This is a genomic window from Antarcticirhabdus aurantiaca (assembly GCF_009765365.1).
Lineage (GTDB): Bacteria > Pseudomonadota > Alphaproteobacteria > Rhizobiales > Rhizobiaceae > Antarcticirhabdus > Antarcticirhabdus aurantiaca.
In genome coordinates this window covers 1-57,671 of sequence record NZ_VTOM01000011.1, presented here as the reverse complement: position 1 = coordinate 57,671, position 57,671 = coordinate 1, and the positions used below count along the sequence as shown (strand labels likewise).

Sequence of the window (57,671 nt, the reverse complement as noted above, 5' to 3'; positions counted from 1 at the left end):
AAGCAAACGATATACAAGCCCACGGACCTCGCCTGAATTGACCCGCCGGGCTTGGACCCCCAGCTTTTGGCTGCGGTCGATGCCAACACGACGATCGAGGGCTGAACCTTCGCCGTTCCCGACCTCTGGTGCCCGGCCGGGCTGATGGACGTCGGGATGGAAGAGCTCGATGCGCAGAGTTGGGCGGAGCTGTGCGCCTCCGCTCACACCGGGCCCGCCGCTGTGCGGCTGTGCGCATCCCGCTTCAGGGAACGGCCTCTTCGCTCGGCTGGGATCCGTCCAGTTGCCTTTCACGACGACCCGCCGACCTACGCGGCCATGCTCGACAGGGAGGGAGAGCACCCGATCGCCTGCAAAAGCAGGATCGGGCACCTGTACGAAGATGCAGAGGAGCTCGGCGTGCCCATGCTGTCGAGCCGGATGGTTCGCTCCTCCCAACCGATCAATGCACGCGATCGGACGATGGTAGTGACGTTCGAGTGCGCTCACCTGAGGCTGAGTGACTTCAGGTCATCCGTGCACTCTGCCGTGCCTGCACAGCCAAGAGGCTTCCGTGCAAAGATAGGTAAAGAAATGGTTGTCGAATAGCCGATTCCCCTGAGCGACGTGGTTTGCAGGCGTGCACGGCACTTTCCAAGGCATCGAACCATTTCGGACAAAGCGACGTTTATCGCTGTTTTACAGTGACTTACACCGTCATCAGATCGTCGCCGTTATGTCATACATGGTTCACCGCACCCCGTTAGACGGAGGCGGAACCAAGGCCGCACAGCAGCGGCCACCCCGTTCCGGTTCGCAACGAAACTCCTGAAGGAGCTGACCCGTGTCCCTTTCGAAGATCGCCGCGCTTTCGCTCGGCACCGCCGCCATGCTCGTTGGTGCGGCGAATGCGCAGAGCCGCGACAATATCCAGATCGTCGGTTCGTCCACGGTTTTCCCCTACACGCAGGCTGTCGCCGAGCAGTTCGCGAACCAGGGCCAGTTCAAGGCTCCCGTTGTCGAGTCCACCGGCACCGGCGGCGGAATGCAGGTGTTCTGCTCGGGCGTCGGCGCCCAGACGCCGGACATCACTGGCGCCTCGCGCGCCATGAAGAAGTCCGAGTTCGATCTCTGCCAGCAGAACGGCGTGACGAACGTCACCGAGGTACTCCTCGGCTACGACGCCCTGTCGCTTGCCAGCGCTCAGGACGGCCCTGACCTGAACGTGACGAAGGCGCAGCTCTTCCAGGCCCTCGCGGCGGAAGTCGAGGTTGACGGCGAGATCAAGGCCAACCCCTATAAGGCCTGGAACGAGATCGATCCGTCGTTGCCGGCCGAGCCGATCCTCGTCTATGGCCCCCCGCCCACGTCCGGCACGCGCGACGCTTGGGTCGAGCTGGTCATGGTCGAGGGCTGCGGCGAGTTCGCCGCGATCGAGGCTCTGGAGGACGACCGCAAGGACGAGGTCTGCGAGCGGATGCGCACCGACGGTGCCTTCGTCGAGGCGGGCGAGAACGACAACCTCATCGTTCAGCGCCTCGAGGCCGACGCGAAGGCATTCGGCATCTTCGGCTACTCCTTCCTGTTCGAGAACCAGGACAAGCTGAAGGGTGCCGCCATCGGTGGTGTCGCGCCCAGCGAGGAGACCGTAGCCTCGGGTGAGTACGGTGTCTCGCGTCCGCTCTACATCTACGTGAAGAACGACCACCGCAACGCCATCCCGGGTCTTAACGAGTTCCTGACGGAGTATGTCAGCGACGAGGCCCTCGCCACCGGGGGCTACCTCGAGGAGCGCGGCCTCGTTCCCCTCAAGGAAGATGAGCTGGCCAAGGTCCGCGAGGCGGTGACCAACGGGACGGCGATGTCGGCTCCGCAGAGCTGAAAACCAAATCGGCTTGAGCATGCCCCGTCGACCTTTCGGTCGACGGGGATGACCGGAGACGACTCGTGAGCACCTCGATCACTCTTCTCATCCCGCTTCTTCTCGGCATTGGCGGCTTCATCGTCGCCACGTCCAGGGCGAGACGGTTCTCAGACGTCGGAAGCGGGAAGATGCACTCGCTCCCGAAGTACCATGGGTACTTGGTGGCACTGAGCATCATCGTCCCGGCCTACTTGATCATCTTCCTCTGGCTGTTCTTCGAGCAATCGGTTCTTCGCGGTGTCATCGTCAACGCCCTGCCGGATGCCCTCACGAACGGCGCGACGCCCGCTCAGGTCAGCCTGCTGATCAGCCAGGTCCAGCAGGCGGCATCAGGCGCGACCTTCGGCAATCCCGACCCTGCGATCGTGGAAGTCGCCGGTCGCCTGCGGGAGGCGGTCGTGTTCTCCCGCTGGGCGCTTCCGCTCGTGATCGTGCTTGTCGGCCTCGCCACGGCCGCGGTGCTGGTGTCCCGCATCGCCAAACGTTTTCGAGCCCGGAACTATTCCGAGGCCATCATGCGCGGCCTTCTGATCTTCTGCGCGACCCTGTCCATTCTGGCGACCCTAGGCATCCTCCTGTCCCTGCTGTTCGAGGGGCTGCAATTCTTCTCGAGGGTGTCCCCGATCGAGTTCTTCTTCGGCACGCGCTGGGATCCCCAGATCGCCATCCGGCCGGATCAGATCGGCTCCAGTGGAGCCTTCGGCGCGATCCCCGTGTTCATGGGTACCCTGACCATCGCGTTCACCGCGCTCTTCGTGGCCATACCCGTCGGGATCTTTGCCGCGATCTACATGGCTGAGTTCGCCTCTCCCCATGTTCGCGGTGTCGTGAAGCCGCTCATCGAGCTGCTCGCGGGCATTCCCACGATCGTCTACGGCTTCTTCGCGGTTCTCGTAATTTCCCCGTTCATCCGCGAATGGCTCGGTTCCATCGGGATCGCGGTGTCCCCCACGGCGGCCATCGTGCCGGGTCTGGTTATGGGCGTGATGCTCATCCCGTTCATCTCGTCGCTATCGGACGACGCCATCACTGCGGTGCCCCAATCGCTCAAGGACGGTTCCCTGGGACTTGGCGCGAACCGTGCCGAGACCGTGACCAAGGTCCTGCTTCCGGCGGCTCTCCCCGGCATCGTCGGCGGCGTGCTCCTCGCGACCACCCGAGCGATCGGCGAGACGATGATCGTGGTCATGGCCGCCGGCTTGACGGCAAACATGACGGTCAATCCGCTACAGGGTGTCACGACCGTGACAGTCCAGATCGTCGCCCTCCTCACGGGCGATACGGAGTTCGACAATCCGAAGACTCTCGCGGCCTTCGGGCTCGGCCTGACCCTCTTCCTCGCCACCCTCCTCCTCAACCTCGTCGCGATCCAGATCGTGAAGCGCTTCCGGGAACAGTATGACTGATATTCCTGCCTCTTCCCGGCTTGCGGGCGCACCGCGAAGCGAGTCGGCCGTCTCCGACATCCGTTCTGGCCTGAGCCGTCGCAAGTCGGCTCAGACAAGATTGAAGATCTACGGCATCGTCGCCATCGTTTTCGCCTTGACGATGCTGGGCATTCTCGTTGGCTCCGTCGTTTCGACATCGATCCCGGCCTGGACACAGACCCAGGTCCGGCTCGACGTCACCGTTCCGGACGACGAGACCCCGAACTACCGCTCGCTCGTCAACGACTCCCTTGTCGCCGCATTTCCCCAAGCTGAGCGGGACCGTGCGGCGCTTCGGCGGTTCACGGGCATCCTGAGCAACGGTGCCCAGTTCTGGCTGCGCGACGAGCTTCAGGCCAGCGGCGCCGCACCGGGGAGCACGGTCTCGATCTGGCTTCCGGTTTCGGATCCTTTCGAGCAGCTCTACGAAGGCGTCATCAGCCCATCCACTCCCGAGAACCGTCGACCGCTCAACGATCAGCAGATCGCCGACTTCCAGTCGCTCCAGCAGCAGGACAGGATCCGGTCGGTCTTCGACTGGGGGCTGATCACGAACGCCGACAGCCGTTTCCCCGAACTGGCGGGCCTGAAGGGCGGGCTGATCGGGTCGGCCTTCCTCATGCTCGTCTGCCTGTGCGTCAGCGTGCCCGTCGGCGTGGGAGCCGCCGTGTATCTCGAGGAATTCGCCCCGAAGAACAAGTTCACGGACTTCATCGAGATCAACGTCAACAATCTCGCGGCTGTCCCGTCCATCGTGTTCGGCCTGCTGGGTCTCGCGCTGTTCCTGGGCTTTCTGGGCATGCCGAGATCCGCTCCGCTCGTGGGCGGACTGGTCCTCGCCATCATGACGCTCCCGACGATCATCATCACGACCCGCGCCGCCCTCAAGGCGGTCCCCCCGTCCATCCGCGAGGCTGCCCGCGGCATCGGGGCTTCGGAGATGCAGGTCATCGCCCAGCATGTGCTCCCCTTGGCGCTGCCGGGCATCCTGACCGGCGTCATCATCGGTCTTGCCCAGGCGATCGGCGAAACGGCGCCACTCCTGCTCATCGGAATGAACGCCTTCGTCACCTCGGCTCCCACTTCGATGCTCGAAGCCTCAACGACGCTGCCGACGCAGATCTACATCTGGTTCGACAGCCCGGAACGCGGGTTCGTCGCCAGGACCAGTGCCGCCATCTGCGTCCTGCTGATCGTCCTGTCGGTCATGAACCTCTTCGCGATCGTCCTTCGCCGCCGCTTCGAGCGACGCTGGTAAACCCTTCAAAGGTCCGACCATGATGGAAAACGTTTCCTTCGCCACCGCCGGCGCCCATGCCCGCGCCCCCGAGATGCCGGTGAAGATGTTCGGCCGCAAGGTCGAGGTCTTCTACGGCCAGAAGCAGGCCCTGCACGGCGTCGACCTGGAGATCCCGGAGCGGCAGGTGACGGCGCTGATCGGCCCCTCGGGCTGCGGCAAGTCCACCTTCCTGCGCTGCCTCAACCGGATGAACGACACGGTCGCGATCGCACGCGTCGTCGGTGACATCCGGCTCGATGGCGAGGACATCTACGACAAGTCGATCGACGTCGTGGAGCTGCGCGCCCGCGTCGGCATGGTGTTCCAGAAGCCGAACCCCTTCCCGAAGTCGATCTTCGAGAACGTCGCCTACGGGCCCAGGATCCACGGCCTCTTCAAGAACAAGGCGCACCTTCAGGAGATCGTCGAGACGAGCCTGAAGCGGGCCGGCCTGTTCGAGGAGGTCAAGGACCGCCTCGACGAGCCGGGCACGGGCCTGTCCGGCGGCCAGCAGCAGCGCCTGTGCATCGCCCGCGCCATCGCGGTCAGCCCCGAGGTCATCCTGATGGACGAGCCCTGCTCGGCGCTCGATCCGATTGCGACGGCGACCGTCGAGGAGCTGATCGACGAGTTGAAGCAGAACTACACGATCGTCATCGTCACCCACTCGATGCAGCAGGCCGCGCGCGTTTCGCAGCGCACGGCGATGTTCCATCTCGGGCGCATCGTCGAGGTCGGCCCGACGGAGAAGATGTTCTCCAACCCGGACGACAAGCGCACGCAGGACTACATCACCGGCCGCTTCGGCTGACGGGAATCCAAGAACGACTCTTCCGCTTCCCGAGTCTCCCGCTCGGGGATCACGATCATCAGATCACACACGCTTCGATCCTGGGCGGTGGGGAGGACCACCGCTGCGGTCGAGACCTTTGAGAGGTTGCGCGCCATGGCCGAACACACCGTCACGTCCTATGAGGAGGAGCTCCGCAACCTCGTCCGCCGCATCTCGGAGATGGGCGGCCAGGCCGAGCGCATGGTGGCTCAGTCCGTCCAGGCCCTCATCAACAGCGACTGGGGCCTCGCCCAGTCGGTGGTGGCCGACGACGTCCTTCTCGACGCCGCCCAGCGCGAGCTCGACGAGCGGGCGATCCTGGTGATCGGCAAGCGCCAGCCGATGTCCGTCGACCTGCGCGAGATCGTCGGCGCGATCCGCATCTCAAACGACCTGGAGCGGATCGGGGACCTCGCCAAGAACATCGCCAAGCGCGTCATCGCGGTCTCGGAGCACTCGCAGCCGATCCAGCTCGTGCGCGGCATCGAGCACATGGCGGAGCTCGCCCTCGACCAGCTCAAGGACGTCCTCGACGCCTATGCCGACCGCGACCCGGCCCGGGCCGAGAGCGTGCGCTCCAACGACGAGGCCATCGACGCGATGTACACCTCGATCTTCCGCGAGCTCCTCACCTACATGATGGAGGATCCGCGCAACATCACGCCCTGCACGCACCTCCTGTTCTCGGCCAAGAACATCGAGCGCATCGGCGACCACGCGACGAACATCGCCGAGACGATCTACTACATCCGCACCGGCGAGCAGATGCCGGCCGAGCGCCCGAAGGGCGACCGCACGCCCTCGCTGACCGCGCCTCGCCCGCCGGCGCTCGGCGGCGACGGGGCGGCCTCGCCCGCCGCCGGGGAGTAAGGCGCCATGAACGCGCGCATCGCGGTGGTGGAGGACGAGGAGGCGCTCTCCGTCATCCTGCGCTACAACCTCGAGGCCGAGGGCTACGCCGTCGACACGATCTCGCGCGGCGACGAGGCGGAGATCCGGCTGAAGGAGGAGGTCCCCGACCTCCTGATCCTCGACTGGATGCTGCCGGGCCTGTCGGGCGTCGAGCTCTGCCGGCGCCTGCGCGCCCGTCCCGAGACCGAGCGCCTGCCGATCCTCATGCTGACCGCGCGGGGCGAGGAGAGCGAGCGCGTTCGCGGCCTGTCGGTCGGGGCCGACGACTACGTCGTCAAGCCCTTCTCGACGCCCGAGCTCCTGGCGCGCGTGCGCGCCATGCTGCGCCGGGCGAACCCGCAGAAGCTCTCGGCCGTTCTGTCCGCCGGCGACATCGACCTCGACCGCGAGACGCATCGCGTGCGCCGGGCGGGCCGTGAGATCAAGCTCGGGCCGACCGAGTTCAAGCTGATGGAGTTCTTCCTCCAGGCGCCCGGCCGCGTCTTCTCGCGCGAGCAGCTCCTCGACGGCGTCTGGGGCCGCGACATCTACGTCGACGAGCGGACGGTCGACGTCCATGTCGGGCGCTTGCGCAAGGCCATCAACCGCGGTCGCCAGCGCGACCCGATCCGCACCGTGCGCGGTGCCGGCTACGCCCTCGACGAGCAGTTTGCCGCGAGCGTGCCGAACAAAGGTGGGCGTGTCTTGTTGGCTGGTCGGACCGACGAGAAAGCGCCGATCGGCTAGAATGGACCGACGACCGAGCCATCCTGAAGAACTCCGACCTCCCGCGATGGCAGTGGCCCCTTAAGTGACTTGGTCGTCTCCGTGATGAGGCTCCACCACGGTTGGTCCACGATCGTGGCCGTCTCCTCGACGATCATGATCATCAAGCTGATGCGTTCTCTCAGCCGGCTCGCATCTGCCATCACCGATTGCCGGAAGGCCTCGCCCACGGCCACTGGATCAACATCGCCCTGTGTTACGATGGCTATCTCCAGATTGTTCGTGAACGAGTCGGTCTCTTTGGCAGCCCGACCGTAGAGCCACGCGGAAAGTATGCCCGCTTCCGCTTCCGCGCTGGAGACGAGGACCTTCATGTCGTTCTCGAAGGCTTGCTCCTCGACATCGAACAATGCGACGAGAGGGGGCGTCAGCGGATGGTCGGCAAGTTTGTAGCGTGTTTCCTGACCGGATTTGTCCACGCGTACGATCCCATAGCCGATCAGGGCGCTGAGTGTGCTGTTGAGCCCCTGCGGACTCATCGGCAGGGCTTCCGCCAGGCTGTTGATCGGTACGAAGCGGTCGTGACGTGCGAGTTCCCGAAGGACCCTTACCTGTCCTTCCTTCGCCAGCATGACGTTCAATGGATGTCTGTGGAAGCTGAAGCGCAAATGATGATCCGCATGGGATGTGGCGACTCACGGCGCTGATCGTTGCACGGTCAGGGGGGGCACGGAAGTATCTTCGGGTACGGATGGCTTGCGGCCGCAGGGATGCGGCCCTGACCCCGTACGCACCATCCATGCCACCCTCGTGAAGGCTGGGCGGGCGATGGCCGAAGTCGGTGTTGACGTTTGCAAGCCGAAATCCCATCCTTGGGAAGCGATAGGTCAGGCGTCTGGGAGGCTCGCAACCCATGCTCCCGCACGTTTCTCGGACTGGTCACACCCGGCGGGAAGTCATCGGCGCGCTCGGCACTGGATTGGCCGCATTGGCTTGCCCGACCGACTTGAAGGCCGGAACTCCCCTGACGGTCGGGCTGACCCCGGTGTTCCTCAACTCAGACCTCGCCCTCCTCGACGGATTGCGCACGTATCTCAAGGAATCCACGGGCTCGGACGTCCAGCTCGTGATGCGCCGCACCTACCAGGAGGTGACGGCCCTCGTGCTGGCACGGCAGTTGGACGCAGCCTGGATCTGCGGCTTCCCGTATGTACGGCATCGCGAAGCGCTGCACCTCCTCGGGGTGCCATTGTGGCGGGGCCGCCCACTGTATCGATCGTACCTCATCGTCCGGTCCGACCGGACTGTCGCCGACTGGCACGGGACGCGAGGTGACATCCACGCCTTTTCCGATCCGGACTCGAATTCGGGTTACCTTGCGACGGCGGCCCTACTTGCCGGAAGCGGAATGGGGATCGGAGAGTTCTTTCGGAGCAGTTTCTACACCTACGGTCATCGCAACGTCGTCCGGGCCGTCGCGGCGGGGCTCGCGCAATCCGGCAGCGTCGACGGCTACGTGTGGGAGGTGCTCCGGGAGATCGAACCGGAGATGACCATCCAGACCCGCGTCATCCGGGCCTCCGATTGGCAGGGCTTCCCTCCCATCGTCTGCGCCGCGGGTGATGCCGCTTCGCCCCGGGCGGACAGGATAAGGTCTGCGCTTCTCGCCATGGCTTCCGGCAACGCGGGGAGGAGCGTGCTGGACATGCTGCGCATCGACGGCTTCGTCGCCGAGCCGCCCGCACTCTACGACTCGATCGCCGCAGAGGTCGACCTGGTGGACGCGAGGTCGTGATCGCCGGGATCCGGCACATGCGGCTTTCGGTTCGGATCCCCCTGATCGTCGCTGCGCTGATGATGCTGGTGGGGGCCGTCCTGTCGGAGCGCGTCATGGACCGCTTGACGCAGACGCAGGACCGCCACCTCCGGCAACTTGGGGAGACCTACATCGACGGGCTGTCCTTCCCCCTCATTCCCGCCTTGATCCGCGACGACGTCTGGGAGGTCTTCGACATCATCGACCGCTCCAGGTCGCTCCATGTCGGCCTTACCCCGATCGCGACCGTTGTGACGGACGCGGCCGGAAACGTGGTGGCAGCATCCGATCCCGATGCGCATCCGACGCGCTCCAGGCTCGATCCCGACTTCAGGGACTCGTTTCCGGCGGACGAGTGGGCGGGACCGTCGCATGCGGAGTCCCGGGCCTTCCTGAGACGTGAGTTGAGGAGCCAGGACCGGACGGTCGGGACGGTCTATGCCGTTCTCGATACTACGCATTCCGTCCGCGAGCGCCAAACCGTCCTCCTCACCCTTGTCGCCACGAACGGTGTCATCACCCTGCTCCTGGCGGGAGGAGGCTACCTTGCAGTCAGATACATGGTTTCCCCGGTCCGAATCCTGACGCATCACCTCACCCTGTCGGCCCTCGAGGGCATCGATCCCGTACCGGACGGGGTCGTGCGAAGGAGCAGGGGCGAGGCCCGGCGCCTGTTCCGCTCGTTTAACCGCCTGGTCGACGAGGTCCGCGAGAAGCGCGACCTTGCCTCCCGCCTTGCCGCCGAGGAGCGGATGGCGACCGTCGGCCGACTCGCTTCCGGGCTCGCCCACGAGATCAACAACCCGCTCGGCGGCCTGCTGACGGCGGTCGACACCTTGAAGCGGCACGGTGCCGACCCGGCCGTCCGCGAAAGGTCCGTCGATCTCGTCGAGCGCGGCCTCCTGGGCATCCGCGACGTCGTCCGCACCACGGTCCTCACCTACAAGGTCGACGAGAGCCATCGTCCGCTCACCGGATGCGACGTCTCCGACCTCGCGGTGCTTCTCGCTCCCGAACTCGACAGGCGATCCCTGCGCTTGGTCTGCGACAACGAGCTGCCCGGTCCCGTCGGCGTCCCGGCCTCTCCCGTCCGGCAAGCCCTCCTCAACCTGCTCCTGAACGCTTGCGCAGCGTCCCCGGCGGGCTCGACCGTCGCCGTCAACGTGCGCCGAGAGGACGGCATGGTCGTGGCGCGCGTCGACGACAGCGGGCCGGGCATGCCCGACGAGGCGGTCGACTACCTCACACGCGGCGATGGCAAGGCCATGCCACCCCCATCAGGGAGGGGCCTCGGCCTCTGGGTGGTGAGGCGGCTCGCCAAGGACTTCTCGGCGTCCATAACGGTTTCGAGCAGCCCGCTCGGGGGATCGAGGGTGGAGCTCGCCATACCCGTCGCGGAGGAGGTCAAGCATGCCGACGCCGCCTGAGATGGTCGGAGCAAGGCGGGTGTCCCTCGTCGAGGACGATCCCATCATGGGCGAGGCCCTGGTGCAACGCCTGACACTCGAGGGCCACACGGTGGATTGGTGGCACGACGGCGGCGCCGCCATCCTCGGCATGGCAGCCACCCGCCCCGACGTCGTCCTCTGCGACATCCGCCTCCCGGACGTGACGGGCGAGGACGTGTTCAACCGGACCGCCTCGACGCTGTCGGCCCCCTTCATCTTCATCACCGCCCATTCCGACATCGAGCAGGCGGTACGCCTGATGCGGCAGGGCGGCGCCGACTACCTGACCAAGCCATTCGAGATCGGCCATCTCGTCAGCCGCATCAACGCCGTCGCGCGGCGAGCCCCGGAGGTGCCGACCGGCGCCCTTGGCGTCTCCGAGGCAATGGTCGGCGTCGAGCTGCTCCTTCGACGGGTCGCTGACAGGCGCTTCCCCGTCCTGCTGACCGGTGAGACGGGAGTGGGAAAGGAAGTCTGCGCCCGCTTCCTCCAGCACGCGTCCAAGGCCGCCTCGGCACCGTTCGTCGCCGTCAATTGCGCCGCGATCCCGGCCGAACTGCTCGAAAGCGAGTTGTTCGGGCACGAGCGCGGATCCTTCTCGGGCGCCGCGACGCGCCATCTGGGACATGCCGAGCGGGCGAGGGAAGGAATCCTGTTCCTCGACGAGATTGGCGAGATGCCGTTGCACTTGCAGGCGAAGATGCTGCGGCTTCTTGGAGAGCGCACCTTTCACAGGGTAGGCGGAGAGCAGCCTGTCGAGTTCGCCGGCAGGGTCGTCGCCGCCACGAACCGCGACCTCGCGGCGGCGGTGCGTGCGGGCACGTTCCGCGAGGATCTGCTCTACCGGATAAACGTCGTGACCGTCGACGTGCCGCCACTGCGCGAGCGTTCGGCCGACGTGGGGTGGCTGGCGGACCGACTGTTCGAGGACCTGAACGAGCGCTCCGAGACGGGGCTGCTGGGGATTTCTCGCCACGCGAAGGAGATGGCGGCGAGGCATCCATGGCCCGGCAACGTACGGGAACTGCGCAACAGGATCGAACGCGCGATCGCGCTCGCCGACGGCGAGTGGATCTCCGCGCGCGACCTGTTCCCGGAGCGAGCGACGGCCAGCGGCGGCGGCGATGCGGACGTCATGACGCTGTCGCAGGTCCGTGACGAGGCGGAGCGCCGGGAGATCGAACGCGGCCTGCGGTCCACCAAGGGCCAGGTCGCCGAGGCGGCCCGCCGGCTGGGAGTGTCCCGGACGACGCTCTGGGAGAAGATGCGCAGGCTCGGGATCAAGGACTCCGGCACCAGTGACTGACGTTCGGAATTCCGGACGCTAACACCCGCCCGTTCGGCATCCCTGACGCCCCTCCCGCTCGAGACCCGGCGATCCTTGAGAAGGCAGGCAAGGGCAATGATGGCACGCCGCTTGCTGGAATCCTTCCAAATAGGAAACGGGAGGGTCCCATGCAAAGATGCACGAAGCAGGTCGACATCGGTCGGCGGCAGTTCCTGAGGGGTGGGGTCGTGGCCGCCGCCGGAGCGGCGGCATCGGTTGCCATGCCGACCGCAGCAGGCGCGCAGCCCACCCCTGCCCCCGTCGGCCTCGCGCGGGTGACCTATCCCTCCAATCGCTTGGCCAACATCGCCGACCTCACCGCCAACGAGCCGCTCGACGTCGCCTATCCCGACGAGAACGCACCGGGCGTACTTCTGAAGCTCGGGAAGGCGGTACCAGGCGGGGCCGGACCCGATGGCGACGTCGTCGGTTTCACGACGGTCTGCCCGCACCAGGGCTTCCCCTTGAGCTACAACCCCGAACGCCGAACCTTCAACTGTCCCGGCCATTACTCGGTCTTCGACATCGAGAAGGGGGGGCAGGAGACATGGGGGCAGGCAACACAGAACCTGCCGCAGTACACGCTGCGCGTCGACGAGAAAGGTGACATCTACGCCGAAGGACTCGACGAGCTCCTCTACGGCCGCCTCTCGAACGTGCTCTGAGGGAGGACACACCATGGCCTACAAGCGACAGATCGACCGCCTGCCCATCATTCCCGCCGACGCGAAGGTCCACACGACGGTCTGCCACTACTGCATCGTCGGATGCGGCTACAAGGCGTACACGTGGGACGTGAATCGCCAAGGCGGGACGGCGCCCGGGGAGAACGCGTTCGGGGTGGACCTCTCCGAGCAGCAGTACGCGCAGACCCCTGCTTGGTACTCCCCGTCGATGTACAACATCGTCGAGCAGGACGGTCGTCCGGTGCACCTCGTCATCAAGCCGGACCACGATTGCGTGGTGAACTCCGGCCTGGCTTCTCCCCGGGGCGGGCGCATGGCCGAGATGAGCTACAGCCGCGCCCGTTCGACCCAGCTCCGCCGCCTGACGAACCCGATGGTGTGGCGCTATGGGCAGTATCAGCCGACGAGCTGGGACGACGCCCTCGACCTGGTGGCACGCGTCACCGCGCGCGTTATCAAGGACCAGGGCGAGGACGGCCTGTTTGTCTCGGCCTTCGATCATGGAGGCGCGGGCGGCGGCTACGAGAACACCTGGGGCACGGGCAAGCTCTACTTCGGCGCCATGAAGGTGCGGAACATCCGCATCCACAACCGTCCGGCCTACAACTCGGAGGTTCACGCAACGCGCGACATGGGCGTCGGCGAGCTGAACAACTGTTACGAGGACGCCGAACTCGCCGATACCATCTTCTGCATGGGCGCGAACCCGCTTGAGGCGCAGACCAACTACTTCCTCAACCACTGGATTCCGAACCTGCGCGGCGAATCCCTGCCGAAGAAGCAGGAGCAGATGCCGGACGAGGCGCATGCGCCCGGACGCATCATCTTCGTCGATCCCCGCCGGACCGTCAGCATCAACGCCTGCGAGGCGGAGGTCGGTAAGGACAACGTCCTGCACCTCGCGCTCAACTCCGGCACCGACTTGGCGCTGTTGAACGGCCTCCTCACCTACATCGCCGACAAGGGCTGGATCGACAGGGCCTTCATCGACGCGAGCACCGCCGCCCCGGCAGCGGCTCCGGCTCCGGCTCCGGCTCCGGCGGCGGACGGTGGGGACGCCGACCAGACGCTCCTCCCGGGGCGCCCGGAGGTCGAGCGCGTCCAGGCAGGCCGCCTCACCGACTTCGCCGGCGCCCTTGCGGCCAACCGTATGACTCTCGCCGAGACCGCGTCGATCACCGGACTGTCCGAGGCCGACATCGTCAAGGCGGCGGAATGGATCGCGCAGCCGAAAGACGGCGGGGGCAGGCGCCGGACCATGTTTGCCTACGAGAAGGGCCTCATCTGGGGCAACGACAACTACCGGACCAATGGGGCCATCGCGAACCTCGCGCTGGCCACGGGCAACGTCGGGCGCGAGGGCGGCGGGTGCGTGCGCCTGGGCGGACATCAGGAAGGATACGTGCGCCCTGACGCGAGCCACGTCGGGCGCCCGGCGGCCTACGTCGACAAGCTGCTCATCGAGGGCAAGGGCGGCGTGCACCACATCTGGGGTTGCGACAACTACAAGACGACCCTGAACGCCATGGAGTTCAAGGCGGCCTACAAGCGCCGGACCGACAAGGTCAAGGACGCCATGAACCGCGTGCCCTACGGCGACCGGGCCGCGATGGTGGAAGCCATCGCCGCGGCCATTGCCGACGGCGGCCTCTTCGCGGTCGACGTCGACATCGTGCCGACGCAGATCGGCGAGGCCTGTCACGTCATCCTTCCGGCGGCGACGTCCGGTGAGATGAACCTCACCTCGATGAACGGCGAGCGCCGCATGCGCATCACCGAGCGCTACATGGACCCGCCCGGGGAAGCCATGCCCGACGCGTTGATCGCGGCGCGCATCGCGAACCACCTCCAAAGGATCTTGACCGAGACAGGCGAAGCGGCGGCGGCGGCCAAGTTCGAGGGCTTCGACTGGAAGACGGAAGAGGACGCCTTCATGGACGGCTACCACGCCCATGCCGAGGGCGGCGAGCACGTCACCTACGAGCTGTTGCGCGCCATGGGCACGAACGGCTTTCAGGAGCCGGCGACCGGCGTCGCCGACGGGAGGATCGTCGGCACGAAACGCCTCTATGCCGACGGCAAGTTCTCGACCGAGGACGGGAAGGCCCACTTCCTCGACGCTCCGTGGCGGGGCCTCCAGGCGGCGGGCAAGCAGGCTGAGAAGGACAAGTTCCCGTTCCTGATCAACAACGGCCGCGCGAACATGGTCTGGCAGTCCGCCTACCTCGACGTCGGCAACGCGTTCGTCATGGACCGTTGGCCCTACCCCTTCGTCGAGATGAACCCCGAGGACATGTCGAGGCTGTCCGTGAAGGAGGGTGACCTCGTCGAGATCTTCAACGACAACGGCTCGACGCAGGCAATGGCCTATCCCACCCCGAGCGCCAGGCCGGGACAGGTCTTCATGCTCTTCGGCTTCCCGACGGGGGTGCAGGGCAACGTCGTCTCGGGTGCCGTGAACGAGTTCGTCATCCCCAACTACAAGCAGACGTGGGGCGACATCCGGAAGATCTCGGACGCGCCCGAGACGGTCCGCCACCTCTCCTTCAAGCCCAAGGAGTACGCGGGCTGAGGCTCGCGTACCTTCCGCTCGGGATTTCCCACAGCATCAGGACCCACATGCCCCGCACAGCCATCGCAAGCCTCGTCCTCGCCCTCGCCGCGGCCGCGCCCGCCCTTGCCCAGGAGGGGAACGCCTCGACGGGCGAGGTCGTATTCAAGAGGTGCTCCGCATGCCACGCCGTCGGCGAGGGAGCGAAGCCACGGGTCGGACCGCCCCTCAACGGCGTCGTCGACGGCAAGTGGGCACACTACGAGGGTTACGCCTACTCGAAGGTCCTGATGGACGGGCAGGCAGCGGGGAAGGTCTGGGACGCGGCGACGCTGTCGTCCTTCCTCGAGAACCCGAGGGCCGTCGCGCCGGGCACCAAGATGGCGTTCCCCGGCTTGAAGAAGCCGGAGGAGCGGGCCGACGTCATCGCCTACCTGCGGACCTTCCTGCTCGACGGAACGAAGGCCCCCTGACTCTCGCTGCACGCTGTCGGCCCGCCTCATGGGGGGATCCCGTCCGCATCCGTGACGCAGCCCGCCCGACCCATTGGCTCGGGCGGGCCTCGTGCGCGGACAATGGGGCGTCCACGGCATGGAAGGAATGGTAAAGCCCATGAAGGATGGAGCCGCGACCGTCGACCCCTGTTTCATCAGCGGGGGGCTCACCCCACAGGAGGCCCTGGCTCTCGTCCTGGAGGACGTCGCTCCGGTGGCCGGCACCGAAACCCTGCGGCTGGCCGAGATGGCCGGACGCGTCGTGTCGACCCCCATCCGTGCCCCGCGCGCCCTTCCGCCCTTCGATCACTCCGCCATGGACGGCTACGCCCTCGCGCTGCCGGCTTCGGGTCGGTCCTGGGGCGGCTTCAGGATCGTCGGCACCGTGGTGGCGGGGAGGCCCATGCGCGGCGAAATCGCGGCGGGAGAGGCAGTGCGCATCTTCACGGGGGCAGCTTTTCCGCTGGGCTGCGACGCCGTCGTCATGCAGGAGCATGTCGACCTCCGCGACGGCGCGGTCTTTCCCCGTCGGGAGGTGCGTGCCGGCGACAACGTGCGGCTGGCGGGGGAGGACGTCGCGCCCGACGAGATCCTGCTCAGGGAGGGGACGCTGGTCGACGCCCGCCATCTCGCCCTGCTCGCCGCCTCCGGCATCGTGGAGGGGAAGGTCGCGAGGCGGGTGCGCGTGACGGTCATCTCGACCGGCACCGAGCTGCGCGCGCTCGGCGAGAACCTTTCGGAAGGCGCGATCTACGACTCCAACCGCGTCATGCTGCTCGAGCTCCTTCGCCATCCCGGCGTGGATCTCGTGGACGGGGGGATCGTCCCCGACGAGCCCTCCTCAACCGCGTCCGCGATCGCAGAAGCGGCGGTAACCAGCGACCTGGTGATCACGTCCGGTGGTGTGTCGGTCGGGGAGCAGGACTTCGTGCGCCGGTCGGTGGAGGCGTCCGGCGGCAGCCTGCGCCCCCTGAAGATGGGCATCAAGCCCGGCAAGCCCTTGGCCTTCGGTCGGCTGGGCAAGGCCGTCATTCTCGGTCTTCCCGGCAACCCGCTCGCCGCCCTCGTCGGCTTCCTGCTCGTGGGCAGGCACCTCGTCGCGCGGCTCGCCGGGGCAACGCCGATCGTGCGGCATCCCCTCTACGCCGTCGCCGGGTTCGATCGGAACGCGTCGCCCGGTCGGTTCGAGTACGCTCCGGCGGCCGTGGTGGGAATGGATGCCTTCGGTCGTCCGGTCGTGGACACGCTCGGACGGGGCGGCTCCGCGAGGCTCCTGCCGCTGACGCGGTCCGACGGGTTCTGTGTCGTGCCGCCCGGGGTCCAAGGTGTGGCGAAAGGCGACATGGTCGAGTTCGTCCCGATGGCAACCGTGCGGGTGTTCGCCTGAGGGATCCTCCCTGGAACCGTTGGCGTACCGGAAAGCGTCTCGCCGGGGAGCGCAAGGCGCCCCGTGCGCTCGGCACCGTTCCTGGGAATGGTGGGCTTCGCCGGCCGGATACGGTCGGTGCACATCCTCTCGAGCTACCTCACAGATGCGCGCCGCATCGCCATGCCGGCCGAGTTCCAGTCGGCAGACCCGGCGATCCTGCCGGACTGTTTACGGCACCTGCGGCTGCGCCCCTCGTTCCGGCCCTACCCACCTACCTCAGTTGCCTGCCGAGGCCCTCGGGAACTGAAGCGATCCAAGGATGGTAGGTTCGTTCTCGACCGCACCTCGCCTAGGTGTTGACAGCCACTCCCCTCCCGTGCGCAAGCGGACATCGCGACCGCGGTCAAGCGGCTCAATCGGCGTCCCCCGCCGCGTCGTCGGTCACCGCAGCGGACGCCTTCGCTGACGCCCCTCGTCTCTCCCGCCTTCTCGCCACCTGCGCGCGTGCGTCCTCCCACCCGAAGGAGATGGTGCCGGAAACCCGCAATCCCGGGCCGGAACTCTCCGTGGGTCCCAGGAACACAACTCCCCGCTCCTCAAGGGCCAGCTTCACCGTCTCTATGGTCGACAACAGGGGATCGAACTCTCCAGCCTCCAGGCGGGCCAGACTACGCTTGCTGATCCTGGCCGCCTCGGCGAGCTCGTCCTGGGACAGGCCGAGCAGGACCCTCGCAGCCCTGAGAATGTTGGGATCGGCAGGCATCCGGGGCAGGATCACCGCCGCCCACGGCTTGTCAACAATATGAGAAAAAGTGACTTACGAGTCCATTCACGGTCTAAGGATTGATCTTTTTGACAGGGGATGTTTGAAGTTGGCTCGTAGAGACAGGCGAGTGATTCGGGAGGCCGCGGCCCCGCGGCCTCCTCCGGATCCCCTCGCCGAGCGCAGGGACACCGTGACGCCGAATGCGACGGGGTCGGACGAAATCCTGGGATCGAACGGCGCGACTGCCGCCCGGCCCCCGCGGAGCCATGGACATGACGACGACACGACGGGACGATGGCCGGCGCCTCGGAGGCGCGATGGCCAGCATGGAAGCGGCGCGGCAGGAGCGCGAACTGGCACGCGAGGCGGACCTCCGGCGTCGTGTCGAGGCGGCCGAAGGCTCATATCTGCCAACCGCGGACCAACTCTTGCGCGGATACCCATTCATGGGCGGAGACATGGCAGCGGACATACGCGCCTTCGTCGCGGCGCTCGCCCTCGACAGGCTCGATCGGGAAGCCCTCGATTCCTTGCATAGGCTGGGGGCGACCACCCGAGGGCTCAAGCTAGGCGACGCCTCGGCCGACGCCGCCATCCTCGACGCGCTCGGATCTTGCCACTTCGACGAGACCTCCGACCCGAACGGTACCACCCGCCTACGGTGCGTGATCTACGCCGCGTTCCTTGGCGACGTGGAGGCCACCCAGATCGTCGCCGCAGAGGCTGCGCTGATGGCCTACGTGCAGGAGTGGCACCGAGAGGGCGACGGGACCGACCTCGTCTGGCAGGCGATGGCGTGGAGCGCCCTCTCGGCCGTTCGGATGGGACCGTTCCGAAAGCCACCCTATCCCGTCAGCGAGATGGCCTCGACCCGCGACAGGATAGACGCCTTCGCCGATGAGTTCAGGACCCAGGTCTTCCGGCTCTCCCGCGAGGTTGACTGAGAATGCGCTGGAAGGGCGCTGCCATCGGCGTCGGCTCCTGAGCTCGAGGCCAAGCCGGATGCGGGCACCGCGATGGCTCCAGGTCCCACCCACCTCACGTATCCGACGAGCCGGGTCCAGCCACGACGCTGGCGGACCGAAGGCAGGAAGGGCATGACCTCCCATGATCGCCGACGACGATGCAGACCGGACGATCGGCAAGGAAGAGCGGACACGCCTCGGCGCACGTCATCCGATCCACGAGCTGGCCCGTTGCGGGCGCGCCAGCTTCGAGGTGTACCTGAAGGAAGCGCGCGAGAACCTCGTGGACGAGCACACCCGCATGCTCGTCGACAGCGTCTTGGGCGCCATGGAGGCTGGCCAGGATCACTTGGTCGACATGCCCCTCGCGGAACTCGTCCGCGACGCCGACGAGCACCTCAGTTGGACGATGCTGTTCCACCTCGCGGGCGCCGGGTACCGCCCGGCCCAGCTCGAGGTCTCGACCCGCTGCGCCGCCGAGGTCCACCAGATGATGGCGCGTCACGATGCCTTTCGCGGGCGCGCGCTCGACGAGGAGGAGCGCCGCCTCGCAGCGCAGGCACTCACCGATGCCGAAACCATGGTGGGGCACGCGGTCGGCTGGGGCGCCCTCGCGCACGGGATGGTGAGCGAGGGCCGCAGCGGGACAGTTAGGGCGGCCACGGACCCAAAGGCCATCGGCATCGATGCCACGGCAGCTCTCTGGGCGGCCGCGAGCACCAGCGCTCGCGAGCTCGGCCGCCAGGAAGGTTTCGAGGAAGGCAACGGGCTCGCCGAGGCCGTCGCCAAGCGACACTTCAAGGATACGCGATCGACCGAGGAACCCGATCTTGGGCAGGACTCATCCGGACGCGTCGTCGTGCCGAGCGCGGCGCTCAGCCGGGACGATCGGAAGCAGTGGGGCATCGAGGGCATCGTCGGCAAGGCGCTGCCGCTGATCCATGCGAACACCCTCGCCGATGTTCGCCGAAACCTTCTCGCCGCTCACCCGCATGCAGCATTCGCGATCGATCGGATCCTTGGCGACCTCGTCGAGGATCGGCCCGTCGCAATCCGGCCCACCATTCTCGTCGGCCCGCCGGGGGCGGGCAAGAGCCGCCTCTGCCGCGACCTCCTCGACGCGCTCGGCGTACCCTTCGCCGCCATCGACGCGGGAACGACGTCGGACCATGGGCTGACGGGATCGCCGCGGCGCTGGTCGAGCGCATATCCGTCGGTGCCGCTCCGCCTGTTCACGCAGCACAGGATCGCCAATCCCGGCATCCTGATCGACGAGCTGGAAAAGGCAGGCCGATCATCGGCGGGCTCGGTGCACGATCCGCTCCTGTCCCTGCTTGAGCCGCTGTCGTCGACCAAGTGGCGCGATCTTTTCCTCGACGCCGAGATCGACGCCTCGCGCATCATCTGGCTCTTCACCGCCAACTCGACGCAGGGGCTTCCCGGCCCGCTCCGGAGCAGACTGCGCGTTCTGAAGGTGCCCCGGCCCAGGGCCGAGCACGTGCCCGCGCTCGCCGACCGCATCCGGCGCGATCTCCTCGCCGAACTCGATCTCGAACCCGGCATGGAGCCACCCTTCGACGGAGAGGAGCTTGGGGCGCTCACCGACGCCTTCGGAGCCGAGGGGAGCCTTCGCGACCTGAGGCGCTACGTCGAGGAACTCGTCAAGCTTCGCTGGCTCGAAGGTCACCACCACTGAGGAGCTGACGATGGACGATGGCAAGGATTGGCGGACGCGACTGAACCTCGAGTTCGTGGATCAGTTTCCGCACGGCGCCTTCCACTTCGCGGTCGGCAACGGGTGGTCGCTCCTCCTCGCCGAGGTGTTCAGGCGCGTCGACGCTGCGCTCCATGACGAGGAGCGCTCCTTCTTCGGCTGGAACGACGTCAAGGAGAAGTGGGGCCTCTTGAGGATGACGCACAACGGGAGCGACTGTATCGACGACATCGTGGACTGGGCGGAAGCGACGTCGGAGCGGGTTTGTGACCTTTGCGGCCTGGGCGGGCGGCTGCGCAAGGATGGCGCCTGGAGGGTGCGGTGCGACGCCTGTGCGAGCATCTGATCCCAGGACGTCCAGGGAGGGCCTGCTCCCCGTCGGCATCCCCTCTCCACACGCATCGCCCCCGAGACGATGGACGGGCGTGGCAGCGTTCAGAACTCGTGCCTCAAGGCCGTCGCCCGGATGCATGACGGATCGGCGCACATCCGATCAGGCGTTCAGGACCAGGGCCACCTGCTGGTAGATCGGTAGGTCGGCTTCGTGCCAGAGCTCGACCGCAACGGCAAAAGTCTGCCTCCGAACCAACTTGGCCGCCCAGCGCCCTTCGCATCGCACGACCAGGTAGTACCGATCCCCATAGTCTGAAATGTCCTGTTGCGCCTTGAACGTCCCGACTTGGAGGGAGCCCGCCTCCCGCATGGTAGCGATAGGATGAATTTCGCACTTCCAGGAGTTGCCTTCGAATTTCAATGCCCCGCCCGCCGCTTCCTTCTCGTCCTTGGTCCATTTGCGGAAGCGATCGAACACCTCTTCCGCCGATTTCCCGCGGACCAGGACATATCCCATGGTGATCCCGAAGTAGTCCTTCCGACTGCTCCTGACGGGAGGATCGAAGGCCAACGACACCTTGATGTGACGCTTGCCGCTCGTCGTCTGGAAGTCGGTCGGGATCGGAACCTCGTAGACCGCGAACTTGTCGACCTCAAGGTCGTCCTCGATGGCCATGACCACGCGGCCATCCTCCGAAGAGAGAGCCAGGTCCACGTCGGCGACGCCGTAGCCCGCATGTCGGTAATGTTCCCGACCCTTCTCCGAGGTGACCCGGGCGAGCAGTTCCGGTGGGTGATCGGTGCTCAAGCCCAGCAAGGCCCGGATGAAGTTGCCGCTCCGCTGGGGAAACTCCTCGAGCAGGACAGCGGCTTTGAAAGCCGCGACCGGGGCCGCGAAGGATGTCCCGTGACGGTATTCCATCAAACCGCGCAGGTAATCAGGGTTGAGGGTCAGCACCCCGCAACTCGGACGGTCGGCCGAGAGCGTCGAGGCGTAGCCCAGCCAAACGGCGGTTCCACCGTACTCGGCCAAATCGGGTTTGATGCAATCGTTGAAGCCGGGTCCCGATCGGCTGAACGGGGATGGGTGGCCCGCCTCGGCCAGGACCACGACGTCGGCATCCTCCTCATCGCTGTCCATGAGGCCGTTGGAGTGAGCAAGCGACCCCACCACCAGAGAACTGATCGAACTCGCCGGCTCGTAGAGCCTGTGTCCCGCCTCGAGCAGGTAGCCCGGATAGATGCCCGCTCCCTCGTCTCGGATGCGGTTGCTGACATCGACGATGTTCCCCGCCGACACGGTGACTATAATGCCGAGCTCGCGGATCAGGTTGTCGAGTGTCATCGCCCAATGCGAAGGGCGGCCGCCGACGGTCCGGTTGATGTCAGCCAGGGAGATGTTCATGACACGGCACCCGAACTCCCCGTGGAGCCGGCGTATGGCATTCTCCATGATCTCGGGAACGGTGTGCTCGTCGACGAAGTGGCCACGTGCGTCCACGACCTTGGCACTGGCGATCCTGAAGCGCGGGGTCAGGCGATCCTGCCGGATCTGTCCCGAAACGGACCCATAGCTCGCCAGGGCCGCCACCGCGGTTCCATGGCGCTTCTCGTCGTCGCTTCCCAGGCGCTCCGGAACCCCGAAGGCTCCCGCGACGACGCCGGCGAGCATCGGATGGGCGGCGTTGATGCCGGAGTCGATGATGCCGATGCAGATCGAGTCCCCCGGCGGCCCCTCGATCCGTGGAAGCTGGTCAACGACCAGGTCGGCCCCGGCATCCGGGGCGAAGTCGGACATCGGGGGCAAATCAATCCATGCGATTTCCCTCATTGCCAGCAGTTCGCGCAAGCCAGCGCCCGACACGCGCACCCGCATGACGAACATGCCAGCGCCCCTATAGCGGCTGAGAAGCTCTCCGCCGAACTCCCGAACCTTGCGCTCAACGCGGTCGAGATGCAGTTCGCGCGTGAGCTCCTCGTCTATGTCCCAGAGCTCCACGTCAAGGAGGAACTGGTCGCTGTCGACGATGTCGCCGGGCGTGACGATCCCGTCCTGCACGAGCGCACCTCCTATGCGGTCGACCGGATCGAGTTCGTCGAAGGCGTCGACCGCCTCGAAGAAGTTCGCGTGCCGGGGCCCCTTCTGCCTCTCCGGAATGGGTCCCGCGTACTGGCTCGCCTTCGTCTGGAGCTTGCCGAGCCGCGGGTCGGTGGACAGCACGATGATCGCGTCGTCGCCGCGCTGCTCCAGCACCTTCAGGTCGTTGGCGTCGAGGGCTTCGTCGGAGAGAGGTCCATCGGTCCTGATCCGAAGGAGGATGGTCGGATCCCGAACGGTGCCGTCCGCCTCCGCGGCCTGCGCGGCCGTTCTCCCGACGATTTCCTCGAGCTGGGCGACGAGTTCCCGTCCGTGTACGGAATGATCGCGTCCGGAACCGCCACCATGACCATGCTTCCTCCTATTGAGCTCCCCTTCGAGACGACGGAGCGGCAGATGAGGACGACGAGCCAACTCGATACTCCGTCAGGTGGCGCTGCCCAGCTTGTCCTGGATGTCCTTGCGTCGCCGATCCGACTTGCTGGCGTACTTGAGATCGTCCAGCGTGATCGTCGAACGCTTGGCCATGATCGCGCGCCGCATCGCCGCGAAGCAGAGCCTCTCGACGTCCGCGTGGCTGCGCCCGACCAAGTGGCCAGCCGCTTCCGCGATGTCTAGCTGCACCCCGAAGTTGCGGGTCTTGAACTTGATCAGCCGTCGGATCTCAGACGCGTTGGGCTTTCCGAAGAGGACCACCTCGTCGAAGCGGCGGATGATCGCGGGATCGATGGTGGACTCAAGGTTCGTCGCCGCAACGATGAATCCACGCCCCTTGAAGCGCTCGATCATGAGCAGGAGGTTGTTCACCACCCGCCGCATCTCGCTGTGCTCGGTCGGGTCCGAACGCGTCCTCGCGAGGGCGTCGAATTCATCGAGGAACAGGACCGACGGTTGACGTTCGGCAGCATCGAATATGCGCCTCAGGTTTGATGCCGTCTCTCCCAGCATCGAACCGATCAGAGTGTCGAGCTTGGCGGCGAGGAGAGGGAGCCCGATTTCTCTCGCGAGCACCTCCGCGGTCAGAGACTTCCCGCAACCGGGCGGTCCGCAGAACAGAAGGCGCGTTCGCAGGGGAAGGGCATGGCTGCGGATGGTGTCCCCATGCCTGTACTCGTCAGCGATGTCGTGGAGGGTAAGTGACACCTCGGTTGAGAGGATCAGTTCCCTGGCGTCGCGTCGAGGCTCGACCACCTCCAGGAACTCGTTGGCCCACCCCGGCGACGTGCCTCCCGCGAATGCCTGGCGAGGCAAGGGATCGGCCCCGCCCGCCAAGCGCGTCCTGGAGCGCTTAACCGGCGCGAACGCAGTTGCCTGCTCCGTCCTGGCAGATGGTTTTGACTCTGAACGCGTCATGTTCGCCCTTTGTGCGGCGAACCTACAGCATGCCTCGGTGACGCTCAACTAAGGCGGCTCAACGGGGTGCTCTTACCAACAGCCTGGATGAGTCGGTGGTCCGCGGCTCGACGATGGCTCGTGCCTCCACGACAGCCCTGTGCCGTGTACGAGCTTGTCGTTCATGTCGGGTTCGGGCCGAAGTCGTCCGCTGGCCAGCAGCCCCTTGCCTGCGCCCGGGACCCTGGTGGCCGGGTCTCGGTTGTCAGAGAGCGTCGTGAGGGCTCCTTCATATTCGTGGATGACGGCGGCAACCGAGAATTTTGCCTGGTCGGTTGCCGGGAGGATCCGCGCGCTTGCCTTGTCTCGAGATGGCGGTCTCCTGCACCATGTCGGCCTTCATGTCCCGGCAGGAAGGTGATGAACGGGTGATTATGCATCCAGCCCAATGTAATGACGATCACGCCTCCTTGCCCGGGGGCGCGAACGGTACGACGGTGCCCGCGACCTCGTTCTGGTTGGGCCGTTCAGCCTCACGTTTCGCCCGCCTAGCTGCGTTTGGTAGCTTCTCCTCGAGCTTCCGCATGCGAATGATCACGGCCGCGGCGGTGTTCAGGGCCCTCTGACGCTCTTCCGTCAATCGTCTGTTGGCCTCCTTCAACGACACGATCTGCGCCTTTAACTCGTTCCGAGGCGCCGTGACGATCGTCTTCAGGTACTCCATCACCTCCTTGCGTTCGTAAAGCGCGCTCCGACTGCGTCCCGCTTCCTTGGCGATGTTGACGGGGTTCAAACGCAGTTCCTTGCCTTCCTTGATTTTTTGCAAGAGATCGGCATGTCTCGGGTGCCTGTTCAGGATCCGATCGATCGCCGAGCGGAATTCAAGGTCAAGCGCATCCGGTGCGTCGGACATTTCTCAATCCTCCTCAGGTAATGGCAGGCCGAGGCGCGCAAGCATGACAGCGCATTGAGCCATTCTCGTGCGCGCCAAGCTCGCGACGCATGCATCGTCCGATGCGACCGCAGCTTTAAGGGCCTTGTGATGGCGTGACCATCGAGCTTGCCAGAACACCCCGTGCTCGGGGGAAAGAACAAGGTTCTCGCAGTCCCAGCAGACATCCGCCCTCGCGGCCGACCAGAGTGGAGCCGGCATGACCCACTTCGCGAGGCATCCTTCCGTGCATCGTCCCACACCCGGCCGGAACACGCAGTTTCCCGCAGGCTGTCCGCCGAAGTTGAGCTTGTGAACCCGGATCTCGCTTCCCAGCACGATCTCCTCAATGTCGTTGCGCCGGTCGCCGCCGTCCCTGTTGCCAAGCCGCATGCCGATGCGATCAGCCGAGGCGCGGACTATGTCGACCATGGGTCCGACAGCGACGTTCCGCTCCGTGACCATGGCACCGAGGAAGTCGATGGAGTTCTGGACGGCCGCATCTTCCATAACCTGCTTGTAGTCCGGGTCGGCTTGGCCATAGCCGAGCTCCGTGATGGCCAAGCTGACATGGCGGAAGTGGTCGCGAAGGCTGGGTGGGCTTCGGCTGTCCGTGCGGACGACGAATTGGGCGAAGGACTTTCGCCATTGGCTCGGACTGATGTCGCAATCCGGAACGCCGACATGATCCTGCACGAATGCCCTCTGGGCCCGTCGCACGAATTCGGTCGTGGAAGGTATCAGGACCTCGTCCCCCTTGAGCCAGCCTTGCGGGCGATCGCTGTAAAGGACCAAGCGCTGCATGTTCTCGGACGTCCTGAACCGCCGGAACAGTCTCTCGAGAGCGAAGACGGCCTTGATCGGCGGTGGAAGCTGGTCCGTTCCCACAGGCCGGGTTCCTGCGACCCATTCATGATCGGCCCACCCCTGCTCGCCCTTGTAGACCCTGCCACGTATGAGGAAGATCTCGTCCAGACCCGATATGGACGGTCGGATCGACACGCATGCCGGAAGGCCAGCGGGATCGGGGCTTGCGACCAATCCGCAGAGTTCCGTGGTGCGAAGGCCGACGCCGCCTAGGATCAAGATCGACGCGGCCTCGCGCACGAGGGCGGTCGCGCCCCATGTTGGCCAGATTGGGTGCGCCATGACGTACGGCAATGCGCGGGGGTACCGGACGCTCACCTCGCGAAGGAACGCCTCGATCATCTTCATCTGCTTGTGACGCGAGTCCGGCGCACGCCCCTCCGACATGTCGATGAGCAGATCGATGCACGCGGCGATGTCGTCTATGTCTTCGATGACGGACAGGGCCGCCGACATGATCTTGATGTAGAGCTCATCCTCGATCGGGGCGTGTTGTCCGCGTCGATCCTCGGCCAGCCCCTTAGCGACGGCGAATGCCGACAGTCCCTCGTATGGCTCTTCCGGCGGAGGCTCTGTACCTGCCAGCTTCAACTCCGATGATTGCACCCACATGAGCGGCGGCAATCTGAGATACTTCATGAGCAGCGTTGCTGTCGGAGGATTGTCTGGATCTGCGGCTTTGTCCTCGTATACGCTTTCGACATACTCATCGAAGGCTGTGGAATCCAATTCCGAGAAGCTGTGATAGCCATTGTAGACCATCCAGCATGCGAAGTAGGTGACCTGCCTGCTGAAATCGCTCGCCATGCCCGGCTTGTATCGGACACCGTTTAGCGGAGACGTGTAGAGCGACCAGATGAGACGCCTGAATGCATCAAGAAGGTTCGCCCACTTCGGATCTGTCAGGTAGGATTGATCGGGAAGATAGACTTTCCAGTTGATCGTGCTGTCAGCGAGCCTCTGACCCGCCGTTGGATTATCGAATATCCACAGATGGTCATACCATAGTGAGTATTTGCTCACTGATTGATTAAGAAGCTCGGCATTGGACTTCAGATGCAGTTTCGCCTTCATCGCTCACTCCACGATGTCCAACGGTTGCAGGCGGATTGTCTGCGCCTCGCGCCAGACCGCCTCGTCGACGAACAACGGCAGCCAGATCGTGCGTATGGCGGTCAGAACGGGGAGCCAGTGACCAAGCCATCGCGCGGAGCTGATGCTCGGCTTCGCAAGCTCGATCGACGCCTCCAACTGTATGATCCGCGCCAGGCCGTAGGAGTCGTTCGGGTTCACGCCCGCCATCCAGCAGGTCGGGCAACACCCCCAGGCTTGGCAGAGGCGCCCGGGCAACTCGCCGATGATCGGGGAGTCATAGGGGTCGCCACATTCCCACCCGCCAGTCGCGGCGCGTCTCGTGCCGCCCATCTCCGACCGCCGCGGGTCGGATTTCCCTCCGGTGGCGACCCATCGCTGGCGCTGGTTCTGGTACTCGCCGAGACGCTCCCGTCTCCGCTCCCTGGAAGCGTCGGACGTGTAGTGGGCATCGGTCGTGGAATGGTGCTGGTGATTGAGAACCGCTTGTTTTGCGAGCAGGTCGCCATCCGTCAGGATGTCGACGATCTCGTCGATCGTCGGGCGTATATTGGCCAAGGAGAATTTTACGAGATTGTTTTCGGCGATGAAGTATCCCAGATTGTTCTGGAAATTTGACCCACCACGGAGGTTGTAGCCTTGTACGGCATGTGATAACGTGGACGGATAGATGAAGAGCCTGTCGACGTGATGGGGCACTACGAACCGACGTATCGACTTGGTATGCTTGCGTACTAGCCTCACCAATACGACAGGATTGTCGATGCTTCTGTCTGAGGCTGGGTATGTGCGGTTTTGCAGAAAGCGCGCGCGGTTCTTCTTGACGCGGACGCGATGGCGCCTGTCGGATCCCGAAACATCCAGGTCTCCGATGAGGATTGGACTTTCTCTCACGCAATCCTTGCTGGCGCCGACGCACGACATCGCATTGAAGGCGGTGCGGATGCAGAACAGCACGATGAAGGGTATGAGGCTCCTCGCCGTCAGATGAAGGTAGGACCAGACTGCCTCGACCCCACCCGCCTCTCGCACGCCCTGACCGAACTCGGCACTCAAGTCGTCCGCGGATTGCATGTCGGGAAGATAGCCGTGCATTTGGACGACCACCGTCGAGAGCGTTGCCGCCAGCGTCATGGACGCTTCCGGCATGCTCGACGTCGCCTGTCTGTGTTCGCGGACAAGCCTTCGGCCTGTTTCGAACTTGGCGAGAGCTTCGCCGATCTCCTTGAGACAGGCTCTCTCGATCTTCACGAGTTCGGCGATCGGAACGCCCGGCCTGGACTTGCCAGCCTTATCGCTTCCTTTCCAGGGATTCTTCGGGACCCGCAGTTGCGGGGACAGCATCCCGGCGTAAGCCGGGGTCTTCCGCAGCGTGTTGATCACCGATCTCAAGGCGCCAAAATACTGCCGCCGCGTATTGGGTGAGTCAAAAACCTCCGCTAGGTACAATGCGTACCCGTTCAGCATTTCCGTGGATATATCGCACAAATCGATTTGCGACGAACCTTCCTTATGCAGGAAGTCGAAAAACTTCAGAACGTTGGTGAAGCCGCGCCGGAAGGTTTCCGAGCCGTTCTTGCTCATGGCGATGTAGACGGCTTCCGCGAAGGGCACGGCGAGCTGCTGCGATTGCAGCCATCGCTGCGGGGCCTTGATCGGCTTGACCGTCGGATCGCCATCGAACGGCATCACCAGCGATAGGCTCACCAGCCCCCCCGACGGATGCCTCTCGAATGCGACTCCCCCTCTGCCGCCTTGGTTGTCGCGCAGAGGTACGACATTCCCCGGGGCGCTCGTTGCCCGCCGCGCGGCTGAAGCAAGGCTCGACCGATCCATCTTGCGCCTAGGCATCTCGCAATACCCTGATGTATTGATTGACGAAGTCGGTAAGCTCTGCCTCGATCGTATCGACACTTCTCAGGTATATTCTGACGGTCGTTTCTACGTACTTGTGTCCCAGAAGCCTCGCCAGAACGAGCCAAGGCGCACTCTTGCCTCTCTTGACCAGTTGCTGATACATCACCACCGCGTAGGTATGGCGCAGATCGTGAAAACTGTGCCTGGCTCTCGTCTCGAGCTTGAGCTTGTCGTCTCGCACGACTGGTTCTTGGTAGGACAGGCCCGCCTTGATGACCGCAGCATGGAAGTTGCGCCACATCGTGTGCGTCGTCATGGGTCTGCCGGGATTGCGGTGCGCGTCCGCCCTGTTGACGAACAGGGGATAGGTTGGACTGGGATCGGCCACGCATTCCTTCCGCTCACCGTTGATGTAGGCCAGCAGGTCCTCGTAGATCGGATTGGGAATGAACACTCGACGCGCCCGCCCACCCTTTGTTTTGGTTATGACCAGGGACACGGCAGCTTGCGATGACGCTGGCTGGACGTTCTGTATGTCCAACAGGGTTAATTGCATGACCTCATCGATCCGCATGCCCGTTCCCACCGCCACGGTGGCGCCAAGTCGGTAGACTGAAGTCTCGCCAGCACCGCGGTCCTTTGGGAGGGGGCCGAGTAGCCTCAATATCTTTGTCAGGTCATCGGCGCCGATTGCGTCGACGCTATCCGACCCGTCGTCCTTCGGAATGAGATCGTCGCCGCTTCCCGCATCCCTTGATGCGTCGCCAATACGATGGACAAGATCGTCGTCATCCGCCTTGCCTATGTCATCACAATATCCGTTCCGATGCGCCCACTTGTAGAAGCGCTGTATAGTTCGCATGCGCCTAGCTATCGTCGATCGACGGTACTTCTTCCCGGTCTTTGGTGACAACGACGTCTGAAGTGTTTCTCGATACTGTATAAGGTCATGTATGTCGACAGCATCCCATCGAAGATCGACGACTTCAAGATAGCTGAACAGTTCATACAGATCATCGGAAAACGCCTTCTGAGAATTGCCTACCGACTTCACCTTGCTCGACTGAATGCACCTGCGATACAGGAAGAGGAGGACGGGCTCGACGATCTCTTCCGCGTTCGAGACGAGATATCGAAAGCCCTTCGGAAGGGCGCACGCCGAGATGCGCGTCCACTCCTGGACGGAGCATTCCACCCCATCCCGCGCTAGGGGTCCGGCCGTAGCGATGTAGTATCCCATCCAACCGTCCCGATCCGTCGGGCCGCTTCAAGCCAGTCACCGAGCACCTGGTCGCAGGCCGTGCGCAGGATGCGGCCCGGCACCGATGACGCATGCGAACCTGGAGGCGAACCTCTGCTGGCATGCGGAAGCTCCGCGACTTGCGACGAGGCAGACCTTTGGTGGAGATTTGAGGAAACCCTACCCAACAATCATCCTGCCTCCCCCGTCAATCTCAAAATATAATCAGTCATACATTAGCACTTCGCAACATATATTCCACAAACGGGTGATTGCATGCGGCTGATTTCTCATTTGTCCAAGCGCAAGGATTCGCTCTAATGATCTTTCACCACATAGGATCACGCATCTAAGGACTCGTTACAGGACTCATGTCACGGCCGTAGGACTCGATACTCTCATCTCTCGGAATTTTTAGGATTCGTTCATGGAATTTTGCTCACCTTCAAGGATTCGTTCATCTTCAAGGTGGACGTTGAACCACCTCGCAGTTTTCAATTTTAGGGTGTTAGTCACTCGGTGGGCAACGTGGTTGGCCGCCCGTAAGTGGAACGAAAGCCTTCGATGGAATGAGGGTTGGGGCGCGGTCAAACCCCCGGCACGAGACCTCGGCAAGGCTTGCCTGACGGGCTGGTGCCGTCAGTTGGAAGTGCCGGAACCGGCTCCGTGATCAAGGACGGAACGATGGACCGAAGCTGATCCGACAACATGGATGTCGCTGCCCGCGGGAGCGGGTCCCGGGCTTGGTCGACCTTGTTCCCGTCGGAGTTCGCATGGCGTTCCCGAATGCCGCGCCGAAAGGGTGGCGATAGGGGCTGCCCGGTGGCCGACACGAGGGCGACCGTCCATCGGTATGGACTTCTCATACCGCCGCGCGTTTGTGATGACCCATCTGGCCACGGCCGCGTCGCGGCAGCCCGCGCGGCGCTTGGGCGTCCTCCGGCACGGCATGAACTGCCCAAAGGGTCGGTTCATAGGCGGGCCGGTATCAGGCAGTGGAAGCGGTGCGATCTTGGCCCGCCCGGCATTCGGAAGGCGTGGCGTGGCGTCCATCCTCGGCCCACGCGATCGGACCACATGCGCTTTCGACGGATCTCAAAGCTGGCACGCGCTCACGCGCTTCATTGGACTGCGCGTAGCCTTCATCGACGCATGCGTGTGCGGGACCGCTACAAGCCCGCCCTGGCGGTCGGGTTCAAGAGCTAACTGGATCCGGACCTATGGAAGAGGAGGGGCGGCTACGGCACTTTGGGGAGTGCGCCGCCCCTCCTCTTCCATAGCCCCTACGGTCGTGCGGACACATCGCTAATGTAAGATAACGTGGTTCACCACCAGGAGGCCGTGCGTGGAGGAGCCCTCCTCCAGCGGGATGAAGCCGACATAGTCGTTGTTGTAGCCGAACTGGCGAGCCTGCGCCTCGGGCGTCTGGGCGGTCGGGTCGAACTTCGGCGAATCGGAGAAGAGCGGGTCGCCCCAGCGCAGCAGGACATCGGCGTCGTAGCCTTCGGCGACGTGGTGCGTCTGGTCGACGCCGGCCTCGACCTCCTTGAAGGCGAAGCGCGAGCCGCCGGTGCCCTGCGCTTTCGCCTCGTCAGCCAGCATCAGCGCGGCCGGGCTCACCGTCGCGGCGATGGCGGTGGCGGCGAGCGAGCCGCGCAGGAAGTCGCGGCGCGAGAAGCGGCTCGCGATGATCTCGCCCATCGTGCGGTTCGTGGTCGGGTTCAGGCCCTCGCCGTCGGCCTCTTCGAGGCGGCTGGTGGCGAAGGCACGGGGGCGCTGGTGTTCGGTCATCGGGATCTTCCTCGGAAGCTTTATTGGAGCCGTTCCAAGGCGCGCCCTAACCGGGCGAGATCACAGTTGGATGACAGGAGCGGGTCAAACCTTCGCGTCAATCGCTCAACAGGCTCGGCGCCGTCGCGATCCGTGACGCTTCGATGAAAGTTCCATGACGAGGGAACGTGCCGCGCCGGCGGAGCTTGGCAAAGGGTCGTCCCACCTCAACCATCGGAGAACCGATCCCCATGCAGAATTCGAGAAGCCTCCTCGCCGCGACCCTGCTTCTGTCGGCGCTCGCCGCCGTGCCGGCGGCCGCCCAGACCGCTCCCGCGACGCCGGGCGCCACCGAAACGCAGGAAGCGCAGGATTCGGGCGTCGGCCGGGAGGACGTCGAAAGCTGGATCGGGAAGACCGTGATCGGCGCCGGCGGTCAAACGCTCGGAATGGTCACCTCCGTCGCCAAGTCGTCGGACACGTCCGACGGCGGCACCCTGACGATCGCGCGCGAGGGTGGCGGCGAGGCGACGCTGCCGCTGCTCGGCGCGAGCGCCAGCGGCGACACCGTGACGGTTTCGGCGACCGCGGAGTCGGTCGAGAACCCGCCCGCCGCCAGCGTCAACTGATCCTCAGCCGTTCGGCGTCGAGACGCGCCTTGCCTTGGCGCGCTCGATGCCAAGCCGGCGCTCGCGCCAGATGATGAAGATCCCCGCTCCCACCACGATCGCGCCGCCGATCAGCGTCGTCACGTAGATCGCCTCGTTGAACAGGATTGCGCCGATGGCGATGGCCAGAAGCAGCGAGGTGTATTCGAACGGCGCGATGGTGGAGGTGTCGGCGTAGCGGTAGCAGGCGGTGAGCAGAAGCTGGCCGACGCCGCCGAACAGCCCCGCCATGACCAGCCAGAAGGCCTGCCAGGGCGTCGGCAGGACCCAGTTCCAGACCGTCAGGAGCGCGATGGCCGAGCAGGTCAGCGAGAAGAACACGACGATCGTCGCCGTGTTCTCCTTTCTCACAAGCCGTCGCACCTGGATCATGGCGAAGGCGGCGAAGACGGCCGATGCCATCGAGGCGAGCGCGCCGACCGCCTGCTCGTCGCCCGCCGGCGCGAGAGCGTCCTCGGCGCTGAGCAGCGAGAGGTTGGGCGCCAGAACCACGAGGACGCCGACAAGGCCCACCACGACCGCCGTCCAGCGATAGGCGCGCACGACCTCGCCGAGAAACAGAGCCGCGAAGACGACGGTGAGAAGCGGCGTCGCGTAGGAGATCGAGATCCATTCGGGATAGGGCAGCCGCGTCAGCGCGAAGAAGCCGAGCCCCATGGACGACACGCCGACCGCGCCGCGGATGAAGTGTCCGCCGAGGTCATCCGTTCGGAGCGCCGTGCGAACTTGGCCGAGCCAAGCGAGATAGATGAAGACCGGCAGCAGGGCGAAGAAGGATCGGAAGAAGACGATCTCGCCCGCCGGGATGCCCTGTCCGCCGATCTTGATCGAGGTCTGCATCGCGACGAAAACCAGCACGGACAGGCATTTCAGGCCGATGCCAAGCGTCGGGTTGGGCGCCGCGCTGATCGCGGCTGGCGAACTGTCCATGATGCGATGCTCCGGCCCGGCGTCGGCGACGCCGCTCCGGCCCCCTTAGATCCTCGTTTCGCCGCTCGGCGGCGCCCCCTTCAAGCCCGCGCCGCCTGGATCAGGTTCCAGATCCGCTGCGGGCTCGCCGGCATGTCGACGCGCGAAACGCCGACCTGTCGCAACGCGTCGGCGACGGCGTTCATCACGGCGGGCGCGGCCCCGATCGTCCCCGCCTCGCCGGCACCCTTGATCCCGAGGGCGTTGGTGGTCGAGGGCACGTTGCGCGTCTTGAAGTCGAAGAACGGAAATTCCGAGGCGCGCGGCATGGCGTAGTCCATGAAGCTCGCCGTCACCAGCTGCCCGTCCGGCGAATAGACCGCCTCCTCGCAGAGCGCCTGACCGATGCCCTGCGCGACGCCGCCGTGGATCTGACCGGCCAGCAGCACGGGGTTCACCGTCACGCCGAAATCGTCGACGATCGTGTAGCGGACGATCGAGACGACGCCCGTGTCCTCCTCGATCTCGACTTCGCAGACATGGGTCCCATTCGGATAGGTGCACTCGTCCTGGCGGAATTCGCCGACGGCGCGGATGTCCTCCGGATCCTTGGCGCGGGCGGCAAGCTCCGCGAAGCCCAGCGCCCGGTCCGTGCCGACGACGCGCGCCTCGCCGTCCGCGATCTCGATGTCGGCGGGCGAGGCTTCCAGCTCGTCGGCGGCGAGGCGCTTCAGCTTCTCGGCGAGCGCCTGCGCCCCGCGGCGGACCGACACGGCGCCGAGCGGGATCGAGCGCGAGCCGCCGGTGCCCCCGCCGTCGTCGAGCTCGTCCGTGTCGCCCTGGCGCACGTCGATGCTGGCATAGTCGAGCTTCAGCGCCTCGGCGACGAACTGCGCATAGGCCGTCTTATGACCCTGGCCGTTCGACTGCGTGCCGATCCGCACCTCGACGCGGCCGGTCTCCGTCAGCCGGACATGGGCGGGTTCGGAGCCCGGAAAGGCGCAGGCCTCGACATAGGTCGAGAGGCCGATGCCGCGCAGCCTTCCGTCCGCGCGGGCCGCCTCGCGCCGCGCCGCGAAGCCGTCCCAGTCGGCGCGGCGCAGCGCTTCCGTCAGGTGGCCGTTCCATTCGCCCGTGTCGTAGAGGCGGCCGGCGGCGGTCTTGTAGGGCAGCTTGTCGACCGGGATGAAGTTGCGCCGGCGGATCTCGACGGGCGAGATGCCCATCTCCAGCGCGCAGGCGTCGACGAGGCGCTCGATGAGGTAAGCCGCCTCCGGCCGGCCAGCGCCGCGATAAGCGTCGACGGGCACGGTGTTGGTGAAGACGAGGCGGCAATCGACGCTGATCGCTTCGATGTCGTAGAGGCCCGGCGCCATGGTCATGCCGAGCCAGGGCACGATCGGCCCGCCCTGGCTGAGATAGGCGCCCATGTTGGCGTCGATCGCGATGCGAAGGGCGAGGAAGCGCCCGTCCTCGTCCATGGCCATCGTCGCCTTGGCGAGGTTGTCGCGCCCCTGCGCGTCGGACACGAAATGGTCGCCGCGGTCGGCGGTCCACTTCACCGGGGCGCCGAGCACCTTCGCCGCGATCAGGACGAGCGCCTGCTCGCGATAAGCGCAGGCCTTGGTGCCGAAGCCGCCGCCGACGTCGGGCGTGACGACCCGGAGCTTCGCGGGCTCGATCTTCAGCACCGGCTCGGCGAGGGCCTTGCGGATGCCGTGGACCCCTTGCGAGGCCGTGGTCAGGACGAAGCGGTCCTCGGCCTGCGACCATTCACCGATCGCCGAGCGCGGCTCGAGATAGTTGGACACGAGGCGGTTCTGGACGACCTCGATCGAGGCGGTGCGGGCCGCCCTGCCGAAGGCGTCTTCCGTCTTCGCCTCGTCGCCGAGGTGCAGATGGCCGGCGAGGTTGCCCGGCGCCCCGTCCCAGACCAGCGCGGCGTCGGCGGCGCTCGCCGCGGCGATGTCCGCGACGGCGGGCAGCGGATCGTAGTCCACAGCGATCAGCTCCGCCGCGTCGATGGCCTGGCTCGCGGTCTCCGCGACCACGAAGGCGACGGCGTCGCCGACGTGGCGCACCACGCCGTCGCACAGGAGCGGGATGTCGTGCGCCTCGACGCGGCTCCCGTCCTTCTGCTCGATCAGGGTCTCGCAGGCGACCGCGCCGTAATCCGACACGTCCGCGTGGGTCATCACCAGCCGAACGCCAGGCGCGCCGCGCGCGGCCTCGAGATCGCCGATGGTGAAGCGCGCGTGGGCGTGCGGCGAGCGCAGCACCCAGGCGTGAAGCAGACCCGGTCGCGCCTCGTCGTCGGTGAAGCTGCCGGCCCCGCGCACGAAGCGGTCGTCCTCCAACCGCAGCACCGACGCGCCGAGCCCGAACTTCGGTGTGTGGATGGTCATCGCGAGAACCTCGGCTGGTGCGGCTCGACGGGCGGCGCGCAGGGCGTGCGGGAGTCGTTGCGCAGAATCACTTATGACCCTTCCGCCGTCGCGTCGAGCCCGAAGCGCTTCGGCGGCGCCAAGCACCGGCGTTGGCAAAGCCGCCCTCCTCTTCTAGTGACGAAGAACACGAGCTGAAGGGAGCGACCATGTCCAGCCCAGCGCCGCGCGGCGAGACCGTCCGCCTCGAAGACTACCGGCCGACCGACTTCGTGGTGCATGGCGTCGAGATGACCGTCGAGCTGTTCGAGGGACGGGCGGAGATCGAGACGACCCTGTCCTTGTCGCGCCGCAACGGCGTTCCGGCGGACGCGCCCCTGCTTCTCGACGGCGACGAGCTGGAGCTGACGAGCCTCGCGCTCGACGGCGAAACGCTTTCGCGCTCCTATTACGAGGCCGACCCGTCGAGCCTGCGCGTCGAGGGCCTGCCGGCGAGCGGAGCCTTCACCCTGAGCATCGGCACGCGCATCGTGCCGGAAACCAATACCAAGCTCATGGGTCTCTACCGCTCGCGCGGGGTCTGGTGCACACAGTGCGAGGCCGAGGGCTTTCGCCGCATCACCTATTTCCTCGACCGGCCGGACGTCCTCGCGCCCTATACGGTGCGTGTCGAAGCGGACCGGGCGGCGGCGCCCGTGCTCCTGTCGAACGGCAATCCCGTGGAGGGCGGCCCGCTCGACGGCGGGCGGCACTACGCGCTCTGGCACGACCCGCATCCCAAGCCCTCCTACCTCTTCGCGCTCGTCGCGGGCGATCTCGACGTCCTGACCGACAGCTTCACGACCGCGAGCGGCCGGCCCGTGGACCTCGCGATCTACACGGAGAAAGGCCTCGCGAGCCGCGCGGCCTACGCGATGGACGCGATCAAGCGCTCGATGCGCTGGGACGAGGAGCGCTTCGGCCGCGAATACGACCTTGACGTCTTCAACGTCGTCGCGATCTCCGACTTCAACATGGGGGCCATGGAGAACAAGGGCCTCAACGTCTTCAACCACAAATACGTCCTGCTCGACTCCGACACCGCGACCGACACGGATTATGCGGGCGTCGAGACGGTGATCGCGCACGAGTACTTCCACAACTGGACCGGCAACCGCATCACCTGCCGCGACTGGTTCCAGCTGTGCCTCAAGGAAGGCCTGACGGTCTATCGCGACCAGCGCTTCACGGCGGACGAGCGTTCCGCCACCGTCGAGCGCATCGGCTCGGTCCGCGGCCTCAAGGCCCATCAGTTCCCCGAGGACCAGGGACCGCTCCAGCATCCCGTCCGGCCGCGGGAATACAAGGAAATCAACAACTTCTATACGGCGACCGTCTACAACAAGGGCGCCGAGCTCTGCCGGATGATCCACACCATCCTCGGGGCCGACGGCTTCAAGAAGGGCATGGACCTCTACTTCGAGCGGCATGACGGCGAGGCCGCGACGATCGAGGACTTCGTGCGCTCGTTCGAGGACGCGACGGGCGAGGACCTCCAGCAGTTCTCGCTCTGGTACAATCAGGCAGGAACGCCGACGCTGGCCGTCGAGGAGCGTTTCGACGAGGGCGCGGGCCGGCTGACGCTGAGCCTGGTCCAAAGCCTGCAGCCGGGCGCGGCGGACACGGGAACCGAGCCCTTCCACATTCCGGTACGCTTCGGCCTCGTCGGTCCCAACGGCGCCGACATGGAGCCGGCAGCCGTCTCGGGCGCCGAGGTCCGGGGCGACGTCATCCACCTGCGCAAGGCGCGCGAGAGCGTCGTTTTCGAAGGGCTCGGCGCACGGCCGGCGGTCTCGATCCTGCGCGACTTCTCGGCGCCCGTGACGCTGGAGATGCGCCAGTCGGAAGACGACGCGCTCGCCCTGTCGCGGCTGGACCCGAACCTCTTCAACCGCTGGCGCGTCCTCACCGACCTCGTCGGCCGGGCGCTGACGGCCGGCGTGGCCGCGGCGCGCCGAGGAACCGATGTCACCTTCGACCCGAAGCTTGTCGAGGCGATCCTCGCCTCCGTCGGAGACGAGACGCTGGAGCCGGCCTTCCGAGCGCAGATCCTGCAGTTGCCGTCCGAATCCGAGATCGGCCGCATGGTCGGCAGCGACGTCGATCCGGCCGCCGTCCACGCCGCGCGCGAGAGCACCCGGCGGCGGATCGGCGCGGACGGCGCGGAGCTCTTCGCCAAGCTGTCGGAGGCCGGCCGGCCGAGCGGCGCCTTCTCGCCCGACGCCGACAGCGCCGGACGCCGCGCGCTCGCCAACACGGCGCTCGACCTCCTCACCGCCGCGACGGGCGACCTCACTGCCGCCGAGAGGCGCTTCCGAGACGCCGACAACATGACGGACCGGCTGGCGGGCCTGTCGATCCTCGTCAACCAGTTCGCCGGCTCGGCCGAGGCCGGGGCGGCGCTCGACGCCTTCTTCCGCCGCTTCGAGGACGACGACCTCGTCCTCGACAAGTGGTTCGCGCTTCAAGCGGGCGTGCCCGACGAAGGCACGGTCGAGCGCGTCGCCGGGCTTGCCCGGCACCCGCGCTTCAACCTCGCCAATCCCAACCGCGCCCGCTCGCTGTTCGGCAGCTTCGCCAGCGCCAATCCGCTCGCCTTCAACCGGGCCGACGGCGCGGGGCAGAGGCTCGTCGCGGAGGTTCTGCTGGATCTCGACCGCCTGAACCCTCAGGTCTCGGCCCGCATCGCCACCACCTTCCGGTCGTGGAAGACATTGGAGCCGCGCCGTCGCGAAAAAGCCCGCGAAGCCCTGACTTGGCTCGCCGGACGGCCCGGTTTGTCCACCGATCTGTCCGACATCGTCGAGCGCACCCTGCGCTGAAACAAGACGAGAACGGATCGCAGATTAGTTCGGCGCGCCAGCAACTTCCGACTGTCAAGAAGCAACTCGGATTAAGTAGTTTGCCTGATCAAATTACGCCTGCGACCCATCACCTTTTAAGGAAAAATTGAGGAAAAGTGCGTCCGTCAAGTCCTGGACAAGGTGATTCGCCTCTGGTTGATTGACCGTGATTCGGCTCTGCGGCGAACCGGATCAGGCATGCGCGAACGAGGGGTGCAGCATGGATTCGGACGCAACACGCGTGCCGGCAGGACTAGTCTTGTCCCGATTTTCCGGCTTCGTCTGCAACCAGGCGCGCATCTTCGGCCACGCCCGCTTCATCGCGAAACCCCCGTACGAGCAGCTTCTGATGGCAGAGGGCGCCCTGCGCCGGGCCATTCCGATCCTGATCCTCCTGTTTCTCGGCATCCTCGCCTTTTCCCGCATGTTCGCGCTGATGATGGAGCGCGAGGCGATCGAATTCGATGCCGTGGCGGATCTCGGCATCACGGCCAGCCTCCTGCGCGCCGAGGCCGAGGCCGCTGACGTGGAGACGGCGGGCACCGCCGATCTCGTCGGCTTGCTGACCAGCGCCGTTCCCGCCTCCTTTTTCGGCGAGGGGCGGATCGCCTTCATCACCACTCCGTCCGGCGTCGTGATCGGCACCCTTCCGGGCCAGGACGCCCTGATCGGCCGCAACGTCGGCGACCTCCTCCTCGATGCCCAGCCCCTGCTTCTCTTCGGTGAGCGCGCCGGCGTGCAGCGCACCGACTTCGAGCAGGAGCCGGCGATGGTCGCGAGCGCGATCCTCGGCGATGGGCGCGGCACGGTGATGCTCGTACAGCGCGAGAGCGACCTCTTCGCCGCGTGGCGCGGACAGGTTTCGTTGAACGTCACGATGTTCACGCTGACGAGCGGCATCATGCTCGTCCTGCTTCTCGCCTATTTCCGCCAGTCGACCCGGGCCCGGGACGCCGACGCGCTGTACCTGCGCGCCCACCAGCGCGTCGACACGGCCCTGTCGCGCGGCCATTGCGGCCTTTGGGACTGGGACCTCGCGAGCGGTCGGGTCTACTGGTCGCGCTCCATGTACGAGATGCTCGGCATGCGCCCGCGCGACGGGGTCCTGTCCTTCGGCGACATCGCCCCGATGCTGCACCCCGAGGACGGCGACCTCTTCAAGGTGGCGCGCATCGCCGCCACCGGCCGGCTGAAGCAGCTGGACCACTGCTTCCGCATGCGGCGGGCCGACGGCGACTACGTCTGGCTGCGCGCCAAGGCCGAGCTCGTGACCAACCCCGGCGACGACATCCACCTGATCGGCGTCGCCGTCGACGTGTCGGAGCAGCAGGTGCTCGCCCGCCGCACGGAAGTCGCCAACAACCGGCTCAAGAACGCCGTCGAGAGCATCTCGGAGACCTTCGTGCTTTGGGACGCCGAGGGCCGGCTGGTGCTGTGCAACAGCAAGTACCAGCAGGTCTTCGGCCTCTCGGAAGGCGACGTCGTTCCCGGTACGCCGCACGAGATGATCCGCGCCCGCGCCCGCAAGCCGATCCAGGACCGCCCGATCACCTCCACCGTCTTCGTGGAAGGCGAGAGCGCCCGCGAGACGATGCTGGCGGACGGGCGCTGGTTCCTGTTCTCCGAGCGGCGCACGGACGATTGCGGCTATGTCTCGATCGGCACCGACGTCACGCAGCTGAAGGTCCATCAGGCGCGCTCGGCCGATTCCGAGCGCCGGCTGATCGCCACCATCGAGGATCTGACCTCGGCGCGGCGCGACGCCATCGCGAAAGCCCGTCAGCTTTCCGAGCTGAACCTCCGCTTCGCCGCCGAGAAGGACAAGGCCGAGACTGCCTCGCGGGCCAAGACCACCTTCCTCGCCAATATGAGCCACGAGCTGCGCACCCCGCTCAACGCGATCATCGGCTTCTCCGAGATCATGCGCGACGGCTCCTTCGGCCCGATCGGCAACGCCAAGTACACGGAATACGCCGCCGACATCCACAAGAGCGGCCACTACCTCCTGCGGCTCATCGACGACATCCTCGACATGGCCAAGATCGAGGCCGGCCGCCGCGCCGTCTCGCCCGAGCCCGTGGATCTTTGCGAGCTCCTGTCGGAGAGCGGGCGCATCGTCGCCGTCGCGGCCGAGCAGCGCGGCGTCGAGCTCTCCGTGGAAACGCCGGACGTGCTCGATATCGTCGGCGACCGCCGCGCGACCAAGCAGGTGCTCCTCAACATCCTCGCCAATGCGGTGAAGTTCGCGAGCGACGAGGGCCGCGTACGCCTGCGCGCCCATCGCGCCGGCTCGCGCGCCATCGTCACCGTCGGCGACGACGGCATCGGCATCCCCGCCGAGGCGCTGAAGAACCTCGGCCGCCCCTTCGAGCAGGTCGAGAACGAGCTGACCCGCACCAACAAGGGCACGGGTCTTGGCCTCGCGATCGCCCGCTCGCTCGTGGAACTGCATGGCGGGCGCATGCGCATCATGTCGAAGGTGGGTCGCGGAACGGTGGTCGCCTTCTCGCTGCCGGTGGAGCCCGCGTCCTCGCCGGCCACTCGCGAAGCCGAGGCGCGCAGCCTCTCGCCCGCCCGCTCCGCCCAGAACGCCGCCTGCGCCCTCGCCGCCTGACGGCGACTCAGGGAGCCGGCAGCAGCGCGTCGAAGCGATCCCGAACGGCGGCGGAGACCGCGTCGAGCCTGGCGGTCGCTGCCTCGATCGTCTCGGCGTCGAGGCAGGCCATCGCCTGTTCGGCAAGGCTCGGCGAAAGGTCCGGAAAATCCGCCGCGCCGGCCGGGCCGAGCCGGACAAGCTGAACGAGGCGAGTGTAGAGGCGCATCGCCTGCGCCAGCCCGGCCTCGCCACTCGCGGCCTCGAAGGCGCCCAGGACCTCGCTCGTCGGCACGCCGATGCGATCGAGCCCGACGCGCCCCGTCAGGATCGCCCACTGCGCGATGAATTCGAGGTCGATCAGCCCGCCCGGCCGGAGCTTCAGATCGAGGGGGCCGCGCGGCTTCTTCTCGCGCTCGATGCGGTGGCGCATGGCGGACACGTCGCCGTCCGTCGCGGCATCGTCCCGATGCGCCTCGATCGCCGCGCGCACCGCGGCGACGAGTTCGTCCACGAGCCCCGCATCGCCCGCGAGCGGACGCGACCGCGTCAGGGCCATCCGCTCCCACGTCCAGGCTTCCTCCGCCTGGTACTTTCGGAAGGCGTCGATGTGGGTGGCGAGCGGACCCTTGTTGCCGGAGGGGCGCAGGCGAAAATCGACCTCGTAGAGGATGCCGTCGCGCATCGGCGCCGACAGCGCGGCGATGAGGCGCTGCGTCAGGCGGGCGTAGTAGGTCGAGACGGGCAGCGCCCGCCCGCCGTCCGACTCCTCGGCCTCCCGGTCGTGATCGTAGATGAGCATGAGATCGACGTCGGAGCCCGCCGTCAGCTCGCGGCTGCCGAGCCGTCCCATCCCGAGAAGGGCGACCCGCCCGCCCGGCACGCGGCCGTGCGCGGCTTCGAAGGCCTGAACGACAGCTCCGAGAGCCGCGTCGATCACGACGTCGGCGAGAAGCGAGAAGGCGCGTCCCGCCTCCTCGCCCGGCAGGGCCCCGACCAGCAGCCGCGCTCCGACGAGAAAGCGCTGCTCGGAGGCGAAGGAGCGCAGGCGCGCGAGCACCTCCTCGTAGTCGCCGGCATCGGCCAGGAAGGCTTTGAGCCGCGCTTCCATCAGCGCGCGGTCCGGCATCTCGTCGAAGAAGGCGGGGTCGATCAGCGCATCGAAGACGTGCGGCCGCCGCGCGATCGTATCGGCAAGGAGCGGCGCTGCGGTGATGATCCGGGCGAGCAGGTCGAGAAGGCGTGGATTGGACGCGAGGAGCGAGAAGAACTGCAGCCCGGACGGCAGCCCCGCGACGAAGCCGTCGAACGCCGCGATCGCGGCGTCCGGGTCTCGCGCCTTGGCGAAGGCCGGTAGCAAGCTCGGCAGGAGGCCGGCGAGATGCTCGCGCGCGGCGGCCGAGCGCGTCGCGCGGTGGCGGCCCAGTCCCCAACCCGCAACGATGCGGGCCACGTCCTCGACGCGCTTGTAGCCGAGGTCGCGCAGGGCCGCCTGGCCATCCTCGGTCTCGCCGCCGTCGAGAAGACGCGCCAGCACGGCATCGCCGCTCTCCGCCGCCTCGTCCTCCGCGAAGAGGCCGGAAAAGCGGGCCTCGACCATGCGCATCCGTTCGAGCAGCGCCTCGACGAAGGAGGTTTCGCCCTCGAAGCCCAAAAGGCGCGCGATCCGGCGCATCTCGGCGGGCGCCTCGGGAAGGTCGTGCGTCTGCTCGTCCGCGACCATCTGCACGGCGTGCTCGACGCGGCGCAGGAACCAGTAGGCTTCCGTCAGCTCGGCACGCGCGCCCTCCTCGATCCAGCCGGCGCGCGCCAGCGCCGCGAGCGCGTCGACCGTTCGGCGAGCCCGCAGGCGCGGCTCGCGGCCACCGGCGATGAGCTGCTGGATCTGGGCGAAGAACTCGACCTCGCGGATACCGCCGGGCCCCAGCTTGACGTTCTGCCCATAGGCCGCGACGCCGTCGAAGCCGCGGTGGCGATCGATGCGGTTCTTCATGGCCTGGATGTCGACGATGGCCGCGAAGTCGAGGTAGCGCCGCCAGACGAAGGGCGAGAGCTCGGCGAGGAAAGCCTCTCCCACCGGCCGATCGCCGGCCACGACGCGCGCCTTGATCATGGCGGCGCGCTCCCAGTTGCGCCCATGGCCCTCGTAGTAGGTGAGCGCGGCGTCCACGGGCATCGCCACGGGCATGGCGCCGGGGTCCGGCCGCAGGCGCAGGTCGGTTCGGAAGACGTATCCGTCGGCGGTCCGCTCCGACAGGAGCTTCACGAGCTTCTTGGCGACGCGCGAGAAGGTCTCGACGCCTTCGGCCGGATCGCGACAGGCGCCGGCCTCGGGGTCGAAGAACAGGATGAGGTCGATATCCGAGGAATAGTTCAGCTCGTGCGCGCCGAGCTTGCCCATGCCGAGAACGAAGAGCCCGCTTCCCGCCTCCGGCTGCGCGGGGTCGGATAGCGCGAGCCGGCCCGAACGTTCCGCTTCCGCCAGCGCGAAGCGCAGAGCAGCGCCGATCGCGGCGTCGGCAAGGTCGGACAGGCCGCGCACGGTCTCGTCCGGATCGGCGGCGCCGAAGAGGTCGCGCAGCGCGAGAAGAAGCGAGGCTTCGAGCTTGGCCTCGCGCAGGCGCCGCATCAGCGCCTTCTCCGCCTCGTCGGGTGACGGCGCGGCGTTCAGCTCGGCGATGATCTCGGCAATCCTGCTCCGCCCGTCCACGTCGAAAAGCGGCTCCAGCCAATCGGGTCGTCGAAGCATGATGCCGCCGAGATACGGCGAAAGGTCCATGACGGCAGCGAGCCGGCGAGCGTCGGACGACGCCGCCGCGCCGGCCAATTGCGCCAGTCTCGGCGCCTCCCCATCCGTCGCCGCTCGGGCAAGGTCGGCCAGCCACCCCGCCGCCCGCGCCTCGTCCAGCGGGCAGAGCTGCTGCGCTCCACCGATCTTGAGGCCGCTCTCAGCCGTCGTCACCATCCTCGCCCGGTCTCCCGTCCGTCGGCAGTTCGAGCCTCACTGTAAGGCCCGGCTCGGCATCGCCAAGGGCGATGGTGCCGCCATGAATGCGGGCAATGGCCTGAACGAGCGAGAGACCGAGGCCGGAGCCGGGCTTGGTGCGGCTCGCGTCGAGGCGGAAGAAGCGCTCCAGAACGCGCCCGCGCTTGTCGGCCGGGATGCCCGGACCGTTGTCGGCGACTTCGATCACGCAGCGTCCGGGTTCAGGCTGGAGGACACGGATGACGATGCGGGTGGTCCGACCATCCGGCATCTCGGCATACTTCAGGGCATTGTCGACGAGGTTGGAGATGGCCTGCGAGATCAGCTCGCGGCTGACGGTCGCCATGACCGGCGCGGGCGCTTCGAGGACGAGCTGCGCCCCCACCTCCTCGGCCAGCGGCTCGTAAAGTTCGGCAATGTCGGCGGCGAGCTGCGAAAGGTTCGCGCGCATCATCATCACGGGGTGCGAGCCCGCCTCGACGCGGGCGATCATCAGGAGCGCGTCGAAGGTGCGGATCATACCGTCGGCTTCGGCGATCATCCCCTCCAGGGCCGAGCGCGGGTCGACGCCGTCTCCGGCGAGCGCCGCTTCCGCGCGGTTGCGCAGCCGCGTCAGCGGGGTCTTGAGGTCGTGGGCGATGTTGTCGGACACCTGCCGCAGTCCCTCCTGAAGAAGCGCGACGCGGCCGATCAGGCGGTTGAGGTTTTCCGACAAGCGGTCGAACTCGTCGCCCGCTCCCGTAACGGGCAACCGCTCGCTGAGGTCGCCGGCGAGAATCCGGTTGCTCGAAGCCGACATGGCGTCCAGTCGCCGCAGGGCCTGCCGGCCGACCAGAAACCACGCGAAGAGAGCGCCCACCCCCATCAAGGCCAGCGCCAGGATCAGCGCGTTGCGCACGATGCCGCGGAAGCGCACCTGATCGGTCTGGTCGCGTCCGACAAGAACGCGCATGCCGTTGGGCAGCGCCTCGACCTGGGCGAGCGCGAGGTGAAACCGGTCCTTCGACGGATCGACCCCGCTGTCGGCGTAGCGCTCGTAGTTGAAGGTGCGCGGGGTGAAGCCGATGGTGTCCAGGACGCCCGCGTCGAGGCTGACGACGTTGCCGGCCACGATGCGGCCCGTCGCGTCTGTGACAAGGTAGAGCGAAGCGCCGGGCTGACGCGAGCGCAGGTCGATCGAGCGCACGAGGCCGTAGATGCCGGTCTGACCATAAACCCGGCCGAGCTCCGTGATCTCCTGCGTGATCGTCTCGCGGCTCTGGCTTTCCAGGACGCCGGAGGCCGTGGCGGTGACGTAGAAGACGAGCACCACGGCGAAAACAGCGAAGAGCAGGAGATAGATAGCCGACAGGCGGACGGCGGTGACGCGCCAGAGCGCGCGCAGCCGCTCCGCAAACCGGCCGCCCCGAACTCTCACTCGCCGGCGCGCATGATGTAGCCGGCGCCGCGCACGGTGTGGAGCAACGGCGGCCCGAAGTCGCGCTCGATCTTGGAGCGCAGGCGCGAGATGTGGACGTCGATGACGTTGGTCTGGGGGTCGAAGTGGTAGTCCCAGACGTTTTCGAGAAGCATGGTGCGCGTCACCACCTGACCGGCATGCTTCATCATGTATTCGAGCAGCCGGAATTCGCGCGGCTGCAGCACGATGGTCTTGCCGCCGCGCTTGACCTCGTGGCTCAGCCGGTCGAGCTCGAGGTCGCCGACGCGATAGACCGTCTCGATGTCCTTGCCGCCGCGACGGCGACCGAGGACCTCGATGCGGGCGAGAAGCTCGGAAATGGCATAGGGCTTCGCCAGGTAGTCGTCCCCGCCGGCGCGAAGGCCCGTGACGCGGTCGTCGACCTGACCGAGCGCCGACAGGATGAGGGCGGGCGTCCCGACCCCTTTTTCGCGCAGCTGCGAAATGACCGACAGCCCGTCCTTCTGCGGCAGCATGCGGTCCACCACCATCACGTCGTAGTCGCGCGTGTCGGCGAGATGGAAGCCCTCCTCGCCGTCGGTCGCGAGGTCGCAGACGTGGCCCGCCTCCCTCAGCGCCTTCACGAGGTAGTTCGCGGCTTCCCGGTCGTCTTCGATGATAAGGATGCGCATGCTCGGCAACTCGGAGGATGAAACGGCCTGAATGGCTGGATAGGCCATGGCTCCCACCTTCTCTTATCGCGAGGCTTGGAGAAAAGATGGCGGCGGGCCGGGTTGAACCGGCCCGCCGCCATCATGGTGAACGCGATCTTAACGAAAGACCAGATCAGCCGCGCTCAATCGGAAGGGCGACGAAGCGATTTCCCTCCGACGACTTCAGCTGGAGCAGCGCGGCGTTGCGACCGGCGTCGCTCGCGGCCTTCAGGGCGCGCTCGATATCGGCCTTCGAATTGACCGCCGTACCGTTCACGGAAACGATCACGTCGCCGGTCTGGATACCGCGGTCGGCCGCTTCCGAGTCCTCCTTCACCTCGCCGACGGCGACACCATTGCCGTCTTCGGACGGCGTCACCGAGAAGCCGTAGCCCGAGAGCGTCGAAGGATCGGCCGGCACGCGGCGCGAAGGCTGACCATTGGCCGACGCCGCCTCGTCGAGGCTGGCAAGGTTGCCGAGCTTGACGTCGACGTTCCGCTCGGCTCCGTCGCGCCAGACCGTCACGTTGACCGTCTCGTCCGGCTGATAGTTGCCGATGGTGCGAGCGAGCTCGCGCGGGCCCTTCACTTCCTGACCGTTGACCTTGGTGATCACGTCGCCGGTCTGAATGCCGGCGCGGGTCGCCGGGGTCTCGTTGTCCGGCAGCGTCACGATCGCACCGCCGGCAGCCGGCAGTCCGACGGCCTCGGCGATGTCCTTGTTGACCTCGCCGATCTGAACGCCGAGCCAGCCGCGCTGGACCGTGCCGTCCTTGATCAGCTGATCGACCACGGTCTTGGCGGTCGAAGCGGGGATGGCGAAGGCGATGCCGACATTGCCGCCCGAGGGCGAGAAGATGGCGGTGTTGATGCCGATCACCTGGCCCTGGAGGTTGAAGTCCGGACCGCCCGAATTGCCGCGGTTCACCGCCGCGTCGATCTGCAGGAAGTCGTCATAGGGACCGGCGCCGATGTCGCGGCCGCGGGCTGAAACGATGCCGGCCGTCACCGAGCCGCCGAGGCCGAACGGATTGCCGACCGCGACCACCCATTCGCCGACGCGAACCTGCGAGTCGTCGCCGAGCTCGACATAGGTGAACTTGTGATTCTCAGCGTCGACCTTCAGGACCGCGAGGTCGGTGCGCGCATCGGTGCCGATCAGCTTGGCGTCGTACTCCGTGCCGTCGTCCATCACGACGGTGAACTCGGAGCCGTCCTGAACGACGTGGTTGTTGGTGACGAGGTAGCCGTCATCGGAGATGAAGAAGCCGGACCCCTGGCCCATCATCTGGCGCGGGCGCTGATTCTGGCCGCGGTCGGGCGCGCCGAAGGGGTTGGCCTGGCCGGGCTGGCCGAAGTCGAAGAAACGGCGCAGCGGATGGTCGGGCGGCAGGTTGTCGAAGGGCGTCGCCTGGCCATCGCCGCCGTCGAACTGGGCGGGCGCGACCGACGACTTCACGCGGACGGAAACGACGGCGGGCGAGACCTTCTCGACCACGTCGGCGAAGCCGAAGTTCTGCATCGGGCTTTCGACCCTCACCGGGTCGGCGAAGACCGGTCCGGTGTTACCGACGACGGCGCCCGTCACGGCCGCGCCGGCGACACCGGCCGCGAGCAGGCTGGCGAGAAGCTTCGTGCGCTTGGGGGACTTGGGAGTTGCAGCAGTCATCGCGATCTCTCTTCCTCTGGGGAGATGGTTCGATCCCGCGGGGAGGCGGCGGGGATCGTTGAGCAAGAGATAGGTGTCCGTGGATTACGAGACCCCTTCGGTTCCATGAAACATCGGTAAGGTCAGAGCCCGCGCTCTTTCAGGACCGCGTCCACCGCCTTTTCTTCCTCGGCCGTCAGGGCAGGATTGCGCGCTTCGGCCGCCCGGCGTCGGACCGTCGCAACGGCGAAGAGGCCGCCCGCCAGAAGAAGAACGACGGGGGCGCCCCAGAGCGCGAGTGTCGTCCAGTGAAGGCGCGGGTTCAGGAGCACGAACTCGCCGTAGCGCGACACGAGATAGTCGATCACCTCGCGATCGCTGTCGCCCGCCGCCAGCCGCTCGCGGACGAGAAGCCGCAGATCCTTCGCGAGCGCCGCATCCGAGTCGTCGATCGACTGGTTCTGGCAGACGAGACAGCGCAGCCCTGCCGAAAGAGCGCGCGCGCGCGCTTCCAGAGCCGGATCGGCGAGTTCCTCGCCGGGCTCGACGGCGATGGCGGGCGTCGCCGCCAGCACGAGCCAGGCCGGTGTCACCGGCGCGAGCACTAGAGCTGCACCGAGCGCTACGCTGCGCAGGCGCCGGCTCATTCCGCCGGCTCCGCGATCGGCCGCCCGCCGCGGCGCTTCGCCCGCGCCGGCGCTCCGATCCTCAGGCGCCGGTCGGACAGCGAAACGAGCCCGCCGATCGCCATGGCGACGCAGCCGAGCCAGATCAGCGTAACCAACGGCTTCGTCCAGATGCGCACCACCGTTTGTCCGCCGTTCGCTACCGCGTCGCCGAGCGCGACGTAGACCTGGCTGAAGAGGTGCGTGCTGATGCCCGCCTCCGTGGTCGGCTGCTGCCTCGCGGTGTAGAGGCGACGCGCGCTCTCGATCCGCCCGGCTTCGCTCGTTCCGTCCAGGATCGTGAAGCGGCCCACCTCCTCGGTGAAGTTCGGCCCGTCCCGGGGCGCGAGCCCCTCGAAGCGCACGCCCCAGCCGCCGGCATGAACGGTCTGGCCAGGGGCCATCGTCGTCACAGTCTCGGTGCCGAAGGCGCCGACCGCGACGATGCCGAGAAGCGTCGCTCCGAGCCCGAAATGCGCGATCGCCGTTCCGAAGACCGAACGCGGCAGGCCGGCAAGTCGCCGAAGGGCGTTGGAGAACCCCGCCTTGGCGAAGCTCGCCCGCCCCCAGAGATCGACGAAGCTGCCGATCATTAGCCAGACCGCGAGCCCGACGCCGAGCGCCGACAGGATCGCGGCGCCTTGCGTGATCGCCATGACGAACAGCACCGCGACAAAGGCCGCGCCGGCCGCGAAGTAGAGGCGCTGAGCCGCGCCGAGGAGGTCGCCGCGCTTCCAGGCAAGGAGCGGCCCGAAGGGCACCGCGAAGAGCAGCGGCAGCATCAACGGGCCGAAGGTCAGGTTGAAGAAGGGCGGACCGACCGAGATCTTGGCGCCTGTCGTCACCTCCAGCACCAGCGGATAAAGCGTGCCGATGAGAACGGTCGCGCAGGCCGTGGTCAGGAACAGGTTGTTGAAGACGAGCGCGCCCTCTCGGCTGATCGGCGCGAAGAGGCCGCCGCCTTCGAGGCTCGACGCGCGCAGCGCGAACAGCGCCAGCGAGCCGCCGACGAAGACGCAGAGGATGCCGAGAATGAAGACGCCGCGCGTCGGGTCGGTCGCGAAGGCGTGGACGGAGGTGAGAACGCCCGAGCGCACGAGAAAGGTGCCCAGCAGCGAGAGCGAGAAGGTCAGGATCGCGAGAAGCACGGTCCAGATCTTCAGCGCCGACCGCTTCTCCATGACGAGCGCGGAGTGCAGCAGCGCGGTGCCCGACAGCCAGGGCATGAAGGAGGCGTTCTCGACCGGGTCCCAGAACCACCAGCCGCCCCAGCCGAGCTCGTAATAGGCCCAGTAGGAGCCCATCGCGATGCCCGCCGTCAGGAACACCCAGGCCACCAGCGTCCAGGGCCGGACCCAGCGCGCCCAGGCCGCGTCGATGCGCCCGTCGATCAGCGCCGCCACCGCGAAGGAAAAGGCGATCGAGAAGCCGACATAGCCGAGATAGAGCATCGGCGGATGGATCGCGAGGCCGATATCCTGGAGGATGGGATTGAGGTCGTTGCCCTCGAAGGGCGGCGGGTCGAGCCGCGCGAAGGGGTTGGAGGTCAGGAGGATGAAGAGGAGGAAGGCGACGGTGATCCAGGCCTGGACCGACAGGACGTTGGCCTTGAGGCTCGCCGGCAGGTCGCGCCCGAACAGCGCGACGAGCGCCCCGAAGAAGGACAGGATCAGCACCCAGAGGAGCATCGAGCCCTCGTGGTTCCCCCAGACGCCGGTGATCTTGTAGAGCAGCGGCTTGGCCGAATGCGAATTCTCGGCGACGTTCAGGACCGAGAAATCGGACACGACATAGGCGTGGGTCAGAGCCGCAAAGGCGAGCGCGAGCATCACGAAGCCGCCGAGCGCCGTCGTGGAGCCCGTTTCCATCAGCCGAGCGTCGCCCACGCGGGCGCCGATGAGCGGCAATACGGACTGGACGAGGGCAAGCGCCAGCGCCAGCACCAGCGCGAAATGGCCGAGTTCGACGATCACGAGCCCGCCCCCGTCATCGCGACCGGCTCCCCGGCCGGGGCGTCGCCGCCCTTGGGCGCCACCATGCCATTGCCGTCCTCCCAGAGGCCGCGCTTCTTCAGGTCGTCGACCACTTCCTTCGGCATGTAGGTCTCGTCGTGCTTGGCGAGCACCGTGTCGGCGAGAAAGACGCGATCGGGCCCCAGCGTGCCCTCGGCGATGATCCCCTGGCCCTCGCGGAACAGATCGGGCAGCAGCCCGGCATAGACCACCGGCACCGTTTCCACCGAGTCCGTCACGCGGAAGCGCACCTTGGAATCGGCGCCGCGCTCCACCGAGCCCTGCTCGACGAGGCCGCCGAGACGGATGCGCTGGGTCGGTACCGGCGCGTTGGACACGATGTCGGTCGGCGAGTTGAAGAAGGCGATGCTGGTCGACAGGCTCTGGAGCACGAGGCCGACCGCCAGCGCGACGACGCCGACCATGCCCCCGATCCCCGCCAGCCGCTTCTGCTTGCGCGTCATTGAACCGCGGTCCCCCCGTCCTCGCCGATCGCGAGCCCCTGCCAGAAGCTCGCGATCTCCCGCCGCTCCGCCGACCCCTCCGGAAAGCTCCCGGACGCGGCAGCATAGGCTTCGCGCGCCTTCGCCACGTCGCCGAGCACGGCGTAGGATCGCATCAGCCGCTTCCAGCCTTCGATGTCGTTCGGCGCGGTTTGGAGACGAGCGGCAAGCTGCGTCACCATCCCCTCGATCATCGCGCGCCGATCACCCTCGCCCATCTCCGCCGCCGCGGCGACCTGCTCGCCCGTCGGGCCGGGCGCCGTCACCGGTGCGCCGCCGCCGAGCTTGGCTTCCGCGTCCGCGACGGCGCTGCGCGCGAGCTGCAGCCACGGCGCGTCCGGCGGGCTCTCTGCGATGAAACCCTGCCAAGCCGCGAGCGCCTCGGCATTGCGCCCTTCCTGCGACAGGTCGAGGGCCACGAAGAACTTCGCCGGCAGGAAGGCGGGATCGAGGTCGAGCGCGCGCCGGAAGGCGGCGAGCGCTTCGTCCGTCACCTCGCCGCCCGCCCCTTGCGCCAGAACCTCGCCGAGCCCGACCTGCCGCTGCGGCGTGTCGCCGAGGATGCGGATCGCGTTGCGAAAGGCGGTCTCGGCCTTCGCCGTCTCGCCCATGCGCGCGTAGATCGGAGCGAGAAGCTCCCATCCACGCCCGTCCTCCGGATTTTGCCTGAGCCGCTCTTCGGCCGCCGCGACGAGTGCGGCGATGTCCTGTCCCGGGGCGGCCTCGTTCTGGCGCGCCGCGAGCGGCCGGTCGGCCGAGCCGGGATGGCCGAGCTGCGAATAGGTGCCGAGGGCCACTGCCGGAACGACGACGACAACGGCGATCGCGCCCCAACGCGTCCAGGCGCTGCGCGGCGCCGCGATGCCCCTTCTCGCCTCGCTGGCCGCGTGAAGCAGACGCCGGCCGATCTCGGCCTTCGCGGAGGCGGCCTCGGTCGGGCTGATCACGCCGCGATCGAGATCGGCGGACAGCTCCTTCAGCTGCGCCCCGTAGACCTCGACGTCGTGCTCGGCCCGGACCGGCGCGACGACGGCCCCGGTCTTCAGCATGGGCAGAAGCGCCAGGAGCGTGGCGACGATCGTCAGGGCCGCGGCGGCAATCCAGAAACTCATGGTCACTCGTCGGATGGGCCGGCATCAAACGCGGACGCAGCGCCGAGCGGCCGCCGCTCACCATGCGCCGCCCGCGGCGATCGACCTCGCGACGGATGCCATGCCCTGTCTAGAACCGTTCTCACGCGCCTGCGCTAGCAGACTTCCGCAGCAGCGACCATTCAAATCGCCGACAGGTCGGCGTGCCGCGTCAAACGACCTTCCAGACGCCGCCTTCGCCGCGGCAGGCCGTGCCCTGGCCGGCCGAGGCGCGGCCGTTGGCCTTCACCGTATGCGAGAAGGCGCGGCAATCCTGCGAGCCGACGCGGTAGAGCTGCGTCGGCACTACGGAGCCTTCGACGCCGTCCGCCGTCCAGGTCACCGGCTGGCCCGCCGCCGTGAACTGCAGCGCCTGGAACTCCGCCTCCAGCGCTCGCGCCCGCTCGGAAGCGTTGAGCTTCAATCCCGGAATGCGGCCCACGAGCCCGTCGCCGAGAGCGTTGACGGCCGGGTTGCTCGGCCCGAGCGACGGCGATGCGGTTCCGAGGGAGCCGCCCAAGCCGAGACACCCGCCCAGAGCAAGGAGCGGAACAAGGCAGGCGAGCATCGAAGCGGCACGAACCATGGCGACCATCCAGACAGCGAACCCGCGCGCCTTCCGACCTGTGTCGAATCGGGGCGGTCCGCACCCTTTCGTCTATAGGGATCCCCGTGCCGTCAGGAAAGCGCGCCCTGCCCGGCGCGCGGAAGCCGCACCTCCGCCTTCAGCCCGCCGAGGTCCGACCGGGCCAGTTCGAACGTGCCGCGATATTCCTCGACCGTGTCGGCGACGATCGACAGGCCGAGGCCGCTGCCCGGAACGCGTTCGTCGAGCCGTTGTCCGCGCTTCACCGCGCGCACCATCTCCTCGGCCGTCAGCCCCGGCCCGTCGTCCTCGACGCTCACGATCACCCGGTCCGGGCCGTCCGGAGCCAGCGTCAGCCGGATCTCCTTGCGGGCGAACTTCGCCGCGTTCTCCATCAGGTTGCCCACGACCTCCTCGAGATCCTGCGCTTCCCCGAGAAAGACCGTCGGGTCCTTCGCCTCGCGCCGGAATCGAACGTCGAGCTGCGGGTTGAGCTTGGCGATGACCCGAGCGACGCGCTCCAGGGTCGGCTCCATCGGCGTGCGGAACACGGACGTCTCGATCTGCGCCGCCAGCCGCGCCCGGTCGAGATAATGCTGCACCTGCATGCGCATGCGCTCGCTCTGGTCGGCGACGAGCCGCCCTTCTGCGCCGCCGATCGTCGTCGCCTCGTTCATGAGCACCGCGATCGGCGTCTTCAACGAGTGGGCGAGGTTGCCGACCTCCTTGCGCGAGCGCTCCACAATGCGGCGGTTGGAATCGATGAGGAGGTTGACCTCACGCGCCAATGGCTCGATCTCGGCCGGAAACCGGCCGGTCAGGCGCTGCGCGCGCCCCGCCCGCACGTCGCCGAGCGCCTGGCGCACGCGCCGCAGCGGCCGAAGGCCGACGAGGATGGCCCCCGCATTGATCAGCACCGAGCCGAGCCCGACGAGGCCGAGATAGAAGGCGAGCTGGCGGTTGAAGGCGTCGATGTCGGCCTGGATGGCGCTCTCGTTGCCCATCACGCGGAAGCGCGCGGTGTGGTTCTGCGAGTCGAGCACGACCTCGGTCTCGGCGACCCGCAGTTCCTCCCCCTTCAGCCCCTCCGCGTCGTAGGATCGCCGATATTGCAGGCTGAAGGGCACCTCGGCGGTCGAGGCCGGCTCGATGACGCCGTTGCCGAGCGAGATCGAGCGCAGGCGGCCCGTGGTGTTGTCGCTCGCCGGCACCGCTTCCCAGTACCAGCCGGATTGCGGGCGGGAGTAGCGCAGGTCGCCGAGGTTCGGCGAGCCCTTCAGCGAGCCGTCCTCGTCCGCGGTCACGGACGCCACCAGGTTGAAGAGCTGCGCGTCGAGGAGGTCCTGGAAGCCCTTCGTCGCCGTCCGCCCGTAGAGCGTCGAAATGAGCCCGCCGACCACGAACAGCGCCGCGACGGCCCAGAGGCTCGACAGAACGATGACGCGGAAGGCAAGGGAGTCAGCGGGAAGCCGGTTCATCCCCGGCCTGCATTCGGTAGCCGAGGCCGCGCACCGTCTCGATCACGTCGAGCCCGATCTTCTTGCGAAGACGGCCGACGAAGACCTCGATCGTGTTCGAATCGCGGTCGAAGTCCTGGTCGTAGAGATGCTCGATCAGCTCGGTGCGCGAGACGATCTGGCCGAGATGGTGCATGAGGTACGACAAGAGCCGGTATTCATGCGAGGTCAGCTTGAGCGGCGCCCCGTTCAGCGTCGCCTTCGATGCCCGCGTGTCGAGCCGCAGCGGCCCGCAATGGATCTCAGACGAGGCATGGCCAGCCGCGCGCCGGATCAGCGCCCGCACCCGCGCCAGCACCTCCTCGACGTGAAAGGGCTTCGTCACGTAATCGTCGGCGCCCGCGTCGATGCCCTGCACCTTGTCGCTCCAGCGGTCGCGGGCGGTGAGGATCAGCACCGGCATCTTGCGCCCGTCGCGCCGCCAGCGCTCCAGGACGCTGATTCCGTCCATGTTGGGCAGGCCGACGTCGAGGATCACGGCGTCGTAGGGCTCCGTGTCGCCGAGAAAGTGCCCCTCCTCGCCGTCATAGGCGCGGTCGACGACATAGCCCGCCTCCGTCAGCGCATCGAAGAGCTGGCGATTGAGAGATTGGTCGTCCTCGACGATGAGTAGGCGCATTCCGGTTCCGGTCCTCGCGAAAGGTCGCCGCTGGCATCGTGCCCGATTAAGGCCGCACCGTGATCGTCTGCTTGCGCGGGCGATCGCCGTCCTGCCCGGGAACGAGCACGGTCACCACGCATTCCGCGTCCGGCCCGCTGCCGCGGCTGGACACGGACAGGACCTGCCCGCCCGTTTCCGTCGCGGCCTGAGCCGCCGCCGCCGAGCAATCCGCCTGCTGGGCAAGAAGGATCGGCTCGTCGAAACCGCTTCCTGTCGTTCCGACCTCCGCCGCCGCCAAGGCCGGCCAGGCTGCGGCGGCGATCACGATCGTTGCTGCGAGGAAGCGGTTCATGGGTGGCCTGCGGTTCGAGTGTTGAGACCTGTCTAACCCGGGTCGGCTGAACCCCGAATGAACATCAGCCGCCTGTGTTCCGGGGGCTTGGCGCCCTCGAACCGATGCGCGCGTCCGCCACGATCCGCCCGACGATCGCCGCGACCGCTCCGGCCGCGACGGCGAGGTCGCCGACGGCGCCGGCAAGATCGGCGCCCGCTCGGGGATCGATGGCGATGCCGCCGATCTGCGCGAGCGAAATCGCCAGCGCGACGAGCGCCCCCCAGATGGTGGTCGAGCGGTACCAGCTCTTGGTCTCGATCATGTCGGATTCCCTCCTTTGTTGGAAGCGTCAGGCTGTCGGCCGGTGGAAGATCTCCCGGCGTTCGGATCCCGCCCCGTAGGCGAGGCCGTACTGCGCGACCGACACGGCGAGCCGCGCCGGCAGATAATCGAAAGCCGCCATCTGGGCGGATGCCGTCAGGTCGAGGCGCGGCGATTCGGCGTCCAGGACGAGTTCGCCGCCCGCCTCCGCCTCGGCCCGCACGCGGTAGCGCTCCGCCTCTTCGCCGAGCGGCACATCGAGCCCGTCCCAACCGTCGGCGTCGCGTCGTCCTCTCCGCACCCAGGACAGCGCGAGCGTCCCATCAGTCGCGAAGCGTCCTCGCAGATGCACGGGCGAGAGCGGGCGGCCGGCGCGGTCGTCAAGTCGCGCCGTCACCGTCACCGCGGCCGGATCGTCCAGGGGTCGCCCGGCCGGCACGGCGCGAATCGCCACGTCGCCGCGCGGCACTCCCGCAGCCATCGCCTCCGCCGCCTCGTCGAGAACGACGAAGGCGGCGCCGGCGGCCGCCCCGGCCCGCATCGCGTCGTCCGTTCCGCCCTTGGCCCGAACGAGGCCCGAGACGCGGAACCGCATCGGCTCGACCTCGTCCGCCGTCTCGAACTGCAGGAGTTCCCACGCGCCGTTCCGCGCCAGGACCGCGCAAAGGTTGGCGCCGCCCAAGAAGCGCTCGCGCGACACGCTCTCGAGACCGCCGCGCCGCAGCCGCACGTCGAGAACCGAGCCGCGATCGATCACCGCCTCCGGCCCCGGTCCGAGCGCCGTAGCCAGCACCCCGATCACCGCCGGCGCCCCGATCGTCCCGAGGCGCTGTGATGCTTGCCCCTCGCTCGTAGGCACGAGCAGCAGCGGCGTCCAGGGTTTGGCGAAAGCGGCCGCACGCAGGCCACCGCCCTCCAACGGCAGGTCGAGTATGCTCACCACCGCTCGCGACGGCAGGAGCGGAGGCGACGGGTCGGCGCTTCCGACCTGCCGACGCGTCGCTCCGGAGCCGGGCTCGGCGAGCCGCCGGGCCTCGACGCGCAGCACTTCGCCCGCCTCGATCCGCGTCACGAGCCAGCGTCCCGGCGGCCCGCGCCCTTCCTCGTCGCGGAACACCAGCCGGTCGCCGGGCTCGACGCTCAGCATCGTCGGCGCCAGGGCGAAGCGAACCGTGTCCCGGCTCGCCAGGGCATCGCGCAAGTGCCGCAGCGCGAATCCCGCCGCCTGTTCCTCCGCCAGCACCACGGGCAGCTCGATCGCCGCCTTCCGCGGCAGACCACCGGCGATCCCGCCCGCGCTGACCGCTCCCGGCTGATAGGATCGGGCCGGGTCGGAGAAGCCGACGACCACCTCGTCCGGCGCCTCGTCCGCCTCGGCGCGGCGCAGCGCGATCAGCGCCGCTTCGCCTTTCTCGGCGAGGTCCCCGATCCCGATGTCGAAGCTACTCGACGCGAGCGAGCGGAACACGAGCCTCCTGCCCGACTGGCTCGCCGACGCACCGACGAGACGCAGAAGCTCCTCCACCTCCCCCCGCGCCGTCCCGTACCCGGCCGCGACGTATCCGCCGAGCGCCGCGTCCACCTGCGCCGCGTCCGCATCGTCGATACCGTGGTCGGCGAGAAGCGCCGCGATCGTTTCCGCCGCCGGAGCCGTGCCGAGCCGACCGCTCAGCCAGTGCCCGAGCCGCCAGTTGCCGCCGTCGCTCCAGATCGCCTCGCGATCCGGAAACGCAGGAAAGGGCCGCGCGTCCCAGGTCCAGAGGTGGATCGCCTCCGGGTCCACCATCGGCTTGCCGTAGACCGCCGAGACGGGGTTCGCCGCCGGCCCGGAGGTCCAGTGATCGAGATGCGCTTCGAGGAAGCGCCGTTGCGCCGCTTCGTCGCGCCCGCCGTTCGAGAAATGCGGCGCATGGCTCTCGGACGACTTTGGCCTGCCCCCGTTAGGTGGCCCGGTTCAAATCTAATGCATGGTTGGCTTGTCGGCGACGTTTGAGGTGGCCGGCGAAGCGGGTTGGGGTGGCGCAGCCGGCCACGGCACGACGGCTGGTGCCGGCGGTTTGTAGCCCAGGCTCGAGTGTGGACGCTTGGTGTTGTAGTGCTGGCGCC

The 57,671-nt window shown here is 67.0% G+C and carries 44 protein-coding genes and 2 pseudogenes; 19 read left to right on the top strand and 27 right to left on the bottom strand.

The features are described 5' to 3' along the window. The first annotated feature begins 868 nt into the window (after positions 1–868). The 6 genes from FZN60_RS14365 to phoB all read left to right on the top strand — a co-directional run bounded on the left by FZN60_RS14365 (position 869) and on the right by phoB (position 7,079). Entirely contained in the window at positions 869–1,861 is a 993-nt protein-coding gene (locus FZN60_RS14365) for a substrate-binding domain-containing protein (protein WP_158874294.1), read from the top strand. A 65-nt stretch (positions 1,862–1,926) separates the two neighbouring features. Then, complete coding sequence (gene pstC, locus FZN60_RS14360) at positions 1,927–3,309, top strand: phosphate ABC transporter permease subunit PstC (protein WP_158874188.1); 1,383 nt, start codon at positions 1,927–1,929, stop codon at positions 3,307–3,309. Further along, positions 3,302–4,588 carry a phosphate ABC transporter permease PstA gene (gene pstA / locus FZN60_RS14355; RefSeq protein ID WP_158874187.1) on the top strand — a complete coding sequence of 429 codons (1,287 nt, stop codon included), beginning with the start codon at positions 3,302–3,304 and terminating at the stop codon, positions 4,586–4,588. The genes pstC and pstA overlap by 8 nt, the downstream gene beginning before the upstream one ends. Positions 4,589–4,610: 22 nt before the next feature. After that, positions 4,611–5,420 (top strand): phosphate ABC transporter ATP-binding protein PstB, encoded by an 810-nt coding sequence (gene pstB / locus FZN60_RS14350; RefSeq protein WP_304505859.1) that lies wholly within the window; start codon positions 4,611–4,613, stop codon positions 5,418–5,420. Positions 5,421–5,555: 135 nt separating this feature from the next. After that, positions 5,556–6,311: a phosphate signaling complex protein PhoU gene (phoU, locus tag FZN60_RS14345; protein WP_158874185.1), complete on the top strand. Its 756-nt coding sequence runs from the start codon at positions 5,556–5,558 to the stop codon at positions 6,309–6,311. 6 nt (positions 6,312–6,317) lie between these two features. Further along, positions 6,318–7,079, top strand: a complete 762-nt coding sequence (gene phoB / locus FZN60_RS14340; protein WP_158874184.1) for a phosphate regulon transcriptional regulator PhoB — start codon at positions 6,318–6,320, stop codon at positions 7,077–7,079. Here phoB and FZN60_RS14335 read toward each other — a convergent pair. After that, positions 7,076–7,690, bottom strand: coding sequence for an ArsR/SmtB family transcription factor (locus tag FZN60_RS14335; RefSeq protein WP_158874183.1), 615 nt, complete (start codon positions 7,688–7,690; stop codon positions 7,076–7,078). The genes phoB and FZN60_RS14335 overlap by 4 nt on opposite strands. Positions 7,691–7,971: 281 nt before the next feature. On the opposite strand from FZN60_RS14335, the gene FZN60_RS14330 reads away from it, so the two are divergent. The 7 genes from FZN60_RS14330 (at position 7,972) to FZN60_RS14300 (ending at position 16,767) form a co-directional block, all read left to right on the top strand. Beyond that, positions 7,972–8,853, top strand: a complete 882-nt coding sequence (locus tag FZN60_RS14330) for a substrate-binding domain-containing protein (RefSeq protein WP_158874182.1) — start codon at positions 7,972–7,974, stop codon at positions 8,851–8,853. A 17-nt stretch (positions 8,854–8,870) separates the two neighbouring features. Beyond that, positions 8,871–10,301, top strand: a complete 1,431-nt coding sequence (locus tag FZN60_RS14325) for a sensor histidine kinase (protein WP_158874181.1) — start codon at positions 8,871–8,873, stop codon at positions 10,299–10,301. Between the two features lie 19 nt (positions 10,302–10,320). Beyond that, complete coding sequence (locus FZN60_RS14320; RefSeq protein ID WP_369413043.1) at positions 10,321–11,628, top strand: sigma-54-dependent transcriptional regulator; 1,308 nt, start codon at positions 10,321–10,323, stop codon at positions 11,626–11,628. A 149-nt stretch (positions 11,629–11,777) separates the two neighbouring features. Further along, complete coding sequence (locus FZN60_RS14315; RefSeq protein WP_158874180.1) at positions 11,778–12,314, top strand: arsenate reductase (azurin) small subunit; 537 nt, start codon at positions 11,778–11,780, stop codon at positions 12,312–12,314. A 13-nt stretch (positions 12,315–12,327) separates the two neighbouring features. Beyond that, positions 12,328–14,907, top strand: a complete 2,580-nt coding sequence (locus FZN60_RS14310; RefSeq protein WP_158874179.1) for an arsenate reductase (azurin) large subunit — start codon at positions 12,328–12,330, stop codon at positions 14,905–14,907. A 47-nt stretch (positions 14,908–14,954) separates the two neighbouring features. Next, a complete protein-coding gene (locus FZN60_RS14305) occupies positions 14,955–15,359 on the top strand; it encodes a c-type cytochrome (protein WP_158874178.1) in 405 nt (134 codons plus the stop codon). A gap of 139 nt (positions 15,360–15,498) precedes the next feature. Then, positions 15,499–16,767: a molybdopterin molybdotransferase MoeA gene (locus FZN60_RS14300; protein WP_158874177.1), complete on the top strand. Its 1,269-nt coding sequence runs from the start codon at positions 15,499–15,501 to the stop codon at positions 16,765–16,767. A gap of 394 nt (positions 16,768–17,161) precedes the next feature. Here the strand turns inward: FZN60_RS14300 and FZN60_RS14295 are convergent, their stop codons facing one another. Next, on the bottom strand, positions 17,162–17,512 hold the full coding sequence (locus FZN60_RS14295; RefSeq protein ID WP_158874176.1) for a helix-turn-helix transcriptional regulator: 351 nt from the start codon (positions 17,510–17,512) through the stop codon (positions 17,162–17,164). A 275-nt stretch (positions 17,513–17,787) separates the two neighbouring features. On the opposite strand from FZN60_RS14295, the gene FZN60_RS14290 reads away from it, so the two are divergent. The 3 genes from FZN60_RS14290 to FZN60_RS14280 all read left to right on the top strand — a co-directional run bounded on the left by FZN60_RS14290 (position 17,788) and on the right by FZN60_RS14280 (position 20,540). Next, the gene (locus tag FZN60_RS14290) at positions 17,788–18,459 is read left to right on the top strand and encodes a hypothetical protein (RefSeq protein ID WP_158874175.1); all 672 of its coding nucleotides are present in this window, start codon (positions 17,788–17,790) and stop codon (positions 18,457–18,459) included. A 163-nt stretch (positions 18,460–18,622) separates the two neighbouring features. Then, positions 18,623–20,176: an AAA family ATPase gene (locus FZN60_RS14285; RefSeq protein WP_158874174.1), complete on the top strand. Its 1,554-nt coding sequence runs from the start codon at positions 18,623–18,625 to the stop codon at positions 20,174–20,176. Positions 20,177–20,186: 10 nt separating this feature from the next. After that, the gene (locus FZN60_RS14280; RefSeq protein ID WP_158874173.1) at positions 20,187–20,540 is read left to right on the top strand and encodes a hypothetical protein; all 354 of its coding nucleotides are present in this window, start codon (positions 20,187–20,189) and stop codon (positions 20,538–20,540) included. A 147-nt stretch (positions 20,541–20,687) separates the two neighbouring features. On the opposite strand, the gene FZN60_RS14275 is transcribed toward FZN60_RS14280, so the two are convergent. The 7 genes and pseudogenes from FZN60_RS14275 to FZN60_RS14245 form a co-directional block, all read right to left on the bottom strand. Beyond that, positions 20,688–23,039: a S8 family peptidase gene (locus tag FZN60_RS14275; protein WP_158874172.1), complete on the bottom strand. Its 2,352-nt coding sequence runs from the start codon at positions 23,037–23,039 to the stop codon at positions 20,688–20,690. 12 nt (positions 23,040–23,051) lie between these two features. Next, complete coding sequence (locus FZN60_RS14270; RefSeq protein ID WP_158874171.1) at positions 23,052–23,978, bottom strand: AAA family ATPase; 927 nt, start codon at positions 23,976–23,978, stop codon at positions 23,052–23,054. A 439-nt stretch (positions 23,979–24,417) separates the two neighbouring features. Continuing rightward, positions 24,418–24,870 (bottom strand): hypothetical protein, encoded by a 453-nt coding sequence (locus tag FZN60_RS14265; protein ID WP_158874170.1) that lies wholly within the window; start codon positions 24,868–24,870, stop codon positions 24,418–24,420. A gap of 3 nt (positions 24,871–24,873) precedes the next feature. Further along, entirely contained in the window at positions 24,874–26,829 is a 1,956-nt protein-coding gene (locus FZN60_RS14260; protein ID WP_158874169.1) for a hypothetical protein, read from the bottom strand. Positions 26,830–26,832: 3 nt separating this feature from the next. Then, complete coding sequence (locus FZN60_RS14255; protein WP_158874168.1) at positions 26,833–28,554, bottom strand: site-specific integrase; 1,722 nt, start codon at positions 28,552–28,554, stop codon at positions 26,833–26,835. A gap of 136 nt (positions 28,555–28,690) precedes the next feature. Then, a complete protein-coding gene (locus FZN60_RS14250; protein WP_158874167.1) occupies positions 28,691–29,944 on the bottom strand; it encodes a tyrosine-type recombinase/integrase in 1,254 nt (417 codons plus the stop codon). Between the two features lie 1,320 nt (positions 29,945–31,264). Continuing rightward, positions 31,265–31,735 (bottom strand): annotated as a pseudogene (locus tag FZN60_RS14245) (alkaline phosphatase PhoX); the annotation flags it as partial. A 230-nt stretch (positions 31,736–31,965) separates the two neighbouring features. On the opposite strand from FZN60_RS14245, the gene FZN60_RS14240 reads away from it, so the two are divergent. After that, a complete protein-coding gene (locus FZN60_RS14240; RefSeq protein WP_158874166.1) occupies positions 31,966–32,343 on the top strand; it encodes a hypothetical protein in 378 nt (125 codons plus the stop codon). Between the two features lie 3 nt (positions 32,344–32,346). Here the strand turns inward: FZN60_RS14240 and FZN60_RS14235 are convergent, their stop codons facing one another. Together FZN60_RS14235 and FZN60_RS14230 are read right to left on the bottom strand one after the other, a co-directional pair. Further along, positions 32,347–33,312, bottom strand: coding sequence for a DMT family transporter (locus tag FZN60_RS14235; protein ID WP_158874165.1), 966 nt, complete (start codon positions 33,310–33,312; stop codon positions 32,347–32,349). Positions 33,313–33,392: 80 nt separating this feature from the next. Beyond that, entirely contained in the window at positions 33,393–35,696 is a 2,304-nt protein-coding gene (locus tag FZN60_RS14230; protein WP_158874164.1) for a xanthine dehydrogenase family protein molybdopterin-binding subunit, read from the bottom strand. A 188-nt stretch (positions 35,697–35,884) separates the two neighbouring features. Here FZN60_RS14230 and pepN point away from each other — a divergent pair, with 188 nt between their 5' ends. Both pepN and FZN60_RS14220 read left to right on the top strand, forming a co-directional pair. After that, positions 35,885–38,536 (top strand): aminopeptidase N, encoded by a 2,652-nt coding sequence (gene pepN, locus FZN60_RS14225; RefSeq protein WP_158874163.1) that lies wholly within the window; start codon positions 35,885–35,887, stop codon positions 38,534–38,536. 280 nt (positions 38,537–38,816) lie between these two features. Next, positions 38,817–41,171 (top strand): PAS domain-containing sensor histidine kinase, encoded by a 2,355-nt coding sequence (locus tag FZN60_RS14220; protein WP_246726806.1) that lies wholly within the window; start codon positions 38,817–38,819, stop codon positions 41,169–41,171. 7 nt (positions 41,172–41,178) lie between these two features. On the opposite strand, the gene FZN60_RS14215 is transcribed toward FZN60_RS14220, so the two are convergent. The 16 genes and pseudogenes from FZN60_RS14215 to FZN60_RS14145 form a co-directional block, all read right to left on the bottom strand. Next, positions 41,179–44,115 carry a bifunctional [glutamine synthetase] adenylyltransferase/[glutamine synthetase]-adenylyl-L-tyrosine phosphorylase gene (locus FZN60_RS14215; protein WP_158874161.1) on the bottom strand — a complete coding sequence of 979 codons (2,937 nt, stop codon included), beginning with the start codon at positions 44,113–44,115 and terminating at the stop codon, positions 41,179–41,181. Next, entirely contained in the window at positions 44,099–45,553 is a 1,455-nt protein-coding gene (locus FZN60_RS14210; protein ID WP_158874160.1) for a sensor histidine kinase, read from the bottom strand. The genes FZN60_RS14215 and FZN60_RS14210 overlap by 17 nt, the downstream gene beginning before the upstream one ends. Continuing rightward, the gene (locus FZN60_RS14205) at positions 45,550–46,227 is read right to left on the bottom strand and encodes a response regulator transcription factor (RefSeq protein WP_199266565.1); all 678 of its coding nucleotides are present in this window, start codon (positions 46,225–46,227) and stop codon (positions 45,550–45,552) included. Before FZN60_RS14205 ends, FZN60_RS14210 begins: the two co-directional genes overlap by 4 nt. Before the next feature lie 154 nt (positions 46,228–46,381). Then, positions 46,382–47,917: a Do family serine endopeptidase gene (locus tag FZN60_RS14200; protein ID WP_158874158.1), complete on the bottom strand. Its 1,536-nt coding sequence runs from the start codon at positions 47,915–47,917 to the stop codon at positions 46,382–46,384. Between the two features lie 122 nt (positions 47,918–48,039). Beyond that, positions 48,040–48,543, bottom strand: a complete 504-nt coding sequence (locus FZN60_RS14195; protein ID WP_158874157.1) for a cytochrome c-type biogenesis protein — start codon at positions 48,541–48,543, stop codon at positions 48,040–48,042. After that, entirely contained in the window at positions 48,540–50,534 is a 1,995-nt protein-coding gene (locus tag FZN60_RS14190; RefSeq protein WP_158874156.1) for a heme lyase CcmF/NrfE family subunit, read from the bottom strand. Before FZN60_RS14190 ends, FZN60_RS14195 begins: the two co-directional genes overlap by 4 nt. Continuing rightward, a complete protein-coding gene (gene ccmE / locus FZN60_RS14185; RefSeq protein WP_158874155.1) occupies positions 50,531–51,037 on the bottom strand; it encodes a cytochrome c maturation protein CcmE in 507 nt (168 codons plus the stop codon). Before ccmE ends, FZN60_RS14190 begins: the two co-directional genes overlap by 4 nt. After that, a complete protein-coding gene (gene ccmI / locus FZN60_RS14180) occupies positions 51,034–52,188 on the bottom strand; it encodes a c-type cytochrome biogenesis protein CcmI (protein ID WP_158874154.1) in 1,155 nt (384 codons plus the stop codon). The genes ccmE and ccmI overlap by 4 nt, the downstream gene beginning before the upstream one ends. 190 nt (positions 52,189–52,378) lie before the next feature. Continuing rightward, positions 52,379–52,792, bottom strand: a complete 414-nt coding sequence (locus FZN60_RS14175; protein WP_158874153.1) for an RT0821/Lpp0805 family surface protein — start codon at positions 52,790–52,792, stop codon at positions 52,379–52,381. 92 nt (positions 52,793–52,884) lie between these two features. Then, on the bottom strand, positions 52,885–54,270 hold the full coding sequence (locus FZN60_RS14170; RefSeq protein WP_158874152.1) for a sensor histidine kinase: 1,386 nt from the start codon (positions 54,268–54,270) through the stop codon (positions 52,885–52,887). Next, a complete protein-coding gene (locus tag FZN60_RS14165; RefSeq protein WP_158874151.1) occupies positions 54,251–54,928 on the bottom strand; it encodes a response regulator transcription factor in 678 nt (225 codons plus the stop codon). The genes FZN60_RS14170 and FZN60_RS14165 overlap by 20 nt, the downstream gene beginning before the upstream one ends. Positions 54,929–54,974: 46 nt before the next feature. Next, positions 54,975–55,262 (bottom strand): hypothetical protein, encoded by a 288-nt coding sequence (locus FZN60_RS14160; RefSeq protein ID WP_158874150.1) that lies wholly within the window; start codon positions 55,260–55,262, stop codon positions 54,975–54,977. A 64-nt stretch (positions 55,263–55,326) separates the two neighbouring features. Then, on the bottom strand, positions 55,327–55,566 hold the full coding sequence (locus tag FZN60_RS14155; protein WP_158874149.1) for a hypothetical protein: 240 nt from the start codon (positions 55,564–55,566) through the stop codon (positions 55,327–55,329). A 27-nt stretch (positions 55,567–55,593) separates the two neighbouring features. Next, positions 55,594–57,237, bottom strand: coding sequence for a phage tail protein (locus tag FZN60_RS14150; protein ID WP_369413044.1), 1,644 nt, complete (start codon positions 57,235–57,237; stop codon positions 55,594–55,596). Between the two features lie 63 nt (positions 57,238–57,300). Continuing rightward, positions 57,301–57,483: pseudogene (locus FZN60_RS29155) on the bottom strand (baseplate megatron protein TIM-barrel domain-containing protein); the annotation flags it as partial. Positions 57,484–57,525: 42 nt separating this feature from the next. Continuing rightward, positions 57,526–57,671, bottom strand: a 146-nt coding sequence (locus FZN60_RS14145; protein WP_158870687.1) for an integrase core domain-containing protein, incomplete at its 5' end; no start/stop codon positions are given.

Excerpts from the sequence above, each read along its gene's own strand:
- FZN60_RS14195 (WP_158874157.1), bottom strand. The coding sequence starts at position 48,543 with ATGAGCCGGCGCCTGCGCAGCGTAGCGCTCGGTGCAGCTCTAGTGCTC.
- FZN60_RS14280 (WP_158874173.1), top strand. The coding sequence starts at position 20,187 with ATGGACGATGGCAAGGATTGGCGGACGCGACTGAACCTCGAGTTCGTG.
- ccmI (WP_158874154.1), bottom strand. The coding sequence starts at position 52,188 with ATGAGTTTCTGGATTGCCGCCGCGGCCCTGACGATCGTCGCCACGCTC.
- pepN (WP_158874163.1), top strand. The coding sequence starts at position 35,885 with ATGTCCAGCCCAGCGCCGCGCGGCGAGACCGTCCGCCTCGAAGACTAC.
- phoB (WP_158874184.1), top strand. The coding sequence starts at position 6,318 with ATGAACGCGCGCATCGCGGTGGTGGAGGACGAGGAGGCGCTCTCCGTC.
- FZN60_RS14160 (WP_158874150.1), bottom strand. The coding sequence starts at position 55,262 with ATGAACCGCTTCCTCGCAGCAACGATCGTGATCGCCGCCGCAGCCTGG.
- FZN60_RS14170 (WP_158874152.1), bottom strand. The coding sequence starts at position 54,270 with ATGAACCGGCTTCCCGCTGACTCCCTTGCCTTCCGCGTCATCGTTCTG.
- FZN60_RS14335 (WP_158874183.1), bottom strand. The coding sequence starts at position 7,690 with ATGCTGGCGAAGGAAGGACAGGTAAGGGTCCTTCGGGAACTCGCACGT.
- FZN60_RS14155 (WP_158874149.1), bottom strand. The coding sequence starts at position 55,566 with ATGATCGAGACCAAGAGCTGGTACCGCTCGACCACCATCTGGGGGGCG.
- FZN60_RS14330 (WP_158874182.1), top strand. The coding sequence starts at position 7,972 with ATGCTCCCGCACGTTTCTCGGACTGGTCACACCCGGCGGGAAGTCATC.
- pstA (WP_158874187.1), top strand. The coding sequence starts at position 3,302 with ATGACTGATATTCCTGCCTCTTCCCGGCTTGCGGGCGCACCGCGAAGC.
- FZN60_RS14165 (WP_158874151.1), bottom strand. The coding sequence starts at position 54,928 with ATGCGCCTACTCATCGTCGAGGACGACCAATCTCTCAATCGCCAGCTC.
- FZN60_RS14250 (WP_158874167.1), bottom strand. The coding sequence starts at position 29,944 with ATGGGATACTACATCGCTACGGCCGGACCCCTAGCGCGGGATGGGGTG.
- FZN60_RS14285 (WP_158874174.1), top strand. The coding sequence starts at position 18,623 with ATGATCGCCGACGACGATGCAGACCGGACGATCGGCAAGGAAGAGCGG.
- FZN60_RS14215 (WP_158874161.1), bottom strand. The coding sequence starts at position 44,115 with ATGGTGACGACGGCTGAGAGCGGCCTCAAGATCGGTGGAGCGCAGCAG.
- FZN60_RS14240 (WP_158874166.1), top strand. The coding sequence starts at position 31,966 with ATGCAGAATTCGAGAAGCCTCCTCGCCGCGACCCTGCTTCTGTCGGCG.
- FZN60_RS14295 (WP_158874176.1), bottom strand. The coding sequence starts at position 17,512 with ATGCCTGCCGATCCCAACATTCTCAGGGCTGCGAGGGTCCTGCTCGGC.
- FZN60_RS14235 (WP_158874165.1), bottom strand. The coding sequence starts at position 33,312 with ATGGACAGTTCGCCAGCCGCGATCAGCGCGGCGCCCAACCCGACGCTT.
- FZN60_RS14205 (WP_199266565.1), bottom strand. The coding sequence starts at position 46,227 with ATGCGCATCCTTATCATCGAAGACGACCGGGAAGCCGCGAACTACCTC.
- FZN60_RS14270 (WP_158874171.1), bottom strand. The coding sequence starts at position 23,978 with ATGACGCGTTCAGAGTCAAAACCATCTGCCAGGACGGAGCAGGCAACT.
- FZN60_RS14315 (WP_158874180.1), top strand. The coding sequence starts at position 11,778 with ATGCAAAGATGCACGAAGCAGGTCGACATCGGTCGGCGGCAGTTCCTG.
- ccmE (WP_158874155.1), bottom strand. The coding sequence starts at position 51,037 with ATGACGCGCAAGCAGAAGCGGCTGGCGGGGATCGGGGGCATGGTCGGC.
- FZN60_RS14300 (WP_158874177.1), top strand. The coding sequence starts at position 15,499 with ATGAAGGATGGAGCCGCGACCGTCGACCCCTGTTTCATCAGCGGGGGG.
- FZN60_RS14260 (WP_158874169.1), bottom strand. The coding sequence starts at position 26,829 with ATGAAGGCGAAACTGCATCTGAAGTCCAATGCCGAGCTTCTTAATCAA.
- FZN60_RS14325 (WP_158874181.1), top strand. The coding sequence starts at position 8,871 with ATGCGGCTTTCGGTTCGGATCCCCCTGATCGTCGCTGCGCTGATGATG.
- FZN60_RS14265 (WP_158874170.1), bottom strand. The coding sequence starts at position 24,870 with ATGTCCGACGCACCGGATGCGCTTGACCTTGAATTCCGCTCGGCGATC.
- FZN60_RS14305 (WP_158874178.1), top strand. The coding sequence starts at position 14,955 with ATGCCCCGCACAGCCATCGCAAGCCTCGTCCTCGCCCTCGCCGCGGCC.
- phoU (WP_158874185.1), top strand. The coding sequence starts at position 5,556 with ATGGCCGAACACACCGTCACGTCCTATGAGGAGGAGCTCCGCAACCTC.
- FZN60_RS14310 (WP_158874179.1), top strand. The coding sequence starts at position 12,328 with ATGGCCTACAAGCGACAGATCGACCGCCTGCCCATCATTCCCGCCGAC.
- pstB (WP_304505859.1), top strand. The coding sequence starts at position 4,611 with ATGGAAAACGTTTCCTTCGCCACCGCCGGCGCCCATGCCCGCGCCCCC.
- FZN60_RS14365 (WP_158874294.1), top strand. The coding sequence starts at position 869 with ATGCTCGTTGGTGCGGCGAATGCGCAGAGCCGCGACAATATCCAGATC.
- FZN60_RS14290 (WP_158874175.1), top strand. The coding sequence starts at position 17,788 with ATGACGACGACACGACGGGACGATGGCCGGCGCCTCGGAGGCGCGATG.
- FZN60_RS14175 (WP_158874153.1), bottom strand. The coding sequence starts at position 52,792 with ATGGTTCGTGCCGCTTCGATGCTCGCCTGCCTTGTTCCGCTCCTTGCT.
- FZN60_RS14200 (WP_158874158.1), bottom strand. The coding sequence starts at position 47,917 with ATGACTGCTGCAACTCCCAAGTCCCCCAAGCGCACGAAGCTTCTCGCC.
- FZN60_RS14230 (WP_158874164.1), bottom strand. The coding sequence starts at position 35,696 with ATGACCATCCACACACCGAAGTTCGGGCTCGGCGCGTCGGTGCTGCGG.